56 protein-coding genes (1 of these 56 cut by a window edge) are annotated in these 54682 nt (G+C 69.2%); 38 read left to right on the plus strand and 18 right to left on the minus strand.

What is annotated here, in order from left to right; translation table 11 throughout:
• Both I4Q42_RS15230 and I4Q42_RS15235 read left to right on the plus strand, forming a co-directional pair.
• A protein-coding gene (locus I4Q42_RS15230; RefSeq protein WP_198576934.1) for an HpcH/HpaI aldolase/citrate lyase family protein crosses the window boundary here: on the plus strand, positions 1–615 show its 3' portion. 435 nt of this gene lie to the left of the window's left edge; only the last 615 of its 1050 coding nucleotides appear in the window; its start codon lies off the left edge, out of view; its stop codon occupies positions 613–615.
• Positions 616–647: 32 nt separating this feature from the next.
• Positions 648–1472 (plus strand): hypothetical protein, encoded by an 825-nt coding sequence (locus tag I4Q42_RS15235; protein ID WP_198576935.1) that lies wholly within the window; start codon positions 648–650, stop codon positions 1470–1472.
• 42 nt (positions 1473–1514) lie between these two features.
• Here the strand turns inward: I4Q42_RS15235 and argJ are convergent, their stop codons facing one another.
• Together argJ and I4Q42_RS15245 are read right to left on the minus strand one after the other, a co-directional pair.
• Positions 1515–3002, minus strand: coding sequence for a bifunctional glutamate N-acetyltransferase/amino-acid acetyltransferase ArgJ (gene argJ, locus I4Q42_RS15240; protein ID WP_232793165.1), 1488 nt, complete (start codon positions 3000–3002; stop codon positions 1515–1517).
• The gene (locus I4Q42_RS15245; protein WP_198576936.1) at positions 2999–3973 is read right to left on the minus strand and encodes a peptidylprolyl isomerase; all 975 of its coding nucleotides are present in this window, start codon (positions 3971–3973) and stop codon (positions 2999–3001) included. Before I4Q42_RS15245 ends, argJ begins: the two co-directional genes overlap by 4 nt.
• A gap of 383 nt (positions 3974–4356) precedes the next feature.
• Here I4Q42_RS15245 and secA point away from each other — a divergent pair, with 383 nt between their 5' ends.
• Entirely contained in the window at positions 4357–7122 is a 2766-nt protein-coding gene (gene secA, locus I4Q42_RS15250) for a preprotein translocase subunit SecA (protein WP_198576937.1), read from the plus strand.
• A gap of 296 nt (positions 7123–7418) precedes the next feature.
• Entirely contained in the window at positions 7419–9056 is a 1638-nt protein-coding gene (gene pgm / locus I4Q42_RS15255) for a phosphoglucomutase (alpha-D-glucose-1,6-bisphosphate-dependent) (RefSeq protein ID WP_198576938.1), read from the plus strand.
• 145 nt (positions 9057–9201) lie between these two features.
• Here the strand turns inward: pgm and I4Q42_RS15260 are convergent, their stop codons facing one another.
• Positions 9202–10164, minus strand: coding sequence for an acetyl-CoA carboxylase carboxyltransferase subunit alpha (locus I4Q42_RS15260; RefSeq protein WP_198576939.1), 963 nt, complete (start codon positions 10162–10164; stop codon positions 9202–9204).
• 284 nt (positions 10165–10448) lie between these two features.
• Here I4Q42_RS15260 and I4Q42_RS15265 point away from each other — a divergent pair, with 284 nt between their 5' ends.
• The 7 genes from I4Q42_RS15265 to I4Q42_RS15295 all read left to right on the plus strand — a co-directional run bounded on the left by I4Q42_RS15265 (position 10449) and on the right by I4Q42_RS15295 (position 14594).
• On the plus strand, positions 10449–10643 hold the full coding sequence (locus I4Q42_RS15265) for a hypothetical protein (protein WP_198576940.1): 195 nt from the start codon (positions 10449–10451) through the stop codon (positions 10641–10643).
• 92 nt (positions 10644–10735) lie between these two features.
• Positions 10736–11149: an OsmC family protein gene (locus I4Q42_RS15270; RefSeq protein ID WP_198576941.1), complete on the plus strand. Its 414-nt coding sequence runs from the start codon at positions 10736–10738 to the stop codon at positions 11147–11149.
• A gap of 73 nt (positions 11150–11222) precedes the next feature.
• Entirely contained in the window at positions 11223–11477 is a 255-nt protein-coding gene (locus I4Q42_RS15275; protein WP_198576942.1) for a type II toxin-antitoxin system Phd/YefM family antitoxin, read from the plus strand.
• Positions 11477–11902, plus strand: coding sequence for a type II toxin-antitoxin system VapC family toxin (locus I4Q42_RS15280; RefSeq protein ID WP_198576943.1), 426 nt, complete (start codon positions 11477–11479; stop codon positions 11900–11902). The genes I4Q42_RS15275 and I4Q42_RS15280 overlap by 1 nt, the downstream gene beginning before the upstream one ends.
• Positions 11903–11967: 65 nt before the next feature.
• The gene (locus tag I4Q42_RS15285; protein ID WP_198576944.1) at positions 11968–12708 is read left to right on the plus strand and encodes an ABC transporter ATP-binding protein; all 741 of its coding nucleotides are present in this window, start codon (positions 11968–11970) and stop codon (positions 12706–12708) included.
• Positions 12705–14255: a hypothetical protein gene (locus tag I4Q42_RS15290; protein ID WP_198576945.1), complete on the plus strand. Its 1551-nt coding sequence runs from the start codon at positions 12705–12707 to the stop codon at positions 14253–14255. The genes I4Q42_RS15285 and I4Q42_RS15290 overlap by 4 nt, the downstream gene beginning before the upstream one ends.
• 132 nt (positions 14256–14387) lie before the next feature.
• Entirely contained in the window at positions 14388–14594 is a 207-nt protein-coding gene (locus I4Q42_RS15295; RefSeq protein WP_198576946.1) for a hypothetical protein, read from the plus strand.
• On the opposite strand, the gene I4Q42_RS15300 is transcribed toward I4Q42_RS15295, so the two are convergent.
• From I4Q42_RS15300 to I4Q42_RS15310, 3 genes are all read right to left on the minus strand, one after another.
• On the minus strand, positions 14572–16779 hold the full coding sequence (locus I4Q42_RS15300; protein ID WP_232793166.1) for a sensor histidine kinase: 2208 nt from the start codon (positions 16777–16779) through the stop codon (positions 14572–14574). The two genes, I4Q42_RS15295 and I4Q42_RS15300, sit on opposite strands and share 23 nt — an antisense overlap.
• A gap of 299 nt (positions 16780–17078) precedes the next feature.
• Positions 17079–18575, minus strand: coding sequence for a DEAD/DEAH box helicase (locus tag I4Q42_RS15305; protein ID WP_198576948.1), 1497 nt, complete (start codon positions 18573–18575; stop codon positions 17079–17081).
• Between the two features lie 1099 nt (positions 18576–19674).
• Positions 19675–21888, minus strand: coding sequence for a putative bifunctional diguanylate cyclase/phosphodiesterase (locus I4Q42_RS15310; protein WP_198576949.1), 2214 nt, complete (start codon positions 21886–21888; stop codon positions 19675–19677).
• Positions 21889–22133: 245 nt separating this feature from the next.
• Between I4Q42_RS15310 and I4Q42_RS15315 the strand changes: the two genes are divergently transcribed.
• The 5 genes from I4Q42_RS15315 (at position 22134) to I4Q42_RS15335 (ending at position 26737) form a co-directional block, all read left to right on the plus strand.
• Complete coding sequence (locus I4Q42_RS15315; protein WP_198576950.1) at positions 22134–23033, plus strand: EamA family transporter; 900 nt, start codon at positions 22134–22136, stop codon at positions 23031–23033.
• Between the two features lie 71 nt (positions 23034–23104).
• The gene (locus I4Q42_RS15320) at positions 23105–24139 is read left to right on the plus strand and encodes a beta-eliminating lyase-related protein (RefSeq protein WP_198576951.1); all 1035 of its coding nucleotides are present in this window, start codon (positions 23105–23107) and stop codon (positions 24137–24139) included.
• A gap of 68 nt (positions 24140–24207) precedes the next feature.
• Positions 24208–24897: a hypothetical protein gene (locus I4Q42_RS15325; protein WP_198576952.1), complete on the plus strand. Its 690-nt coding sequence runs from the start codon at positions 24208–24210 to the stop codon at positions 24895–24897.
• Positions 24897–26150, plus strand: a complete 1254-nt coding sequence (locus tag I4Q42_RS15330; protein WP_198576953.1) for a M48 family metalloprotease — start codon at positions 24897–24899, stop codon at positions 26148–26150. Before I4Q42_RS15325 ends, I4Q42_RS15330 begins: the two co-directional genes overlap by 1 nt.
• On the plus strand, positions 26147–26737 hold the full coding sequence (locus I4Q42_RS15335; RefSeq protein WP_198576954.1) for a hypothetical protein: 591 nt from the start codon (positions 26147–26149) through the stop codon (positions 26735–26737). The genes I4Q42_RS15330 and I4Q42_RS15335 overlap by 4 nt, the downstream gene beginning before the upstream one ends.
• Before the next feature lie 183 nt (positions 26738–26920).
• On the opposite strand, the gene I4Q42_RS15340 is transcribed toward I4Q42_RS15335, so the two are convergent.
• Positions 26921–27256: a PRC-barrel domain-containing protein gene (locus I4Q42_RS15340; protein WP_198576955.1), complete on the minus strand. Its 336-nt coding sequence runs from the start codon at positions 27254–27256 to the stop codon at positions 26921–26923.
• An 86-nt stretch (positions 27257–27342) separates the two neighbouring features.
• Between I4Q42_RS15340 and mutT the strand changes: the two genes are divergently transcribed.
• Complete coding sequence (gene mutT / locus I4Q42_RS15345) at positions 27343–27771, plus strand: 8-oxo-dGTP diphosphatase MutT (protein ID WP_198576956.1); 429 nt, start codon at positions 27343–27345, stop codon at positions 27769–27771.
• Between the two features lie 46 nt (positions 27772–27817).
• Positions 27818–29239 carry a family 43 glycosylhydrolase gene (locus I4Q42_RS15350; RefSeq protein ID WP_198576957.1) on the plus strand — a complete coding sequence of 474 codons (1422 nt, stop codon included), beginning with the start codon at positions 27818–27820 and terminating at the stop codon, positions 29237–29239.
• Between the two features lie 121 nt (positions 29240–29360).
• Here the strand turns inward: I4Q42_RS15350 and I4Q42_RS15355 are convergent, their stop codons facing one another.
• Positions 29361–30272, minus strand: a complete 912-nt coding sequence (locus tag I4Q42_RS15355; RefSeq protein WP_198576958.1) for a methyltransferase domain-containing protein — start codon at positions 30270–30272, stop codon at positions 29361–29363.
• On the opposite strand from I4Q42_RS15355, the gene I4Q42_RS15360 reads away from it, so the two are divergent.
• The 4 genes from I4Q42_RS15360 to I4Q42_RS15375 are packed head-to-tail and all read left to right on the plus strand — an operon-like array spanning position 30271 to position 32602.
• Positions 30271–31050: a ComF family protein gene (locus I4Q42_RS15360; protein WP_198576959.1), complete on the plus strand. Its 780-nt coding sequence runs from the start codon at positions 30271–30273 to the stop codon at positions 31048–31050. The two genes, I4Q42_RS15355 and I4Q42_RS15360, sit on opposite strands and share 2 nt — an antisense overlap.
• A gap of 29 nt (positions 31051–31079) precedes the next feature.
• Positions 31080–31334 (plus strand): glutaredoxin 3, encoded by a 255-nt coding sequence (gene grxC / locus I4Q42_RS15365; RefSeq protein WP_198576960.1) that lies wholly within the window; start codon positions 31080–31082, stop codon positions 31332–31334.
• Positions 31331–32152 carry a carbon-nitrogen hydrolase family protein gene (locus tag I4Q42_RS15370; protein ID WP_198576961.1) on the plus strand — a complete coding sequence of 274 codons (822 nt, stop codon included), beginning with the start codon at positions 31331–31333 and terminating at the stop codon, positions 32150–32152. Before grxC ends, I4Q42_RS15370 begins: the two co-directional genes overlap by 4 nt.
• Positions 32153–32167: 15 nt before the next feature.
• Positions 32168–32602, plus strand: a complete 435-nt coding sequence (locus tag I4Q42_RS15375) for a DUF1178 family protein (protein WP_198576962.1) — start codon at positions 32168–32170, stop codon at positions 32600–32602.
• A 3-nt stretch (positions 32603–32605) separates the two neighbouring features.
• Here I4Q42_RS15375 and I4Q42_RS15380 read toward each other — a convergent pair whose 3' ends face one another.
• The 8 genes from I4Q42_RS15380 to ubiG form a co-directional block, all read right to left on the minus strand.
• Positions 32606–33304 carry a dienelactone hydrolase family protein gene (locus I4Q42_RS15380; protein ID WP_198576963.1) on the minus strand — a complete coding sequence of 233 codons (699 nt, stop codon included), beginning with the start codon at positions 33302–33304 and terminating at the stop codon, positions 32606–32608.
• A 114-nt stretch (positions 33305–33418) separates the two neighbouring features.
• The gene (locus I4Q42_RS15385; protein WP_198576964.1) at positions 33419–34234 is read right to left on the minus strand and encodes a hypothetical protein; all 816 of its coding nucleotides are present in this window, start codon (positions 34232–34234) and stop codon (positions 33419–33421) included.
• A gap of 88 nt (positions 34235–34322) precedes the next feature.
• Positions 34323–34634 (minus strand): glycine zipper 2TM domain-containing protein, encoded by a 312-nt coding sequence (locus I4Q42_RS15390; RefSeq protein ID WP_198576965.1) that lies wholly within the window; start codon positions 34632–34634, stop codon positions 34323–34325.
• A gap of 104 nt (positions 34635–34738) precedes the next feature.
• Positions 34739–35830 (minus strand): glycine zipper 2TM domain-containing protein, encoded by a 1092-nt coding sequence (locus I4Q42_RS15395; RefSeq protein WP_198576966.1) that lies wholly within the window; start codon positions 35828–35830, stop codon positions 34739–34741.
• Between the two features lie 120 nt (positions 35831–35950).
• Positions 35951–36328, minus strand: coding sequence for a hypothetical protein (locus I4Q42_RS15400; protein WP_198576967.1), 378 nt, complete (start codon positions 36326–36328; stop codon positions 35951–35953).
• 50 nt (positions 36329–36378) lie between these two features.
• Positions 36379–36771, minus strand: a complete 393-nt coding sequence (locus I4Q42_RS15405; RefSeq protein ID WP_198576968.1) for a type II toxin-antitoxin system VapC family toxin — start codon at positions 36769–36771, stop codon at positions 36379–36381.
• Complete coding sequence (locus I4Q42_RS15410) at positions 36768–37037, minus strand: type II toxin-antitoxin system VapB family antitoxin (RefSeq protein ID WP_198576969.1); 270 nt, start codon at positions 37035–37037, stop codon at positions 36768–36770. Before I4Q42_RS15410 ends, I4Q42_RS15405 begins: the two co-directional genes overlap by 4 nt.
• A 35-nt stretch (positions 37038–37072) precedes the next feature.
• Entirely contained in the window at positions 37073–37849 is a 777-nt protein-coding gene (ubiG, locus tag I4Q42_RS15415) for a bifunctional 2-polyprenyl-6-hydroxyphenol methylase/3-demethylubiquinol 3-O-methyltransferase UbiG (RefSeq protein ID WP_198576970.1), read from the minus strand.
• A 172-nt stretch (positions 37850–38021) separates the two neighbouring features.
• Between ubiG and I4Q42_RS15420 the strand changes: the two genes are divergently transcribed.
• The 12 genes from I4Q42_RS15420 (at position 38022) to I4Q42_RS15475 (ending at position 50072) form a co-directional block, all read left to right on the plus strand.
• Complete coding sequence (locus I4Q42_RS15420) at positions 38022–39269, plus strand: aspartate kinase (protein ID WP_198576971.1); 1248 nt, start codon at positions 38022–38024, stop codon at positions 39267–39269.
• A 7-nt stretch (positions 39270–39276) separates the two neighbouring features.
• Positions 39277–39672 (plus strand): hypothetical protein, encoded by a 396-nt coding sequence (locus tag I4Q42_RS15425; protein WP_198576972.1) that lies wholly within the window; start codon positions 39277–39279, stop codon positions 39670–39672.
• Between the two features lie 58 nt (positions 39673–39730).
• Positions 39731–40195 carry a hypothetical protein gene (locus tag I4Q42_RS15430; protein WP_198576973.1) on the plus strand — a complete coding sequence of 155 codons (465 nt, stop codon included), beginning with the start codon at positions 39731–39733 and terminating at the stop codon, positions 40193–40195.
• An 18-nt stretch (positions 40196–40213) separates the two neighbouring features.
• Positions 40214–40948: a helix-turn-helix domain-containing protein gene (locus tag I4Q42_RS15435; protein WP_198576974.1), complete on the plus strand. Its 735-nt coding sequence runs from the start codon at positions 40214–40216 to the stop codon at positions 40946–40948.
• Positions 40949–41036: 88 nt separating this feature from the next.
• Entirely contained in the window at positions 41037–42353 is a 1317-nt protein-coding gene (locus I4Q42_RS15440) for a family 1 glycosylhydrolase (RefSeq protein WP_332873088.1), read from the plus strand.
• A gap of 73 nt (positions 42354–42426) precedes the next feature.
• On the plus strand, positions 42427–43386 hold the full coding sequence (locus tag I4Q42_RS15445; RefSeq protein ID WP_198576976.1) for a DMT family transporter: 960 nt from the start codon (positions 42427–42429) through the stop codon (positions 43384–43386).
• Positions 43387–43514: 128 nt separating this feature from the next.
• Positions 43515–43937, plus strand: a complete 423-nt coding sequence (locus I4Q42_RS15450; RefSeq protein ID WP_198576977.1) for a hypothetical protein — start codon at positions 43515–43517, stop codon at positions 43935–43937.
• A 178-nt stretch (positions 43938–44115) separates the two neighbouring features.
• Positions 44116–46380: a phosphoenolpyruvate--protein phosphotransferase gene (gene ptsP, locus I4Q42_RS15455; RefSeq protein WP_198576978.1), complete on the plus strand. Its 2265-nt coding sequence runs from the start codon at positions 44116–44118 to the stop codon at positions 46378–46380.
• Between the two features lie 157 nt (positions 46381–46537).
• A complete protein-coding gene (locus I4Q42_RS15460; protein ID WP_198576979.1) occupies positions 46538–47608 on the plus strand; it encodes a helix-turn-helix domain-containing protein in 1071 nt (356 codons plus the stop codon).
• 91 nt (positions 47609–47699) lie between these two features.
• Positions 47700–48848, plus strand: a complete 1149-nt coding sequence (gene ispG / locus I4Q42_RS15465) for a flavodoxin-dependent (E)-4-hydroxy-3-methylbut-2-enyl-diphosphate synthase (protein ID WP_198576980.1) — start codon at positions 47700–47702, stop codon at positions 48846–48848.
• 181 nt (positions 48849–49029) lie between these two features.
• A complete protein-coding gene (locus tag I4Q42_RS15470) occupies positions 49030–49485 on the plus strand; it encodes a translation initiation factor 2 (RefSeq protein WP_198576981.1) in 456 nt (151 codons plus the stop codon).
• A complete protein-coding gene (locus I4Q42_RS15475) occupies positions 49482–50072 on the plus strand; it encodes a hypothetical protein (protein WP_198576982.1) in 591 nt (196 codons plus the stop codon). Before I4Q42_RS15470 ends, I4Q42_RS15475 begins: the two co-directional genes overlap by 4 nt.
• 96 nt (positions 50073–50168) lie before the next feature.
• Here I4Q42_RS15475 and I4Q42_RS15480 read toward each other — a convergent pair whose 3' ends face one another.
• A complete protein-coding gene (locus tag I4Q42_RS15480; RefSeq protein WP_198576983.1) occupies positions 50169–51551 on the minus strand; it encodes an aminotransferase-like domain-containing protein in 1383 nt (460 codons plus the stop codon).
• Positions 51552–51650: 99 nt separating this feature from the next.
• On the opposite strand from I4Q42_RS15480, the gene I4Q42_RS15485 reads away from it, so the two are divergent.
• The 4 genes from I4Q42_RS15485 to I4Q42_RS15500 all read left to right on the plus strand — a co-directional run bounded on the left by I4Q42_RS15485 (position 51651) and on the right by I4Q42_RS15500 (position 54098).
• Positions 51651–52319: a LysE family translocator gene (locus tag I4Q42_RS15485; RefSeq protein ID WP_198576984.1), complete on the plus strand. Its 669-nt coding sequence runs from the start codon at positions 51651–51653 to the stop codon at positions 52317–52319.
• An 84-nt stretch (positions 52320–52403) separates the two neighbouring features.
• Positions 52404–52649 carry a hypothetical protein gene (locus tag I4Q42_RS15490; protein WP_198576985.1) on the plus strand — a complete coding sequence of 82 codons (246 nt, stop codon included), beginning with the start codon at positions 52404–52406 and terminating at the stop codon, positions 52647–52649.
• Between the two features lie 55 nt (positions 52650–52704).
• Positions 52705–53196 carry a molybdopterin-dependent oxidoreductase gene (locus I4Q42_RS15495; RefSeq protein WP_232793167.1) on the plus strand — a complete coding sequence of 164 codons (492 nt, stop codon included), beginning with the start codon at positions 52705–52707 and terminating at the stop codon, positions 53194–53196.
• Positions 53197–53255: 59 nt separating this feature from the next.
• Positions 53256–54098, plus strand: coding sequence for an alpha/beta hydrolase (locus I4Q42_RS15500; protein ID WP_198576986.1), 843 nt, complete (start codon positions 53256–53258; stop codon positions 54096–54098).
• A 7-nt stretch (positions 54099–54105) separates the two neighbouring features.
• On the opposite strand, the gene I4Q42_RS15505 is transcribed toward I4Q42_RS15500, so the two are convergent.
• Positions 54106–54633: a DUF1993 domain-containing protein gene (locus I4Q42_RS15505; RefSeq protein ID WP_198576987.1), complete on the minus strand. Its 528-nt coding sequence runs from the start codon at positions 54631–54633 to the stop codon at positions 54106–54108.
• Between the last annotated feature and the right edge of the window lie 49 nt (positions 54634–54682).

Raw genomic sequence — 54682 nt, forward strand, 5'->3', positions numbered from 1 at the left:
GGCGTCACCCGGCCGATCCTGCTGCACGCCATCCTCGAGACGGCCGAGGGGGTCATGAACGTCGAGCAGATCGCCGGCGCCAGCCCGCGCATGCAGGGCATTTCGCTGGGTCCGGCGGATCTCGCGGCCAGTCGGGCGATGAAGACCACCCGGGTCGGCGGCGGCCATCCGGGCTATCGGGTGATCGAAGATCCGCATGCGGACGGATCGCCTCGGGCCAGCGTGCAGCAGGATCTCTGGCACTATACCTTCGCCAAGATGGTCGACGCCTGCGCGGCCCACGGCATCAAGCCGTTCTACGGTCCGTTCGGGGCGATTGACGATCCGGTCGCCTGCGAGCAGCAGTTCCGCAACGCCTTCCTGATGGGCTGCGCCGGCGCCTGGAGCCTGCACCCCAGCCAGATCGCCATCGCCAAGCAGGTCTTCAGCCCCGACCCCGCCGAGGTGGCCTTCGCCAAGCGGATCCTCGAAGCCATGCCCGACGGCTCGGGCGTGGCGATGATCGACGGCAAGATGCAGGACGACGCCACCTGGAAACAGGCCAAGGTGATGGTCGACTGCGCCAGGCAGATCGCCGCCAAGGATGCGGAATACGCGGCGTTGTACGGGTTCTGAAGGCGTTTTTTGAGCGTCCGGCGTCAATACGCTTGACGAAACGGCTGCGCGAAAATCACATCGCCGCTCTACTGGGGGTGGCGTTGATGAAGTTCGTGTTTCTGGCCGGCTCGATGGCCGTTGCTCTGCTTGGGCTGGCGGCGTGCGGCAGCATGCCGACGGCGCCGCTTAACGCCGCGCCGACCCTGACGCCCGCGCAACGCGCCGGCGATCCGGACGTGCCGTTCTCGGGCGTCATCACCGCGGTGGGTCCGGCCACGATCGCCAGCCAGCCCGTCGCCAAGGGCGGGACACTGATCAAGTCTGCCTATCGCTATCGGCACACCGCTCAGTTGGTCGAGGACGTGGTTGGCTTCAGCATCACCGTGCCCGGCGTCCAGGCTCCGGCCGGCGCTCCGGGATACTATGCCGGCACGTTCCGCGCCTTCGGCCCGCGCGGTGCGGGCGAGCCGTCCGAGCTGTGGTGCTTCCTGCCCAAGGTCGTCGGCGGCAAGCGCGACAGCATCTGCCTGTTGCGAGGCAGCGGCGGGGTCGCGGCCATCGCGCCGACCCGTATGAACCCGTGGCTGTGGACCCAATTCAGCCCGGCGACCGGAAGCTTCGACTTCACCCACGCGCCGGTCTTCGAGCTGCGAGCGGTCGATATCCCGGCCGACCTGCAGATCGAGTATCGCTTCGCCGGCTGGCAAGGGGATCGCGCGCGCGTCGCAACGTTCGCGGGCGGTCGCGAGGTGGATACGACCGAGCTGCCCCGTCAGGCGGACGGCAAGTTCGTGCTCAGGACGGTCGCCGGCACCGTCGCATTCTCGCCCGCCCCCGGAAAAGCCGATCAGGCCGTGGTCGCCATTGCTCCATAGGCGCGGCCAAGGTTCGGCGCCGCGTGCTAGGAGGCAGGGGGATTACGACCGGTAATCCCCGTTGATGGCCACGTATTGCTTGGTCAGGTCGCAGGTCCAGACGGTGGACGAGCCCTTGCCGACGCCGACCTCGACGGTGACCTCGAGTTCCTGATGCTTCATGTAGGCGCTCATGGCCGCTTCGTCGTACTCGGCCGAGACCAGGCCGTCGCGGGCGGCGTAGAGGTCGCCGAACTTGACGCTGATCTTCTCGCGATTGACCGGCTCGTCGGCGCGGCCGACGGCCATGACGATGCGGCCCCAGTTGGCGTCCTCGCCGGCGAAGGCGGTCTTGACCAGCGGGCTCTCGGCGATGGTGCGGGCGATCTTGCGGGCCGACAGCGGGCTCTCGGCGCCGTTGACGGTGATCTTGACGAACTTGGTGGCGCCCTCGCCGTCGCGGACCAGTTGCAGGGCGAGATCCAGCAGCACGCCTTCCAGCTTTTCGCGGAAGTCGGCCAGGCGCTTGTCGCCCGGACGGCTGATCTTCGGCGCGCCCGACTGGCCGGTGGCGAACAGCAACAGGGTGTCGTTGGTCGAGCGGTCGCCGTCCACGGTCACGCAGTTGAAGGTGGTGCGGGTGTAGAGCGAGACCAGGGTCTGCAGGGCGGCCGGGGCGATGGCCGCGTCGGTGGCGACGAAGGCCAGCATGGTGGCCATGTCCGGCGCGATCATGCCCGAGCCCTTGGCGATGCCGGCGATCTTGACCTCGTGGCCGTCGATCAAGGCGGTCGCGTAGGCCCCCTTCGGGAAGGTGTCGGTGGTCATGATCGCCGAGGCGGCGGCGGCCCAGCCGTCGGCGGTGAGGCGGGTTTCCACCTCGCGCAGGTTCGAGGTGATCTTGCTGTCGTCGAGGATCACGCCGATGACGCCGGTCGAGGCCATCATCACGTCGCGCTGGCGGCAGTCGAAGCGCTTGCCCACGGCGGTGGCCACCCGGCGCACGGCGTCGGCGCCGGGCTTGCCGGTGAAGCTGTTGGCGCAGCCGGCGTTGACCACGAGGGCGCGCACGTCGGCGCCGCCGCTGGCGGCCAGCTGGCGCTTGCACCAGTCGACCGGAGCCGAGCCGACGCCGTGGCGGGTGAAGACGCCGGCGCCCGAGGTGCCTTCGGCGAAGCGCATCAGCAGCAGGTCGGGACGCTCGTGCTTGTAGAAGCCGGCGCGGCCCGTGGCGATCTCGACCCCGGCGATCGGCGGGATGGTCGGGAACGGCACGACCAGCGGCGACACGGCCAGGCCCGGCTTGCCCGGGGCGACGGCGGGCGTCGCCGGCGCGGCGGCCTGGGCGGGAACGGTCTCGCCGGCCGACTTCTGGGCGCGGCGCAGGCCGGCGCGCTTCAGGGCCGAGGCCAGCGGGTCGAGGGCGCGGTCCAGGGCATGGCCGACGCTGGCGCCGACCTGGCCGACGATCTCGGCCGGAGTCGTGGTGGCGGGCGCCTTTTCGGCGGCTTTCGGAGCGGCGGTAGGCGTCTTGGTAGGCTTGCGGGTCATTTCTTTGCCGGGGTCTGGGCGGGCGCCGAGGCGGGCGGCGCGCTGTCGAGGTCGGAAACGGGGGCGGCGGCGCCGGACGGGGCGGAGGCCGGTTCCTGCGGGGCGCCGGGGACGTCCTGGCCCTTGCCGGCCAGCATCTCCACCTTGGCGCCCGAACGCAGCTTCTCCAGCAGGTCGCGGACCTGGTCGTAGGTCAGGAAGCGGACGATCTGCGGCCGCGCCTCCTCCAGGCTGAGCGGGGCTTCGAGGCGCTTGTCCTCGACGCGGAGCACCACCCACTGGCCGTCGGAATGGAACGGACCGACCAGGTCGCCGGCCTTGGCGTCCTTCAGGGCGCCGGCATAGGCCTCTGGCATGACGTCGACGGTGAAATAGCCGAGGTCGCCGCCCTTGAAGCGGGTGGCCTCGTCCTTGGAGCGCTCCATGGCCAGGGCGTCGAACGAGGCGCCGGTGGCCAGCAGCTTCTTGACGCTTTCGGCTTCCGCCTGGCTGGGCACCAGGATCTGGCGGGCGCGGATCTCTTCCGACTGCTTGGCCAGCTTCTGCTGCTCGGCATAGAGGCCGCGGATGTTGTCCTCGGTGACGGCCTTCTCGACCATGCCCTCGACCAGCATGTCGCCGAGGATGCGCTCGCGGGCGGCGGCCAGGCGGCGCTGGGCGACGGGATCCTTGTCGAGCTTGCGCTGGATGGCCTCGGCGGCCAGCAGCTTCTGGTCGACCACCTCGTCGAGGACGCGGCGGAACAGATCGGACGAGACGTCGAGCGGCTCGCCTTCGCCGATCAGCCCCTGGGCCACCGCCTCGCGCTTGACGTCGGAGGCCCAGACCGCGTGGCCGTCGACCCGGGCCACGGCCGTGTCGCCCGGCTCGGGCGGCCGTTCGTCGACCCCGCCGCGGCCGCAGGCGGCGACCAGCAGCGCCAGGCCGAGCACGGCGGCGAGCATCACGGAACGGGGGCGGGCAGGGTGCATCGGACGCGGATCTCCGCTGAACTCAAGAAAAGCGCTCTAGAGCGCGTCAGGCCAAAGGGGAAGCCGTTTCGGCGGCCTCGGGCGGCTAAACTTCGCGCGAAGGCCGGGGCTTGGCGGAACTCCACGCGGTTCCAACGGTTTGGGCGTCGCATCGGCTCGCCGCACGGGCAGAATTCGTGCGCCGGGAGCAAGCTACACCGATCGGCGTTTTTCGACGCCGAGGCGGGCGGGGCCTTCGTTGACACTGGGAGGGGCGGTGCTTAAGTCTCGCGCGCGCGCCGTTTTCAGTGGTTTTCCGCGATCCGGCGCAACGTCATTACCGTAGTGAAGGCCCACAAGCCTTAGCGCCGGCCTCACTAGTTCTCGTTCCGGATCCCTTCTGCATGCTCGGCTTCGCCAAAAAGCTCTTCGGTTCGTCCAACGAACGCAAGGTCAAGACGCTGCAGAGCCGCGTGGCCAAGATCAATGCGTTCGAACCCGCCATGGCCGCCCTGTCGGACGAGGCGCTGAAGGCCAAGACCCAGGAATTCAAGGATCGCCTGGAAAAGGGCGCGACCCTCGACGACATCCTCGACGAAGCCTTCGCCGCCGTGCGCGAGGCCTCCAAGCGCGTGCTGGGCATGCGCCACTTCGACGTCCAGCTGGTCGGCGGCATGGTGCTGCACTTCGGCGGTATCTCGGAAATGCGCACCGGCGAGGGCAAGACCCTGGTCGCCACCCTGCCGACCTACCTGAACGCCCTGGACGGCAAGGGCGTGCACGTCATCACCGTCAACGACTACCTGGCCACCCGCGACGCCGAGTGGATGGGCCAGCTCTACAACTTCATGGGCCTGTCCTACGGCATCATCGTCAACGGCCTGTCGCAGGGCGACCGCCAGCGCGCCTACAAGTCGGACATCACCTACGGCACCAACAACGAGTTCGGCTTCGACTACCTGCGCGACAACCTCGTCTATGACGTCAACGAGATGGTCCAGCGCGGCCACCACTACGTGATCGTCGACGAGGTCGACTCGATCCTGATCGACGAGGCCCGCACCCCGCTGATCATCTCCGGCCCGACCGAGGACCGCAGCGAGCTCTACAAGACCATCGACGTCCTGGTGAAGGAGCTCATCAAGGACAAGACCACCTACGACCACGACGAGAAGCAGAAGCAGGTCATCCTGACCGAAGAAGGCCAGGAGAAGATCGAAGAGGTCCTGATCGCGGGCAACCACCTGGCCGAGGACACGGCCGGGCTCTACGACGCGGCCAACATCTCGATCGTGCACCACGTCAACCAGGCCCTGCGGGCCAACGTGCTGTACACGCGCGACAAGGACTACATCGTCAAGGGCGACGAAATCGTCCTGATCGACGAGTTCACCGGTCGCATGATGACCGGCCGCCGCCTGTCGGAAGGCCTGCACCAGGCCATTGAGGCCAAGGAAGGCGCCGCCATCCAGCCCGAGAACCAGACCTTGGCCTCGGTGACCATCCAGAACTACTTCCGCCTCTACACCAAGCTGTCGGGCATGACCGGCACGGCTTCGACCGAGGCCCAGGAGTTCGACGACATCTACAAGATGGGCGTCAGCGAAATCCCGACCAACCGCGTCATCCAACGCATCGACGACGACGACGAGGTCTACCGCACCGAGGCCGAGAAGAACCGCGCCATCCTGGTGCAGATCGCCGACTGCCACAGCCGCGGCCAGCCGATCCTGGTCGGCACCGTGTCGATCGAAAAGTCCGAAGAGCTGTCCAAGCTGCTCGACGCCTACGAGTGGGAAAACAAGGGCGCCAAGCAGAAGGGCATCCCGCACCAGGTGCTGAACGCCCGCTTCCACGAGCAGGAAGCCGGCATCGTCGCCGACGCCGGCGTTCCCGGCGCGGTGACCATCGCCACCAACATGGCCGGCCGCGGCACCGACATCCAGCTGGGCGGCAGCATCGACCTGCGCCTGTCGAAGTGGAAGATCGAGCAGCGGGGCCTGGGCATCACCGTCTCGCACGAAGACGAGATCGCCCACCGCGCTGAGCTGGAAGCCGAGATCGCCGACGCCAAGAAGGCGGCCCTGGCCGCCGGCGGCCTGTTCGTTCTGGGCACCGAGCGCCACGAAAGCCGCCGCATCGACAACCAGCTGCGCGGCCGCACCGGCCGTCAGGGCGACCCGGGCCGTTCGAAGTTCTTCCTGTCGTGCGAAGACGACCTGCTGCGGATCTTCGCCGGCGAGCGCCTCGACGCGATCATGCGCACCTTCGGCGTCCAGGACGGCGAGGCGATCACCCACAAGTGGCTGAACGCCGCCATCGCCAAGGCCCAGACCCGGGTCGAGCAGCGCAACTACGAGATCCGCAAGAACCTCCTGAAGTACGACGACGTCGTCAACGACCAGCGCAAGGCCGTGTTCGAGCAGCGCCAGGAGTTCATGGAGAGCAGCGACCTGTCGGAAGTCATCGCCGAGATGCGCACCGACGTGGTCGAGGACCTGGTCGGCCGTCACGTGCCGCCCAAAGCCTATGCCGAGCAATGGGACATCGAGGGCCTGCACGAGCGCGTCCAGGCCATTCTCGGCCTCGACCTGCCGCTGAAGGAATGGGCCGCCGAAGAGGGCGTCGACGACGAGGCCTTCCGCGAGCGCATCGGCAAGGCGGCCGACGAATATGCCGCCCAGCGCGAGGTGATCATCACGCCCGAGCAGATGCGCCAAGTGGAAAAGAGCTTCCTGCTGCAGATGATCGATCTGCAATGGCGCGAGCACCTGATGCACCTGGACCACCTGCGCAACGTCATCGGCCTGCGCGGCTATGGCCAGCGCGACCCGCTGAACGAGTACAAGACCGAAGCCTTCAGCCTGTTCGAAAAGCTGCTGGGCGACCTGCGCAGCAACACCACCCGCTGGCTGATGACGGTCGAGATCGCCTATGCCGAGCCCGAGCCCCTGCACACGCCGGAAGGCCTGATCCCGGTGCACCTGGACCCGCTGACCGGCGAGAACGCCGCCGTGGCCGGCGCCATCCCTGAAGGCCTGTCGCCCGAGCAGCGCCAGGCCCTGCCAATCTCGGCCCTGCCGGAAGGCTGGGAGAACACCGCCCGCAACGGCGCCTGCCCCTGCGGCTCGGGCAAGAAGTTCAAGCAGTGCCACGGCTCGCTGGTCTGACGACCAGCGGCCGCCGAGGCTGACATGCGAAGCCCGCCCTGGGAGACCGGGGCGGGCTTTTTCGTGTCAGCCGGTAAAGCCGGTTTACGAAGCAAGCGCTGAGTTCTCTCTTCGCGAGGAGAAGAATTGAACGTCCGGAAGGCAGAAGAAGCGACGCATCTAGAACGGGACACTATTCCTGGGACGCGCGAGACGTTAGCTAACGCTAATGAAACGGTGCGCGCGACACGGGAAATATGGGGACTATTCCATCGTCCTCGCGCATCGTAACCGCCAACCGTTCACAGGGCTGTCATATGCATGAACACGCTGGGCGCCGCGCCCGCCCCGAAGACCTTGTAGATTTCGACGCCCTTATCCGCGCTTATGCCGATGTTCACCCCGACATGGGCGATGTCGCCCACCGTGTGGCGTTCGGCACTTCCGGGCACAGAGGCTCAAGCCTCGATGCGGCGTTCAACGAGGACCACATCCTGGCGATCACCCAGGCCATCGTGGAATATCGCGCAGCCCAGGGCATCAACGGTCCGGTCTTCGTCGGCCGTGACACCCACGGCCTGTCCGAGCCTGCATGGCGCTCGACCCTGGAGGTGCTGGTCGCCAATGGGGTGGAGACCCTTATCGACTCTCGCGACGGCTTTACCCCAACCCCGGCGGTGTCGCACGCCATTCTGCGATACAACCGCGAGCGGCCCGGCCAGGCGGACGGAATCCTGCTGACCCCGTCTCATAACCCGCCGCGCGACGGCGGCATCAAGTATAATCCCCCCTCTGGCGGCCCTGCCGGCGGCGAGGCGACCTCGGTGATCGCCGCCCGCGCCAACCAGTTGCTGGAAGGCGGGTTGAAGGACGTCAGGCGCATCCCGTTCGAGCGCGCCCTGGCCGGAGCCAGCCGCTACGACTTCCTCAGCCATTACGTCGATGATCTGCCCAGCATCCTCGATCTGGACGCCATACGCGCCGCCGGCGTGAAAATCGGGGCCGACCCGCTCGGCGGCGCCAGCGTCGGCTACTGGGGCGAGATAGCCGCGCGTCACCGGCTGGACCTGACCGTCGTCAATGACGCCGTGGATCCATGCTGGGCCTTCATGCCGCTCGACAGCGACGGCAAGATCCGGATGGACTGCTCGTCGGCCTCGGCCATGGCCAACCTGATCCAGGGGATGTCCGGCGGCGCGGGCTACGACGTGGCCACAGGCAACGACGCCGACGCCGACCGCCATGGGATCGTCACCCCTGACGCGGGCCTGATGAACCCGAACCACTACCTGGCGGCGTCGATCGCCTATCTGTTCGCCAACCGCGAGGCCTGGGGCGCCAATGTCGCCGTGGGCAAGACGCTGGTCTCGTCGTCGATGATCGATCGCGTGGTTGCTGGCCTGGGCCGTCGCCTGCTGGAAGTGCCTGTCGGTTTCAAGCACTTCGTGCCAGGTCTTCTGGACGGTTCGGTGGGCTTCGGCGGGGAGGAATCGGCCGGCGCGTCGTTCTTGCGCCGTGACGGTACGGCGTGGACCACAGACAAGGATGGCTTGCTCCTGGCCCTGCTGGCCGCCGAGATCCAGGCCAAGACCGGCCGCAGCGCCAGCCAACTGTACGCCAGCCTCACCGACCAGTACGGCGCGCCGTCCTATGCCCGCATCGACGCTCCGGCCAGTCGCGCGGAAAAGGCGCGGCTTGGCGCGCTGAGCCCCTCCGATGTAGTCGCCAAGACCCTGGCGGGTGACGCCATCACCGACATCCTCACGGCCGCGCCCGGCAACGGCGAGCCGATCGGCGGCCTGAAGGTGACGACGAAGAATGCCTGGTTCGCGGCCCGACCGTCCGGGACGGAAGATGTCTATAAGATCTACGCGGAGTCCTTCCTGGGTCCGGATCACCTCGAGTCGGTGCAGCACGAAGCGCGGGACGTGGTCGCCAACGCCTTGAAAAGCTGAGCCAGTAAGGGGATCAGACAGCGATGAAGAAACGGCTCCAGGCGCGATCGCCTGGAGCCGCTTTTCCGTATGGGGCTATCGTCGTGGTCTCTGATCGCGCCGTCGCCAGGGTGACACTGACATCACGCTCCGAGAGTGAAGGCGATTACTGCAAGCCTTCGCGGCCGATGGCGTAGAAGCGGTCTGCGCGCTGGCGCTTGAGTTCGGCGGGGGTGAGCACCGACAGCTTCTTCAGCTCGTCCTCAACCGCGTCGCCGACGGCCTTGATGGCGGCTTCGGGATCCGAATGGGCACCGCCGGCCGGTTCCTCGACGATGCGGTCGACGATGCGCAGCTTGATCAAGTCTTGCGCCGTGATCTTCATGTTGGTGGCCGCGTCCTTGGCCCGGCCGCCGTCGCGCCACAGGATCGAGGCCGCGCCTTCCGGCGAGATCACCGAATAGATCGAGTGCTCGAGGATCAGCACGCGGTTGGCGCCAGCCAGGGCGATGGCGCCGCCCGAGCCGCCTTCACCGGTGATCGTGGTCACCATCGGCGTGCCCAGCGTCAGGCAGCGCTCGGTCGAGCGGGCGATGGCCTCGGCCTGGCCGCGCTCTTCGGCGCCGAGGCCCGGATAGGCGCCGGCGGTATCGACGAAGGTCAGGACCGGCAGGTTGAAGCGCTCGGCCATGTCCATCAGGCGCACGGCCTTGCGGTAGCCTTCGGGGCGGGCCATGCCGAAATTGTGCTTCAGGCGGGTGGTGGTGTCGTGGCCCTTCTCATGGCCCATCACGACCACGGGCGCGCCGCGGAAGCGACCCAGGCCCCCGACGATGGCCTGGTCGTCGGCGAACTTGCGGTCGCCGCGCAGCTCGACGAACTCGTCGATCAGGCCCGCGACATAATCGCGCAGGTGCGGCCGCTGCGGGTGGCGGGCGACCATGGTCTTCTGCCAGGCGTCGAGGCCGGCATAGGCTTCCTTGCGCAGGACCTGCACGCGCTCGCGCAGGGCGACGATCTCGTTGTCGAACGCGCCGGGGCCAGCGGTCTCGGAAAGCTTTGAAAGCTCTTCGATCTTGGCTTCCAGATCGGCGATGGGTCGCTCGAAATCGAGATAGTGCGCGGGCATGAGTCTCTTAACGTCGCCGTTTGCGAAAGGTGGCGAACCTAGTGCGTGATGACGTCCAGGGAAAGCGCATTCACGCCAAATTGGAACCACGGTTCCAGTGGAGGATTCCGTTCGTGACCGGATTCATCCCCAACTGAGTCCTGTTAAGAAACCGAACCCCTATGGTGAATCGCTTAGCGTTCATTATATTGGGTTTTCTAGAGCCGGTTGCGAAAGTCAGCTGGCGCTGCGGCCCCGCCCATCGAACATGGACCCGGTCCCGCCTGATGAGGACAATCGTTCCCATGCAGGTGTTCACCTTTTTCTGCGTCGAGCGTGACGGCTCGGTTCCCCGCTTCGACGTGACGGCCTGCGCCGACGATCACGCCGCGCGCCTGCGCGCCGGCGAATTGTTCGACATGCATCGCGGCACCAACGAGGTCGAGGTCTGGCGCGGCGCCACCCACCTGTTCAAGGTCGGGGCTGGCGCGGCCGCCTGAGACCCTTCGAAGCTCGTCGGGGGACGAATTTCGACAAGCGCGACGTGTGGCGGAGGGCCTAAGCTGGCCCTCCTAGCTCGCGAGGATTCGCCATGACCGACGTCGTCCGCCCTTCCGCCATCGCCGAGGACAGCGGCCACGGCGGCGTGCAGATCCTGGTCACGGCCGGTCCCTCGCGCTTCGCCGGCGACCTGAAGCCGTCGGAAGGCGGCCTCGATGTCGGCCCCAATCCGCATGACCTGGTCGCGGCGGGCCTGGCGGCCTGCACCACCCAGACCCTGCGGCTCTACGCCAAGCGCAAGGGCTGGGCCCTGGGCGAGGTGCGGGTCGAGACGACGTGGCGGCGGATCCCCAATGCCGTGCCCGCCGACGTCTTCGACCGGGTGATCACCCTGTCCGGCGACCTCGACGACGTTCAGCGCCAGCGGCTTATGGAGATCGCCGAGGCCTGCCCGGTGCACAAGATGCTGACCGCCGGGGTGAAGGTCGAGACGCGGGCAGGGTAGAGGCGCGCTTCGCCAAATTGTCTCGCGGGTTGCGATGTAGTAACATGGCTACATCGAGTGCGAGGTGTTCCTCATGCCCATCACGACGCTATCCAGCCGCGAGTTCAACCAGGACGCCAGCGGGGCCAAGAAGGCCGCCACGAATGGCCCGGTGTTCATCACCGACCGGGGCCAGCCGCGTCACGTGCTGCTCAGCATCGAGGAATATCGCCGGCTGACGGGCGATCGGCGCAGCATCGTCGACGCCCTCGGCATGACTGGCAGCGAAGACATCGCGTTCGAACCGCCGCGCGCGACCATCGGCAGCCGTCCCGCCGATCTCGACTGATGTTCGTCCTCGACACCAATGTCGTCTCCGAACTGCGAAAGGCCGGCCAGGGCAGGGCCGACGCCCAGGTCGTGGCCTGGGCAGACCAGGTGGATGCGGCCGCCCTCTACGTCTCCGCGATCACCGTCCTGGAGCTGGAGGCCGGGGTGCTGCAGATGGAACGCCGCGACGCTCGGCAGGGCGCCGCGTTGCGGGCCTGGCTGGATGATCAGGTGATGGTCGCTTTCAAGGACCGCGTGCTGCCGATCGACGCGGCCGTGGCCAAGCGCTGCGCAGCCCTGCACGTGCCTGACCCGCGCGCCGAACGCGATGCGCTGATCGCGGCGACGGCGCTGGTCCACGGCATGACGGTCGTCACCCGCAACACGGCCGATTTCGCCGTCACGGGCGTTCGCCTGCTCGATCCCTGGACGCCCGGCGACTAGGTCCGCTTGCGCCCTTCCCCCAATCGCGATCACATGCCCGCCACGATTGCACTGGGGGCGCCTGCGTGACTGAAGCCTTGATCGTCCGGGGGCTGGACAAGACCTTTTCCAAGCCGGCGGTGCGCGACCTCGACCTGACGGTGCATCCGGGCGAGCTCTACGCCCTGCTCGGCCCCAACGGGGCGGGGAAGACCACGACCCTGCGGATGGTCGCGGGCCTGACCAAGCCCGACAAGGGCGCGATCAGCATCTTCGGGATCGACGCCCTGGCCGATCCGGCCGCGGCCAAGGCGATCACCGCCTGGGCGCCCGACGAGGCGATGATCTACGACCGGCTGACGCCGCTGGAATATCTGGAGTTCGTCGCCGGCCTGTGGAGCATCGAGCCGAAGCTGGCCAAGGCGCGGGCGGTCGAGTTGCTGGACACCCTGGGCCTTGCCGGGGAGGCGCGGCGGCGCTGCGAGGGCTTCTCGCGCGGCATGAAGCAGAAGGTGGCCCTCGCCGGCGCCCTGATCCACGATCCCAAGCTACTGATCCTCGACGAGCCTCTGACGGGCCTGGACGCCGCCGCCGCGCGGCTGGTGAAGGACATGCTGCAAGCCCGGGTCGACGCCGGGGGCACGGTGATCCTGACCACCCACATCCTCGAAGTGGCCGAGCGCATGGCCGACCGCATCGGCATCATCGCCGGCGGCCGCTTGCTGGCCGAGGGCTCTCTCGACGTCCTGCGCGGGCAGGCCGGCAAGGATGGCGGCACCCTCGAGGACGTCTTCCTGCAGCTGACCGCCGACGGGGCGGCGGCGTGAGCCTGCTGCGCCCGGGCGGCGTTCCCTGGCTGCTGATCCACGAGATCCAGCTCTACTGGCGGGGCCTGGCGGGCAAGAAGGCCGGCCGCGGCGTCGGGGCCTGGATCGGCGGCTCGATCCTGCTGCTGGTGATGCTGGTCGGCGGCGTGTCGCTGGGCCTGGTGCTGCGTCGGGTGGACGTGCCGATGGTCCCGCTGGCGGCGACGATCACCCTGGCCTGCTGCGCCACGGCCTTCACCCTGATGCTGTCCCAGACCCTGGCGGCGGCGAGCGAGGCCCTGTACGAGCGCGGCGACCTGGACCTGCTGTTCTCCTCGCCGATCCCGCCGCGCACGGTGCTGTTCGTTCGCGCCCTGGGCGTGGCGGCCGGGGTCATGACGGTGTTCCTGATCTTCCTGACGCCCCTGGTCGGACCGGCGATCATCCTGGGCCATCCCGCATGGCTGGGCCTGTTCGGCGTGCTGGCGGCCCTGGCCCTGCTGGCGACCGCGGCCGGGCTGTCGCTGGCCATGGCCCTGTTCTCGCTGATCGGGCCGCGCCGCACGCGCACGGTCGCCCAGGTGCTGGCCGCCCTGGTCGGCGCCGCCTTCTTCCTGACCAGCCAGATCCGCACCATCCTGGGCAAGAGCGCCAGCGAAAGCCTGTTCCAGACCTTAGCGCGAGAAAGCGCCGAAGGCCGGTTGAAGCTGCCGCCGATCGGCTGGTGGCCGCTGCGGGCGATGCTGGGCGAGCCCCTGCCGCTGCTGGCGGTGCTGGCGCTAGGGGCGGGGGCCTTCGCCCTGTCGGCCCTGTCGCTGGGCCGGCGGTTCGCCGACGCCGCTGCCGCCACCCAGGGCGCCGAGGCGGCCGCCGCCAAGCCGGTGAAGGGGCGCGACCGCGCTTTCGCCGGCGGGGTGTTCGCCGCCACCCTGGCCAAGGAACTGCGGCTGATCCTGCGCGACGCGGGTCTGCTCTCGCAGGTGCTGCTGCGGGTTCTGTACCTGGTGCCGACCGCCGTCATCCTCAGCCGCAACGCCGCTCATGGCGGGGGCGGGGCCCTGGCCGGCGGCGCGGGCGTGGTGGTGTTCCTGGCCGGGCAGGTGGCCGGAAGCCTGGCCTGGATCACCCTGTCGGCCGAGGAGAGCCCCGACCTGCTGGCGGTGTCGCCGGCCGCCATACGCTCCCTGCGCCGGGCCAAGCTGGCGGCGGCCCTGGCGCCGGTGGCGCTGATGCTGGCCATTCCCCTGGCGGTTTTGACGTGGCTGGCGCCCTTGACCGCGCTGTGGACCGCCATCGGCGCGGGCCTGGCGGCCTGGGCCTGCGGGCTGATTAATGTCTGGCACCAGAAGCCGGGCAAGCGGGCCGACTTCAAGCGCCGTCGCGGCGCGTCGTGGTTCGCCACCCTGGCCGAGGTGGGGGTTTCGGCCCTGCTGGCCGGCGCGGTGGGCCTGGCCGTGGCGGGCCTGCCGCTGTGGGGTCTGGCGCCGCTGACCATCGCCGGGATCGTGCTGCTGGCCCTGCGCCGCAGCGACGCCCAGATCGCCAAGACCCTGCGGCTGGCGGCCTGATGTCTCGCGGTCCCGCCGCTCCGTATTTTAGTGAATTTGCACATAATATGCCGAGGCGGGGTGCAACTGTTCGGTGAACGCGACTATGGTGCGTCGAGGCCGGGGGCGGCGACTCGCAGAGATCGACCGCCCATGCCCGATCCCCGGACCGCCGAAAGCCCGAACACGCCGCTGGAGTCGCGGCCGTCGGTCGCGATCCTGTCGGCCTTGCAACTGGGGCTGGTCGTGCTGGTCTGGCTGCTGGCGATCATTCCGGTCGGCCTGGCCGTGGCCGCTGTCGCGGTCGTGCGCGTGAGCGCGATGGTCTGGCGCGCTATCAGCAGTCGAGCAGGGCGGTGATCGAACATTCCACGCCCTCGGGCAGGAAGTCGATGCGCGCTTCGCCCGACAGCTCGGCCGCCAGACCGCGCTCGATCAGCCGCGAGCCGAAGCCGCGCCGGGAGGGCGCCTCGACGGGCGGGCCGCCGCGCTCGATCCAGCGCAGCGACAGGCGCGGCACGCCGGAATAGTCGACGCTCCAGGCGATCGTCACCTGGCCGCCGGGGCGCGACAGGGCGCCGTACTTCACCGCATTGGTCGCCAGTTCGTGCAGGGCCATGGACAGCGACAGGGCCGGCCGGGGCGACAGCCGCACCGGCGGACCGTCGAGGGCGAAGCGGCCTTCGCCGCCGTGCAGGGCGGTCAGCCGGTCGATGACGTCCATCAGGTCGGCGCCTTCCCAGTTCTCGCGGGTCAGGACGTCGTGGGCCTCTGACAGGGCGATGATCCGGGCGGTGAAGGCTTCTTGCGCGGCCGGCAGCGAACGGGCGGCGTGGAAGGTCTGGCCGGCGATAGCCTGGATGGTGGCCAGCGAGTTCTTGACGCGATGGTTCAGCTCGTTGACCAGCAGCCTCAGGTGCAGCTCTGCCCGCTTGCGGTCGGTGACGTTGACCGTGGTGCCGATCATCCGGGTCGGCTTGCCGTCGCCGTCGAAGAAGGCCTTGCCCTTGGCCGACAGCCAGCGCTCGATCCCGTCCAGCCGCCCCACGACCCGGAACTCGACGTCGTAGTCGGCGCGGATGCGGCCATCGAGCGTGCGGCGCAGGGCCTCGCGGACCTCGGCTCGGTCGGACGGATGCAGGTTGGTGTAGAAGTCGCCGCGCACCACCGGCGTGCCCAGGGCGATGCCGAACATGGCGTAGCAGCGGTCGGACCAGGTGAGAACGTCGGACTTGATGTCGAGGTCCCAGGTGCCGACGTCGGCGGACTCGATGGCCAGCCGCAGGGTTTCCTCCTGCGACTCCAGCCGCAGGGCGGAGGCTTTGCGGTCGGTGATGTCCCAGCCGACGCCGACGAAGCGGACGCATTGGTCGCGCTCGAAATAGGCCCGGCCGAAGGTCTCGATCCAGCGCAGCGCTCCGTCCGAGGCCCTTACGATGCGGTACTGGACGTTGATCAGGCCGTCACCGGTGGCGTCGGTGGCGGCGGTCACGGCCGCCTGCACCCCTTCGACGTCATCGGGGTGGACCAGGGCCAGGAAGCTCTCGAAATCGCGGGGGCCGGGCTCGGCCACGCCGAACATCTCGCACGAGCGCTTGTCCCAGTAGCGCTGGCCGCTGCTGGGATTGTGGTCCCATCGGCCCATGCCGGCGGCCTCCATGGCCAGGTCTCGGTCGAGGCGGGCCTCGAGCAACTCGGCCTCCATCGCCTTGCGCTCTGTGATGTCGAAGACCACGCCGGCGTTGCGATCGGCCTTGCCTTCGGCGTCGAGAAAGCAATGGCCGCTGGCCACGACCCAGCGGATCGAACCGTCGGCCTGGACCAGGCGGAACTCGTCGGAGAAGTCGCCGCCGGTCTTCATGGCGGCCAGGGCGACGGCGGCCACGCGGTCGCGGTCCTCGTCGTGAACGGCGGGCGTGAAGCGCTGGGCGGGCAGGCCGACTGAGGCGAAGGCCGGGTCCACCTGGTGCAGCATGGCGTACTGGGCGTCGCAATAGACCTTGTTGGCCTTGATGTCCCACTCCCAGGCCCCGACCCCGCCGGCGGCGTCGAGCGCCCGGTTGTAGCGGTCCTGGGTGTCGCGCAGGGCCTTTTCGGTCTCGACCGCGGCGGTGATCTCGACCGCCGAGATCAGCACCCCGCCCACCCCGGTGGGGGCGGTCTCGTCAGGCACGGGGCTATAGCTGACGGCGAAGTGGGCCAGGCGGGACTCGCCGCCTTCGCGCTGCACGTGCAGGGGCATGCGTTCCAGGGCGTAGCCGCCGCTCTCGCCGGACAGGATGTCCTGGTGAATGGCCATCAGCGTGGCGCGGAAGGCGTCGGAGTGCTGGGTGAAGGCCCGGCCGAGGGCGTCGGGATGGCGCTCGCGCAGCGAGGGCGTATAGGCGTCGTTGTAGATCAGGATCAGCTCGGGACCCCAGCGCAGGGCCATGGGAAAATTGGTCGCCATCAGCATGTCGACCGACAGCTTCAGGCTGAGAGACCAGCCTTCACGCGCGCCCAGCGGCGTGCGCGCCCAGTCGAACGCCCGAACGCGCTCGACCATCTCGCCCCCAGCTAAACGCGTAAACGCGGGTAAGCTTCGCCCTTCGCCCTGCGGCATGGCGTTTAGTCCCTCCCACCAGCTCCCCTACAAGCCGGATCCGGGCGAACAATGATCTTAGGCGTCAGCGGGTTGCAAGGGAGCAGGCGCCGATCTGCGCGCAAGCGTCGCAGTCGAACTCGGCCCTAGGGTGCAGTTTTCGTCGGAATGGCGACCGGGCTCGACCTTTGCGGGGGAGGGCGGAACAAAAAAGGCCGCCTCCGGAGAAGCGGCCTTTCGTGTGTTTCTGGACGGTGAGCCCGTTAGTCGATCGGGTTCCAGCGGGTCTCGACCTGCTGGACGCCGCCGCGCTTGGGACCGCGGAAGTCGCCGCCGCCGCCCGGCTTGCCCTGGCGCTGGCCTTGGCCTTGAGCCTGGGCGCCGCCCTTGCCATGGCCGCCACGGCCGCCGTTACGGCCTTGGCCTTGGGCCTGACGGCCCTCGCCGGCGCCCTGGCCACCCTGGCCGCCGCCTTGACCGCCTCGGCCCTGGCCTTGGCCGCCGCCGTTACGGTTGCGCTTGCGGCGCAGCTCGGACGGGACGTTGTTGCGCGGGTCGGCCTTGCGCGGGTCGACGTACTTCTCGGCCGGAGCCAGCTTGTCGGCCACGGCCGCGGCGGCCGCCAGGGCCTTGTCGTTGCGGCGGTCGAAGGTCGGAATCTTCTGGCGCGTGGCCTTCTCGATGTCCTTCAGCAGGCTGCGCTCGTCGTCCGAGCAGAAGCTGATGGCGACGCCGTCCTTGCCCTTGCGCGCGGTGCGGCCGATCCGGTGGACATAGGCCTCCGGCACGTTGGGCAGCTCGTAGTTGAAGACGTGGCTGATGTCGTTGACGTCGATGCCGCGGGCGGCGATGTCGGTCGCGACCAATGCCTTGACCTCACCCGCCTTGAAGGCGGCCAGGGCGCGCTCGCGCTGGCCCTGGGTCTTGTCGCCGTGGATCGAGGCGGCCTCGATGCCGGCGGCGGTCAGGTACTTGGCCACGCGGTCGGCGCCGCGCTTGGTGCGGGTGAAGACGATCGAGCGCTCGACGCTGCGGTCGGCCAGCAGTTCGGCCAGCAGCGGGCGCTTGCGCTGGGCTTCGATGTAGATCAGCGACTGTTCGATGCGCTCGACCGTGGTGGCCTGCGGGGTGATCGACACCGAGGCCGGGTTCTTCAGCAGCTCGCCGGCCAGCTTGCCGATCTCGCCCGGCATGGTGGCCGAGAAGAACAGGTTCTGGCGGTCCTTGGGCAGCTGGCTGGCGATCTTGCGGATCGGCACCACGAAGCCCAGGTCGAGCATCTGGTCGGCTTCGTCGAGCACGAAGATCTCGACGCCGCCGAGCGTGGCGCTCTTTTCGCCTAGGTGGTCCATCAGGCGGCCCGGGGTGGCGACGACGACGTCAACGCCGGCGGCCAGGGCGCGCATCTGCGGGCCGTACTTCACGCCGCCGAAGATGGTGGCGACCGAGAGGCCCAGGTGCGCGGCATAGGCCTTGAAGTTGTCGGCGATTTGCGTCGCGAGTTCGCGGGTCGGCGACAGCACCAGGCAGCGGAAGCCGCGACGCGGGGCCGCACGGCGGTCCTCGGCCAGGCGGTGCAGAATGGGCAGGGCGAAGGCGGCGGTCTTGCCGGTGCCGGTCTGGGCGATGCCCAGCAGGTCGCGGCCCTGCATGACGATGGGGATGGCTTGCGCCTGGATCGGGGTGGGCTGGGTGTAGCCCTTGTCGGCCAGGGCCTTCAGGATCGGCTTGGCCAGGCCAAGGTCGGTGAATTGAGTCACTGCGGACGTATCTTTCGTACGGTCGCGAGACGGCGCGCGCGGTCCTCGCACGGCTCGCCTGGCGGCGGGTCGGTGGGGAGCGCCCCGCGTGATACGGGCGGTCTATGAGAAGCTTTCAGGGCGCTCGACAGGCTGAACCCGCTGGGGTCCGTCACGCGGCTGGAGCGCCAATAGCGCCTATGGGCGCGGGGCTCATATCGGATATCGCAGGTGCGAAGTCAAGCGACGGCCCGAAAAGGCAAGGGGTTGCGGTGGTTTGGCGCCAAGATGCTCCCCCTCTGGGGGAGCTGTCGCGGAGCGACTGAGGGGGTCGACGCAGGCATGCGACTTCGCACTCCCGTGGAAATCCACGAAAGGTGATGGGGAGGCGCGGAGCGGCCGGGCGGAGCCCGGAGACCGTGATGGGTTTTAGCGTTTCGGCTTCGTCTGACCGCTCCGCCGCATCGTTGGCTCGAAGGACCGGGGGCGTAGGCGCTATTTCAGCCATTGGCCCGGCTAGCCCTCGGACGGGCAGGATCGACAGCCCCGCGGTAGTCCGGCGCGGCCTCGGCTGATCCTGTTGAACCGGTTTGAACGTTCCCGGCCTGTCGACCCGCTTGTCGCGTCACGGAACGGCTGACGGCCCAATCACGCCTTCTGAGCGATCCTGCAAACCCGCCCTTCCCGCAACGCAACCAGCGGCCCCGCTCGATGCGATCACAGCCGCAACTTGGGCCGGTACCAAGAGCCCTCCCCATGGCTGGGATGGGTTTGAGTATGGGGGCGGTTTGGGCGCGTCTGATAAGTTTGGGCGATAAAGTTGTAGCGCGCTGTTTTGGTGGGACTCTTTTTCGAGTTCGCCGGGGATGGACGGCGCTCTATCCCCGTCCGCCCAACCTGAAGTCGCCTTCCTGGGCCTTGTGCCCAGGATCCATGGTTCAGCCGCTCAGACCTTTGCAGGACCGCCGAGGTCTGAGCGGTCGCCGGCATGGGCCCTCGCCACAAGGGCGAGGGAGGCGGGATTTGTTGCGGGGGCGGGTGAAACGGCAGACGCTTCGGAAGCTGAAAACATCCCCCCTCCGGCCCTCCGGGCCACCTCCCCCAGAGGGGGGAGGATCTGTCAGGCGCGGCGCTCTTCGAGATGCTCCCCCGTTGAGGGCGCGGTCGGCGCAGCCGACTGCGGGGGAAGCGCCGAGAACGCCACCACCTCGGCCAGGCCGCGCGAGGCGGTCGTCTCGACGCCCAGCAGGGCGGCGATCTCGAGCGCGGGCTTGGGGCGGCTGATGAAGTAGCCCTGGATCTCGCCGCAACCCTGGCGGCGCAGCTCGTGCAGCTGTTCCTCGGACTCCACGCCCTCGGCGGTGGTGGTGATGCCCAGGCTGGCGCCGAGGTCGAGCACGGCCTTGATGATGGCCAGGGCGTCGGCGTCCTCGAGGATGTCGCGCACGAAGGTCTGGTCGATCTTGATCTTGTCGAACGGGAAGCTGCGCAGATAGCTCAGCGAGCTGTAGCCGGTGCCGAAGTCGTCCATCGAGATCCGCACGCCCAGGGCCTTGAGGTCGTGGAGGATGGCGGTGTTCTGGGCGCTGTCCTGAAGGAGCACGCTTTCGGTGATCTCCAGTTCCAGTCGCTCGGCGGCCAGGCCCGAGGCGGCCAGGGCCTGGACGACGGTGGCGGCCAGGCGGCGGTCGCGGAACTGAGCGGGTGACAGGTTGACGGCCAGGCGCACGTGCTCAGGCCAGCGGGCGGCCTCGTCGCAGGCGGCGCGCAGCACCCAGTCGCCCAGGGCGCCGATCAGGCCGATCTCTTCGGCCAGGGGGATGAACTCGCCGGGCGAGACCATGCCGCGTTCGGGGTGGCGCCAGCGCAGCAGGGCCTCGCAGCCGGTAACGCGGTCGGCTTCCAGGTCGAACAGCGGCTGGTAGAAGAGCTCGAACTGGCCCTCCGACAGCGCCTTGCGCAGGTCGAGCTCCAACAGGCGGCGGGCCTGAAGCTGCTCGTCCATGGCTCGCTCGAAGAAGTGGAACGTGCCCTTGCCGTCGGCCTTGGCGCGATAGAGGGCCATGTCGGCCTTCTTGAGCAGTTCGTCGCTGTCGAGGCCGTCGTCGGGCGAGACGGCGACGCCGACGCTGCCGCCGATCACCACCTGGTGGCCGCGCAGGTCGAACGGGGCCTCCAGGGCCTCGACGATGCGGGCGGCCAGGCGCGTGGCGCCGGTCAGGTCGGTGAGGCCGGTCTGGACCACGGCGAACTCGTCGCCGCCCAGGCGGGCCACGGTGTCGCCTTCCCGCACGCAGCCGCGCAGGCGCTCGGCGGCGGCCTTCAGCAGGGCGTCGCCGACCGGGTGGCCCAGGGTGTCGTTGACCACCTTGAAGCGGTCCAGATCCACGCAGTGCACGGCCACCAGGTCCTCGCGGCGAGCGGCGCGGGCCAGGGCGTCGGACAGGTCCTTCTGGAACAGCAGGCGGTTGGGCAGCTCGGTCAGCGGGTCGTAGTGGGCCAGGCGGGCGATCTGGGCCTCGGCCCGCTTGCGCTCGGCGATGTCCTCGGAGACGCCCAGCAGATATTCGGGGCGGCCGTCGGCGTCGAGGATGGCGATCTTCTTGGTGCGCAGGATGGCCGTCGTGCCGTCCTTGCGGGGGATCAGGTCTTCCTCGATCACCTTGACCTCGCCCGAGCGGGCCACCTCGGCGTCGCGGGCGTGATAGATGGCCGCCTGGATCGGATCGTAGAAGTCGTCGTCGGTGCGGCCGATCATCTCCTCGCGGCTATAGCCGAGGATCTTTTCGCCGGCGCGATTGAGCAGGACGTAGCTCTGGTCGTCGGCGCGCTTGACGAACACCATCGACGGAATGGACTCGACGACGGCGGTCAGGAAGGCGCGGCTGCGTTCCTCGTCGGCCTTGGCCTCGGCCAGGGCGTTCAGGTTCTGGCGGTTGGTCTCGCTGGTGGCCTGCAGCAGACCGATCACCGTGCCGACGCCGATATAGCGCCCGCCGTCGGTGACGATGAAGCCGCGCAGCAGGTCGGACGCCCGGTAGGACAGGCTGTCGCTGGTGAAGGAGGCCAGTTCGACATCGGCCTCGACGACCAGGGGCTCACTGTCCATCAGCACTTCGATGGGGCGGTTGGCGTAGAGGGCCCGGCCGTATTCGGCGGCCATGCGCAGGAAGAAGGCGTTGCGCTCGACCAGGCCCACGGGGCGATCGTCGGCGTCCAGCACCGGGATGATCAAGGTGTCGGGTTCCTCGCGGAACCGTTCGTACAAGGTCTTGCCCAGATCTTCCGCCCGCGCCGGGGTCAAGGAAGAAACCGTGTCACGCAAGGTAAACATGGGAAATACGCCCTCCACTCGCGAGCGGAATGGCCGTTTCACGCCTAACGATATGCTAAACTTGACCGTGTGGGCTGCGAGTTTCGCGAAAACTTCATGGCGCTGTCACAGTGATTTCCAGGCGATTTACTCTGGCGCTGCCCGCTGAATACTCAGTGGTCGGATGATGTCGATTTGGCGTTGCGCGAGCATGGCCAAGCGTCCTCCCAAGGCCTAGGTAGGGCTCGATCCCAGGAGCCTCCGTCATGCCCAGTTCCCTGCCGCTTCGCCATTTCCTGCTGGCCCTGGCGGTGGTGGCGGTGTGGGGGACGAACTTCGTGGTCATCCGCCAGGCGCTGAACCACCTGCCGCCGCTGACCTTCGCCACCCTGCGCTTCACCTTCGTGCTGCTGCCGCTGGTGTTCTTCCTCAAGAAGCCGGCCGTCGCCTGGAGGAATCTGGCGGCCTACGGCGTGCTGATCGGGGCGGGGCAGTTCGGCCTGCTGTTCGTGGCCATGAAGGGCCACATCTCGCCGGGCCTGGCCTCGCTGCTGATGCAGACCCAGGTGTTCTTCACCATCGGCCTGGCCATGCGGCTGTCGGGCGAGCGGGTGCAGCTCTATCAGTGGGGCGCCCTGGCCCTGGCGGTGGCCGGGATCCTGGTCATCGCCCTGCACGCCGACGCCTCGACCGTGACGCCGCTGGGCCTGCTTCTGGTGCTGCTGGCGGCGCTGAGCTGGGCCGGCGGCAACGTCACGGCCCGGGCGGCCGGGCCGGTCAACATGCTGGCCTATGTGGTCTGGGCCAGCCTGTTCTCGATCCCGCCGCTGCTGGTCATGGCCCTGTTGCTGGAAGGCTGGCCGGCCATGGTCGCGGGCGTACGCGCGGCGGATCTGGCGACCTGGGGCGCGGTGCTGTGGCAGTCGGTGGGCAACACCATGTTCGGCTTCGCCTGCTGGGGCTGGTTGCTGGCCCGCCATCCGGCCGCGACCATCACGCCGATGGCCCTGCTGGTGCCGGTGTTCGGCATGGGCGCCTCGGCGCTGCTGCTGCACGAGGGCCTGCCGGGCTGGAAGCTGCTGGCGGCCGGGCTTGTGCTGGCGGGGCTGGCGGTCAACATGCTGTGGCCGAAGATCCGGGCGCTGCGGGCGGCCGCGGTCGCCTGACGGGGCGGCTTGATCGGTCGGCGAAAGCCCGGCATCGAGACGGCTGGTTCTTCCCGCTGAGTGTTTCGCCCATGGCCCGCTACGACTTCGCCTCCGACAACGTCGCCGGGGCCATGCCCGAGGTGATCGAGGCGTTGGTCGCCGCCAATGCCGGCACGGCGTCGGGCTATGGAACCGACCATGTCAGCCAGGCGGCGGGCGATCGCATCCGCGCCGCGCTCGACGCCGACGCCGAGGTGCGGTTCATGCCGTCGGGCACGGCCGCCAACGCCTTCGCCCTGACCCTGCTGGCCGCGCCGCACGAGGCGGTGCTGGCCCACGAGCACGCCCACATCTGTACCGACGAGACCGGCGCCCCGGGCTTCTTCGGCCAGGGCGTGGGGTTGATCGGCCTGCCGGGCGCATCGGGCAAGATCGAGCTTTCGGCGCTGGAAGAGGCCCTGGCCCAGCCCGACGTCTCCTACCGCCAGCCGGCCGCGGCCCTGTCTCTGACCACGGCCACCGAGTACGGCACGGTCTATTCGGAAGCGGCGCTGAAGGCGCTGGTCGATCCGGTGAAGGCCAAGGGCTACGGCGTGCATCTGGACGGCGCCCGGCTGGCCAACGCCGTGGCGGCGGGCTTCGACCTGAAGGCGGTCAAGCGCCTGGGCGTCGACATTCTCGTCATGGGCGGCACCAAGGCCGGCTCGACCCCGACCGAGGCGGTGGTGTTCCTGAACCCCGAGCATCGTCGGCGGCTCGACGCGCGGATCAAGCACGCCGGCCAGCTGGTCTCCAAGGGCCGGTTCCTGGCCGCGCCGTGGCTGGGCCTGCTGGACGAGGCCGGCGGAACCGGCCCCTGGGCGGCCCGCGCGGCCCACGCCAACGCCATGGCCCAGAAGCTGGCGGCCCTGATGCCCTACCCAATCCTGCATCGGGTGGAGGCCAACGGCCTGTTCGTCGAGATGAGCGACGCGTCGCTCGACCGCCTGCGCGGCGAGGGCTGGTTCGTCTACCGGTTCCTGGACGGCTCGGCCCGCTTCATGTGCTCGTGGGCGACCACGCCGGAGATGGTGGAGGAACTGGGCGCGGCTCTCGCCAAGATTGCTCTCGACGAACCCGTATAGCAGCGCTAGCGTGCCCCCGACTGTTTCAGGGGTGAAACAGTCGGGGGCATATCTGGGGGCTTAAATCCGTGTCCGTTTTTCGTAGCGTCGCCATCACGGCGTGCCTGTTTCTGGCCGCCTGCACCACGACCAACACGGGTCTTGCCGACAAGTCGCCGACCAAGCCGGCGTCCGGCGCCAAGATCCTGATCGTCCAGCCGGACATCGAGCTTGGCCTGCTGACGGTCACCGGCCTGCAGGAGGCTCGCGCCGACTGGTCCACCGACGCCCGCGCCAACATCAAGCGCGAGCTGGAAGAGGCCGCCACGGCCAAGTCGCACGTCTTCCGCTCGCTCGACCCGACCACCGTCGAGGATCCGCGCGCCCTGCAGCTGCTGCGCCTGCACGAGGCGGTCGGCAACTCGATCCGCGGCTTCAACTACGGCCTCTATTCGCTGCCGACCAAGAAGAGCTTCGACTGGACGCTGGGGACCGGGACGCAGACCCTGGCCCAGACCTATGACGCCGACTACGCCCTGTTCACCTACGGTCGCGGGGCCTATTCGAGCGGCGGCCGCAAGGCGGCGATGGTCGGCGCGGCCCTGCTGGGCGTCAGCATGCCGATGGCCCAGCAATACGCCTTCACCTCGCTGGTCGACCTGAAGACCGGCAAGGTGGTGTGGTTCAACGTCGCCGTGGCCGGCACCGACTCCGACATGCGCTCGCCCGAGGGCGCGGAGACCTTCGCCAAGGCCCTGCTGAAGGACGCGCCGCTCTGATGCCCCGCGTCCTTCGCCCCCGGGCGAAGGGCCTGGCCCTGCTGGCCGCCGCCGTCCTGGCGGCCGCGCCGGCGGGAGCCCAACCCCGCGCCCCGCACCTGCGCCCGGCCGAAACCTCCGACGAGGGCGGCATCTGGGCGCTGTCCGAGAAAGCCGAGCTGGCGGCTCGCCAGTCGTCCGAGCGCAACCGCGACCCGGCCCTCAACGCCTATGTCACCGGCGTCGTCGCCAAGCTGGCGCCCGAGTACCAGGGCGACATCCGCGTCTATGTGATGGACCGGCCGTTCTTCAACGCCCAGATGGCCCCCAACGGCTATGGCGAGGTGTGGTCGGGCCTGCTGCTGCGGGTGCAGAGCGAGGACGAACTGGCCTTCGTGCTGGGCCACGAGGTCGGCCACTTCGCCGAGAACCACTCGATCGAAAGCTTCCGCACGCTGAAGGCGCGGCTGGGCGCGACCATGGCCCTGCAGTTCGCCGTGGCGGCCGTGGCCATGGGGGCGGCGGTCAACGCCGGCTCGACCCAGGGCGCCAACGACATCATGCGGGCCGCCGGCGCGCTGAACGACCTGCTGTATCTGGGCCAGCTGGCCGCCTATTTCGGCTATTCGCGCGAGAACGAGGTCGAGGCCGACGGCCTGGGCTTCAAGCGGGCCGTGGCCGCCGGCTACGATCCCGCCGCCGGGGCGACCCTGTGGCGCGCGCTGATCGCCGAGACGGGGGCGTCGAGCTTCAAGCGGGTGCGCGACCAGGAAGCCCGGGCCAACATCTTCAGCACCCACCCGGTCAGCGCCGACCGGGTCAAGGCGCTGGACGACCTGGCCGCCAAGACGCCGACCAAGGCGCGGGCGACCGACCGCAAGGCCTATCGCGCGGTGATCCGGCCGCACCTGGCGGCCTGGCTGAAGGACGACCTGCGCCGGCGCGACTACGGCCAGAGCCTGGCTTTGATCGACCGCCTGGCGGCCGAGGGCGAGGACCAGGGCCTGCTGACCTTCTACCGCGCCGAGGCCTATCGCCAGCGGCGCGGCGAGGGCGACCTGGACCTGGCCCGCAAGGCCTACGCCCAGGCCGGAACCTATCCCGACGCCCCGATCGCCGCCTGGCGCAGCCTGGGCGACCTGGCCTTGCAGGCCGGCGATCGTCCCGCCGCCAAGAGCGCCTACGAAACCTATCTCGCCCGCGCCCCCCAGGCGCAGGACCGCTGGCTGGTCGAGGCCAGCCTCAAGAAACTCTCCGAAGGAAGCGCGACATGATCCGCACCAACACGATCCGTCTGCTGGCCGCCTCCGCCCTGGTCATGAGCCTGTCGGCCTGCGTCAGCGTCACCTCGGCCCCGGCCGGTCCCTACAAGGTCGGGACGGCCCAGGTCACCCTCGGCCACGAATGGTCGGACATCAGCGCCATCATGTTCGCCCGCCCGGCCAAGGTGCGGCTGCTGTCGATGGACGGCCCGCTGCTGAACCGGCTCTACGTGACCGATGGCCTCGCGCCCGGCGAGTTCATGGTCAAGCCGATGGCCAAGGAGCGCCCGACCCCGACCTACCGCTCCGGCATGGCGCCGACCGAACTGGTGGAGTTCGTCACCGACAGCGTCGCGGCCCTCGACTACCAGCGCGTCGAGACCGACAACCTGCGCCCGGCCAAGGTGGGCTCGGCCGACGGCCTGCGCTTCGACCTGAAGGCCAAGACCAAGGAAGGCCTCGACATCTCCGGCGCCGCCCAGGTGGCCGAGGTGGGCGGCAAGCTCTACGTCGTGCTCTACATCGCCCCGAGCGAGCATTACTACGCCGCCGAACTGCCGGAAGTGGAGACGGTGCTGGGTTCGGTGAAGGTGGGGTGATCCTACGCGTCCCTCTCCCCTTGCGGGAGAGGGTGGCCTCGCGGAGCGAGGTCGGGTGAGGGGTCTCTCAGATAGCAGACGCCGCGGCGGCCGATCGGCTGTCGCGGCGTTTTCCGTTTGTGCGACCCCTCATCCGTCGGCCTTCGGCCGCCACCTTCTCCCGCAAGGGGAGAAGGAGCACCGCTACCCCTCGAAATACCGCTCCACCTGCTGAGCCCAGCCGTGGGAGGGCTTGGCCAGTTGGTCGCGGTCGTAGGCGGGGCTGTCCTTGAAGCGGTCCTTGGTGATCTCGACGGCGTAGGCCTCGGCCTTGTCGTCGAAGGTCAGCACGCGCCAGGGCAGGGGATGGTACTTGCCGCCGGTGAAAAGGCCGGCCGGCTCGACGGCGACATAGCGGCCGATGCCGGCGTCGCGATCGACGAAGACCTCGCGGATGACGCCCAGCTTGTGGCCCTTGGCGTCGGTCACCGGCGTGCCGATCAGGTCGCCGCTCTTCACCAGACGATCGTCGACGGCCATGGCTCTGCTCCTTTGAACTTCCCCTGGGCAACGCCCCATGCGCGGCGGGAGTTGCCAACCCCGGCGAAGCCCGCGATGGATCGGGCATGAGCACGCCAACGCCTCCGCCCACTGACCGCCCGATCGTCCTGGTCGCCGCCGCCGCCCTGATCGACGTCGACGGACGGGTGCTGATCTGCCAGCGGCCCGAGGGCAAGTCTCTGGCCGGCCTGTGGGAGTTTCCCGGCGGCAAGGTCGAGAAGGGCGAGACGCCCGAGCAGTGCCTGATCCGCGAACTGCACGAGGAACTGGGCATCACGGTCGCCCAGGCCTGCCTGGCGCCCTTCGTCTTCGCCTCGCACACCTATGAGAAATTCCACCTGCTGATGCCGCTCTATCTGTTGCGGCGGTGGGAGGGGCAGGTGACGGCCCAGGAGCACAAGGCCATGGTCTGGGTAAAGCCGGACAAATTGAGCGAATACGACATGCCGCCGGCCGATATTCCCCTGGTCGCCTGGCTAAGGGATGTGCTTTAACTCAGACAAATCGCGATAAACGCGAGTTGGCTGGGAGGCGACGACCGTGGAGACCCTTGACCTTCACCCTTCGCGGCGGGCCATGCTGGCCGGCGCCGGGGCCCTGACCGTTGGCGGATACGCCAGCATCGCCGAAGCTTCCAGCGCGACCGAAGCCGCCCCGCTGATCAATCCGGTCGTCCGCCAGCGGGCCGACGCCCAGGTCTTCAAGCACACCGACGGCTACTACTACCTGACCGGCTCGGTGCCCGAGTACGACCGGCTGATCATCCGCCGCTCGCGCTCCCTGGCCGGTTTCACCACGGCCGACGAGACGGTGATCTGGCGGCGGCCGACGCAAGGCAAGCTGGGCGGCTACATCTGGGCGCCGGAGCTGCACTGGTTCGACGACGCCTGGCACATGTATTTCGCCGCCGGCGACAAGGACCAGCCGTTCCGCATCCGCACCTACGCCCTGCGCTGCGACGGCCCCGACGCCCTGACCGGCAAGTGGAGCCTGCTGGGCAAGGTCGAGACGCCGTGGGACACCTTCACCCTCGACTCCACCAGCTTCGTCCACAAGGGCGTGCGCTACTTCTGCTGGGCGCAGAAGGAGCCGGGGATCGACACCAACAGCAATCTCTATCTCGCGCCGCTGGCCACGCCAACCACCCTGGCCAAGCCGCCGGTGCGCCTGACCGTGCCGACGCTCGATTGGGAGATCCGGGGCTTCAAGGTGGCCGAGGCCGCCGCCCCGCTGATCCGCAACGGCAAGGTGTTCATTGCCTATTCGGCCAGCGCCACCGACGACCGCTACTGCCTGGGCCTGCTGACCGCCGACGCCGAAGCCGACCTGATGTCGCAGGCCTCGTGGAGCAAGTCGCCGGTCCCGGTCTTCGTGTCGTCGGAAGAGACCCGCGTCTGGGGCCCTGGCCACAACTCCTTCACGGTGGACGAGCAGGGCCGCGACGTCCTGGTGTTCCACGGCCGCGACTACAAGGCGATCAAGGGCGATCCGCTGTTCGATCCCAATCGCCACACCCGCGTGCAGCGCCTCTACTACAAGCCCGACGGGACGCCCGACTTCGGCGTGCCGGCGGGGGCGGGGGAGATTCCGGACCGCTTCTCGCCGCTGGATCGGCCGGGCGCCTTCCTGCGTTACGAGGGCGCGGGCTTGAGCGTCGGCGACGGTCCGCTGGCCACGACCCAGCTACGCCAGAAGGCGGGGCCGGCCGGCCAGGTGACGTTGGAGCCGATCCTGCAACCGGGCCACGCGGTGCGGGTGGTTGGCGGCAAGGCGACGATCGGCGAGGCCAAGCCAGGCGACAAGGCCGCGCTCTTCAAGCGCGTGAAGGGCCTGGCCGACGCCAAGGGCGTGTCGTTCCAGGCGCTGGACGGCGGGTATCTGCTGCACCGCGACGGCGCGGTGGTCGTCGGGCCGGCCAAGGACGCGAAGGCCAGGGCGGCGGCGACGTTTCTGGTGAGCTGAGGGGCGGGAAACCCCCTCAGTCGCTCCGCGACAGCTCCCCCAGAGGGGGAGCATCTAATGCGCCAAGATCCTCCCCCTCTGGGGGAGGTGGCCCGGAGGGCCGGAGGGGGTCTTCGCCGACCTATCCCGCCTTATCCCCCGCCGGCTGCTCCTGAACCCCCAGCGCATCGGCCAGCCGCATCTTGGCCGACCCCGGCCGCAGCGGCTTCTGCTGGCTGTCATGGGGCGCCCAGCCCGTGGCCGTGACGATCTCGAAGGTCGCCGGCACGCGGCCGTCGGGCTCGGCGAAGCGGTCCTGGTAGAGCTCCAGCGCCCGCAGCAGCACCTTGCGGGTCAGGGGCTTGCGCGAGCGGTCGAGCAGGACGCTGGTCTCGCCCATGCGGCGCAGGTCCTGCAGCAGGGCGATCGGATGGGCGTAGCGGACCTTGACGCGGTCGACGTCGGCCACCGGCAGGGTGAAGCCGGCCCGTTGCAGCAGGCCGGCCGCGTCCACCGTGTCGGCGAAGGGCGAGACGCGCATCGAGACGCCGCCCAGGATCTCGTCCTCGGCCGCCATCAGCGACTGGCGCAGCTCGGTCAGGGTCGCCCCGCCGAACAGGGCGCCGATGAACAGGCCGTCTGGGCGCAGGGCGCGGCGAATTTGGATCAGGGCGCCGACCAGGTCGTTGGTCCAGTGCAGGGCCAGGGTCGAGACCACCAGGTCGACGGTGGCGTCGCCGAACGGCAGGCGCTCCTCGTCGGCGACTACGGTCGGGCCACCCCGACCGGCCAGCATCCGGGCCGAGAGGTCGGTGTCGATCAGCAGGCCGATCTTGGCGGCGGCGTCGCTCTCCGAGAGCGCGGCGCGGAAAGCGCCGTCTCGGCTTCCGAGATCGACGGCGACCGGAAACTCCCGCAGGATCGCCTCCAGCCGCATGACCGCGTCACCGGCGGCGCGCGCCTTCAGGAAGCCGGCCTGGCCGAAATGCGGCGCGGCGCGGTCGAGGCGAGCGCGAAGAAGGTCGCGGTCGAAGAGGAGGGGCGAACTGGTCATGCGGGCGGAACATGGCGATTTCCTTGCGCAATGGAAACCCGGCCCGCGCCTGACAGGGATCGGAAGAGGCCTGCTTGACCTGATCCTGCCGCCACGCGCTTTCGACGGCGAGCCGGCCCTGACCTCGGGACTGTCGGCCGGGGCCTGGAGCCGCATCGTCTTTCTCGACGGCCCGGTCTGCGACGGCTGCAGCGCGCCGTTCCCGTTCGACCAGGGCGAACCGCTATGCGCCCTGTGCCTGGCCAAGCCCCGCGCCTTCGCCCGGGCCAGGGCCGCCTGCCTGTATGACGAACACTCCCGCGACCTGATCCTGAAGCTCAAGCACGCCGACCGCACTGACCTGTCGGGCCTGTTCGCCCGCTGGATCTCGCGCGCCGCGCCGGACCTGCTGGAGGAGGCGCAAGTCGTGCTGCCCGTGCCGATGCACCGCTCGCGGCTTTTGCGCCGCCGCTACAACCAGGCGGCCGAGATCGCCCGGCCGCTGGCCCGCGCGGCAGGGCGGCCCTATCTGGCCGACGCCCTGGTGCGCAGGCGCGACACCGCCAGCCAGGGCGGCAAGTCGGCCGACGGCCGCCGCAGGAACGTGGCCGCCGCCTTCGCGGTGCCCGATCGCAAGCGGTCTCTGGTCGAGGGAAAGCGGGTGCTGCTGGTCGACGACGTGCTGACCACGGGGGCCACGGCCGAGGGCTGCGCGCGGGCCCTGCTGGCGGCCGGAGCCTCGGCTGTCGATCTGACTGTCGTCGCGCGCGTTACAGAAATGAGAACCCGTCCTATATGAGGTCGGGAAGCCAAGCTTTTGGAACTCATATGGCCAAGGTCACCATCTACACCCGTCCCTTCTGCGGCTACTGCGCCCGCGCCCTGAAGCTGCTCAACGACAAGGGCGCCGACTTCACCGAGATCGAGGCCGGCATGGATCCCAAGCTGCGCCAGGAAATGATCGACCGTTCGGGCCGCGCCACCTTCCCGCAGATCTTCGTCGGCGAGCAGCACATCGGCGGCTGCGACGACATGATGGCGCTGGAGCGCGAGGGCAAGCTCGACCCGCTGCTGGCGGCATGAGCGTCCGAGTCGGCCTTGTTCAGACCAGAACGCCGGCGACCCAGGCCGCCGCGCTGGAGCATGTCGCGCCGCTGGTGCGGCAGGCGGCCGAGGCGGGCGCTGCGTTCATCCTGACGCCCGAGGGCGTCAACGTGCTGCAAAAGGACAAGGAAAAGCTGCTGCCGACCCTCGTCCCGCTGGAGGACGATGTGGTGGTGGTCGGCCTGCAGGCGCTGGCGCGGGAATACGGCGTCTGGATCGACGTCGGCTCGGCCCTGGTGCTGCGCGAAGACGGCAAGGCTGCGAACCGGCAAGCGGTGATCGATTCCTCGGGCGCGATCGTCGCCACCTACGACAAGCTGCACATGTTCGACGTGCAGCTGCCCACTGGCGAAACCGCGAGGGAATCGGCCGTCTACACCCCCGGCGAGCGGGCGGTGGTGGTCGACACGCCCCTGGGGCCGACGGGCCTGACGATCTGCTACGACATGCGCTTTCCGGCCCTGCACCGGGCCCTGGCGCTGGCGGGGGCCAAGGTGATCACCGCCCCGGCCGCCTTCACCCGTCCTACCGGCGAGGCGCACTGGGACATCCTGCTGCGGGCCCGGGCCATCGAGACCGGCTCGTTCGTCATCGCCGCCGCGCAAGGCGGTTTCCACGAGGACGGGCGCGGCACCTGGGGCCGCTCGATCGCCATCGGCCCGTGGGGCGAGGTGATCGGCAAGCTTGACCATGACGAGCCGAGCGTGTTGATCGCCGACCTCGACCTGGCGGCCGCCGACAAGGCGCGCGCGGCCATCCCGGTCCTGACCAACGCCCGCGACTTCGTCGGGCCGTGAGCCCGTGTTGACGTCATGATCAAGTACGCCCTGGCCTGCGACCACAGCCACGAGTTCGAAGGCTGGTTCGGCTCGTCGGGCGACTATGACGACCAGGCCGCCCGCGGCCTGGTCGAATGCCCGGTCTGCGGCTCGACCGGCGTGCGCAAGCAGATCATGGCTCCCGCCATCGCCGGGACCAAGGCCCAGCGCGCCGCGCCTGAGCCCGACGCCAAGATGCGCGAGATGATGATGACCGCCATGAGCGAGGTGCGCCGCGAGGTCGAGGAGAACTTCGACTATGTCGGCGACCGCTTCGCCAAGGAGGCGCGCGACATCCACGAGGGCAAGTCCGAGGAACGCGGCATCTACGGCGAGGCCTCGCCCAAGGAGGTCAAGGCCTTGCTGGAGGACGGCGTCAAGGTCGCCGCCCTGCCGCCGGCCCCGCCGAAGAAGACGGACGTGAACTGAGGCCTACCCCAGCTTCTCCTTGAAGAACGCCAGGGTGCGGGCGTTGGCGGTCTCGGCGTCGGTCTTGTCGTAGTGGTTGCCGCCCGGACGGGCGAAGGCGTGGTTGCGGCCGGGATAGACGTGGACCTCGACATTGGGGCGGCCAGACAGCGCCTGGACGATCGCGGCGCGGGCCTCGGGGCCGATGAACTCGTCGTCGCCAGCCAGGTGCATCAGCAGCGGAGCCTTCACGCCGTCGGCCTCGCCGACATAGCGCTCGGTGCCGCCGCCGTAATAGGCCACGGCCGCGTCGGGCGCGCCGCGGGCCGTCCCGAGGAAGGTCAGCAGGCCGCCCAGGCAGTAGCCGGTGAGTCCGACCTTGTCGCTGGCGCCCTCGAGCGTGCGGGCGGCCTCGACCACCTTCAGCACGTCGGCCGCGCCCTGGTCGAAGTCGTAGGCGCCGTAGATGTCGAGGGCCTTCTTCCAGTTCTCCTCGCTGTTCTCCGACAGCGACAGGCCCGGCTCGGCCCGCCAGAACAGGTCGGGGCAGACGGCGATGAAGCCCTGGACGGCGTATTCGGCGGCGATCAGCCGGATGCCGGCGTTGACGCCGAAGATCTCCTGCAGGACCACGATCACCGGGGCGGGGCCGGACGTGTCGGGTCGCACGACCAGGGCCTGGAAGCCGCCGTCGTCGGTCTGGATGGTGAGGCTCTCGGCCATGGTCGTCTCCTCGCGAACAGGTGTCGGCGGACCATGACGCGAGGCGGGACGTTGGGATTGAACGATGTCGCGCCGCGCCGGAGGATCGCGCGGTCGATCGGTTCAAGTCGGGGATCAGTCGAGGACGTCGTCGCCCAGTTGGAGGATCGGCAGGGGCGTCAGGCTGATCTGCTCGAACCGCCTCTCGGCGCCGAAGGGGACGGCGAACTCCAGCTTCCAGAGCTGGGAATCGGAGTCGCTGTACGGGCCGTCGGACCGGCGCGACGACAGCAAGGCGGAGTAACAGGCGCGCCCCTTGGCGCAGATGGGCCGGTAGTGGACGCTGAGCACGCCCGTCGGTTCGAACAGTCGCTTGGCGATCGACGGGCTGGGGCAGCGCCGCTGGCAGACGACGCGCAGCGGGCCGGTCTCGATCTGGTGCGTCTGGGCCCCGAGCTTGCGCACCAGCAGGCCGGTCGTCATGGCGGCGCTGGGATCGGGCGCGGCGAAGAAGTCGTTGGTTCTCGCGCCGCGTTCGCGCAGGGCCGGCGTTTTGGCCAGGGCCGCGCAGGCGGCGTCTTCGTCGGTCGCCGATGAGGCGCCGTTGTCGATCAGGTAGTAGCGCCGTTCGGTCTCGACCTGGCGGATGAGGGCGGTTTCGGCGGTCGCGGCGGCGTCGCGCTCCGGCAGCGCAACGATGGTGAAGCCGTCGAGGCTGCAGAGGCCAAGACCGAGCGAGCGGGGGATGGTCACCCCGATCACGACACGGTTCTTGCCCGGCGAATGGCCACCGGCGTCGCGAAGGAAATAGGCGGGGCTTTCCGCCGCCAGATCCTTGAACACGCCTGCGACGCCCGACTTCTGCTCGGCGTCGATCGCGGTCGTCTGAGCGTTCGCCGATAACGGCGCGAGGCTCACGGCGATGCAGAAAAGAGCGGCGATGGCTTTCATGCGGCCCAGTTTAACCAGGCGTCGCCGCTAATCCAGAGGTTGTCGCCGCCCCGTGTCCCCGAGACCGGGCGCGGGGCGGCGAGGCCGCTTAGCGGTAGCGGTATTCGTAGTGGCAGTTCTTCTTGGAGTTCTTCTTGGCGATCTGGTTGCCGGCCACCGCGCCGACCACGCCGCCGAGGATCGCGCCCTCGGTCTTGGCGCCGTTGCCGGCCACGGCCGCGCCGAGCGTGCCGCCGGTCAGGCCGCCGATGACGGTGCCCTTGTTGCGCGACTTCTTGGTGCTCTTGCAGACCAGGACGCGTTCGCGGCGCTGCTGGGCTTCAGCCGCGGTGACGGCGATGGTGGAGGCGGTGAAGGCCAGGCTCACCGCGACGATCAGGGTTTTCATTTGGACGCGCATGGCGACCTCCATTGAGAGTTTTGTTCTGTGTCCCTTGCGGGAATAACGCCGAAGCTCCGCGTCGGTTCTATGTCGGGCGTCCGACGCGGAAACTTGGCTGTGGATCAGCCGTCGACGCGGTAACGGCCCTCGTCGTCGGGGCAGACCCGGACGTAGCGGCTGTCGGTGCGACCCTGGTACTCGGTCGGGGCCTGCACCAGGCGGCATTTGCGCTCGTTGTAGCGGTTCCAATCCGAATAGCCGCCGGCCCGGTCGCGATACTCGGCGCTTTCGCGATAGGGCACGGTGTCGTCGTAGGACCAGTACTGGCCGCGGCTGTCGCAGCGGGCCTTGGCCGACGAGTTGCCGATGGCCGCGCCGGCCCCGGCGCCGACCAATGCGCCGAGCACGGCGCCTTCGGTCTTGGCGTTGCGGGCGGCGACGTTGGAGCCGATCACCGCCCCGGCCAGGGCGCCGATCACCCCGCCGGCCGTGGCGTTGCGCTTGGCGTCGTCGCGGCACGGGTCGCTGTAGCTGCCGCCGCCGGCCAGGCTGGTGCGGTCGTCATAGGCCGGCGTGGACGGCCTGTTGGCGTAGGGATCGTTGTCGTAGCGATCGCCCGCGTTCGGGTAGCGCCGGTCGTAGGAGCCGCGGCCGTAGCGGCGGTCGTAGTCGTCGCGGGCCCGCTCATAGGCGGCGCGGTCGCTTTCCCACTGGCGGCGCTGAGCGTCGTAGTCGGCCACATCGCGCGGGTCGTAGCCCTGGTTGTAGCTCTGGCCGCTGATGGCGAAGCGGCGCGCTTCGTCCGGATAACGGCGATCATAGGCCCCGCGCCCGTTGCGCCGGTCGTAGTCGGTGCGGGTGCGTTCGTAGGCGGCGCGATCGGCTTCGAACTGGCGCTGCTCGGCGTAGTAGTCGTTGCTGGTGGGATAGGCCGGCTTGCGCCAGCGGCTGGCCTCAATGGGATAGCGGCGGTCATAGGCCCCCGCGCCGTAGCGGCGGTCGTAGTCGGCGCGGCTGCGCTCATAGGCGGCGCGGTCGGCGTCGTACTGCGCCTGGCGGCTATCATAGTCGGCCCGGCGGGCCTCGTAGGACGAGCGCTGCTCCTGATAGGTGCGCAGCTGTTGCTGATAGGTGGTGTCTTGCGCCAAGGCGGGCGCGGCCGAGGTGATGGCGACGGCGCCAGCCATCAGCCAAGCCATACGACGGGAAGTCATGGGAGGTCTCCGTTCCGACGAACGGACCGGCGCTCCGCCCCACGACAGCGCCAATCCGGGTTCCAAGTCCCTGCGCCGGAATAAGCCCCGGCGACGGTGCAGGTTCCCGGAAAAGGCGGATCAGTCGGTGAGCCAGGTGACGGCGAAGCGCTCGCCGGTCCACACCGCCACCGCCATGGAGGCCTCCTCGGTTCCGAACGACAGCGTCGGCGCCTTCAGCTCCAGCTTGCGCGGCTCGTCGGCGGCGCAGGGCGCCCCGACGTCCTTGGCGCACAGGGTCGGATAGGTTCCGGCCGGCTGGGCGGCGATGAAGAAGTTGGCCGCGTCGGCCACCAGGGTGACGGTCTCGGGCTTGCCCGGCGCCGCGCCACGCTCGACCACCAGCACATGCGCGCCGCCGCGCGGCTCCAGTCGCGCCTGGTCAACCTTGCCGTCGCCGTCGAAGTCTCCGGCCAAGGCGGGCAGGGCGGCGGCGAGGGCGAGCAGCAGGGCGGGCATGGGGCAGGCTCCGTGGTTGCAGCCGGAGGTTGGCGCGAAGCCCTTCGGCGTCAAGCCTCTTTCAGGGCCAAGCGCAGGTCCGTGCGTGCGAAGTCGTCGCCCTTGTAGAGCAGCGCGCCGTCGCCGTTGGTTTTTGAGAGGGCGTAGGCGAAGCAGTCGCCGAGATTCAGCACCGCGCGCCCGTAGCGTTCTCGGGCCTCCAAGGCGATCTGCAGGTGTCGTTCGTCGATCGCGGCGATGACGATCCCCAACTGCGACAGAAGCGTCTCGGCCCGCACGCGGCCCTCCTCGCCGTCGCGGGAATGGGCGCGGACGTGGACCTCCCAGGCGTTGACCGGCGATATGACGGCGTCGTCCGCTTCGACCAGAGCCTCGAAATACGCTTCCCAATCCGGCTCCTTGAAAAGGATGGCCACGAGGGCGGAAGCGTCGACAACCATCATCGCGGCAGGCCGTTCTCATCGTAGAGGTCGGCGTCGGTCAGGGTCTCGCCTGTGTGCGGCAAAGACCAATAGGCGTTCAGCGTCTCAAGGGCCGCCGCGCGTCGTCTGGCCTTGTCAGCGAAGGTCTTCTGCGCCCGATCGCGCTCCAGCGTCGCGCGCACGGCGACGTCGATAGCCTCCGAGAGACTGCTTCCTCGTTGACGCGCCAGCTCGCGGACGTGATCCGCGACCTGGGTTTCGATCTCGATGGTCTCGACCTTGGTCATAGCGGTAGGAAACATACCGCGAACCCTGTTCGCCGTCACGCTGGCGGCTTGGTGACCGTCATCATGTAGTTGATGTCGACGTCGCTGGAGCGGCTCCAACGGCCGGTCAGCGGATTGTAGGCGACGCCGAAGGGGCCGTGCATCTCGACCGGTTCGCCGGCGATGAAGGCGCGCAGTTCCTCGGGCTTGAGGAACTGTTTCCACTCGTGGGTGCCGGGCGGCACCCAGCGCAGCACGTATTCGGCGCCGATCTTGGCCAGGGCCAAGGCCTTCAACGTGCGGTTCAAGGTGGCGACGATCATCAGCCCGCCGGGCTTGAGCAACTGCGAGCAGGTGCGCAGGAACGCGCCCGGATCGGCCACGTGCTCGATGACCTCCATGGTCAGCACCACGTCGAACGGCCCCGCGCCCTCGGCCAGCAGCTGCTCGGCGGTGGCGGGGCGGTAGCCGATCGAAAGGCCCTGCTCGGCGGCGTGGGCCGCGGCGGTCTTGATGTTGTTTTCCGAGGCGTCGATGGCGGTGACGGAAAAGCCCAGGCGCGCCATCGGTTCGCTCAGCAGGCCGCCGCCGCAGCCGATGTCGATCAGGGACAGGCCCTCGAACGGTGCGCGCGAATTGCCGTCGCGGTCGAAGCGCTCCAGCGCCTGCTCGCGGATGAAGGCCAGCCGGCAGGGATTGAAGACGTGCAGCGGCGCGAACTTGCCCTTGGGGTCCCACCACTCGGCGGCGATGGCCGAGAACCGCGCCACGTCGGCGGGGTCGATGCTCCAGTTGGGCGTGCTTCCTGCGGGGTCGGGGGCGGCGCTGGTCATGGCCCGGTATCTAGCACAGCCAATTTTTCGCGCCATGCCGCGAGAAAAAAGACACATCGGCGACATTGCCGTTGCGCCAAGGCCCCGCTAGAAGGCGCGGGCTTGCGCGGAAGGACGGGTTCCTGCCGCGAAGGCGCAAGAAAAAACCGCTTTGGTTCGAGGATTTAGAGACGTGTCACGTCTGGTGATGAAGTTCGGCGGCACCTCGGTGGCCGACCTGGAGCGCATCCGCCGGGTGGCGCGCCTGGTCGCCGCGGAAGTCGCCACGGGCAAGCAGGTCGCCGTCGTCGTTTCCGCCATGTCGGGCAAGACCAACGAACTGGTCGCCTGGACGGACGGAGCCGGCCGCGCCGCCGCTGGCCTTCCAGAGTCGGACGACGAGTACGACGCCATCGTGGCTTCGGGCGAGCAGGTGACCGCCGGCCTGCTGGCCATGACTCTGCGCAACATGGGCCACAAGGCCCGCTCGTTCCTGGGCTGGCAGGTGCCGATCCTCACCGACGAGGCGCACGGCCGCGCCCGCATCGAGGACATCCCGCCCCAGAACCTGGAAGCCTGCTTCGAGGCCGGCGAGATCGCCGTCATCGCCGGGTTCCAGGGCGTGACCAGCAACCAGCGGATCACCACGCTTGGCCGGGGCGGCTCGGACACCAGCGCCGTGGCCATCGCCGCCGCCGTCAAGGGCGCCTGCGACATCTACACCGACGTCGATGGTGTCTACACCACCGACCCGCGGATCGAGAGCAAGGCCAAGCGCCTGGCCAAGATCAGCTACGAAGAGATGCTGGAAATGGCCTCGCTGGGGGCCAAGGTGCTGCAGACCCGTTCGGTCGAGATGGCCATGGCTCATCGCGTGCCGGTGCGGGTGCTGTCGAGTTTCGTCGAACCGGGGGAAGCTCCGGGCCAAGGTACGATCGTCTGCGACGAGGAAGAAATCATGGAAAAGCGCATCGTCTCGGGCGTCGCCTACAGCCGCGACGAAGCCAAGATCACCCTGCTGGGCCTGCCCGACCATCCGGGCGTGTCCTCGCAGATCTTCGGCCGCCTGGCCGACGCCAATGTGAACGTCGACATGATCGTGCAGTCGCGCGCCCGCAGCGCCGACACCGCCAACATGGAGTTCACCGTCGGCAAGCGTGACGCCACGCGCGCCGTCGAGATCGTCCGCGCCGCCCAGGCCGAGATCGGCTTCGAGGACGTGGCCGTCGACGAGGACGTCTCCAAGGTGTCGGTGATCGGGGTCGGCATGCGCTCGCACGCCGGCGTCGCCCAGTCGATGTTCCAGGCCCTGGCCGAGAAGAACATCAACATCCAGGTCATCTCGACCTCGGAGATCAAGATCTCGGTCCTGATCGACGCGGCCTACACCGAACTGGCCGTCCGCGCCCTGCACGCCGTGTACGGCCTGGACCAGCTGTAAGAGACCCATGGACGAGGCCTGGAAACGCATTGACGGTTTCCAGGGCCTCGTCGACTGGTTCGGCCACGTCCCCAGCTTTCACGACGGCTATCTGCTGTCGCTGAGGATCGATTTTCCCACCGAGGCCGTGCTCGTGCTGCACGGTTGGGACATGACCGACCGGATCGACGCCCGCGGCTATTTCGAACTCGAAAAGCACTTCGTGGCGACGTTCCGCCTGACCGGCGTCGTCAAAGTCGATCTCGAAGATGCCGACCACGCGGGCTCCATCGTCGAGCGGCTGACGGTCGTCGGCGATGGCGACCAGCTCGTTTTCGCCATCAACCCCATTCTTGGGACCGGCGGGCTGTTGCGATGCCTGAAGGCCAGCGTCAGCTTCGAACCTGGCAAACCGACGACCTGACCTTCTACAAAACGTCGCCTTCGGACGTTATGAGGATCAGGTAGCCTTCGAGAGTCCCATGTCCGACGTCTTCAAGTTCGATCCCGCCGCCAAGACGGTGACCTTCCACGGCGACGCCGGTCTCGAGCTGCTTTACGACCTGCTGCTGCGCGCCAAGTTCGGCGACGGCTACGAGAAGCCGCTGCTGGTCAGCCCGTGGCTGGCGGCCCTGCTGCGCCAACTCGACCAGGCCCTGCCCGACGACGGCCAGTGGTTCCCCGAACGGCCGGGCCAGCCGATCTTCGACACCGACGACCTGCTGGCCATGGGCGACGCCGTGATCGAGGAGGGGCACACCGTCGGCTGGTGGACCATGACCGAGCCGGAAAGGCGCGATTATCTGCGCAATGTCATCGCCGCGCCCCACCCGCTGACCGACCTGCAGGTCGAGTTCATCGAGGGCGACATCGACGCCGCCCTCGAACAGGCCCGCCGCCTGGTGCAGGACGCCGACGAGCCCCTGGCTTTGCCGGGTCACGGTTGAGCTGGCTATAGTGGCCTGATGGGCCACGACCTGACCGCCCCCGCCGAGCTGTCCTTCCGCCGCTACAGCGTCGAGGCCATCTCGCACGCCCACGACTTCGACCAGATCGTGCTGCCGCGTCACGGCGTGCTGGAGATCGAGATCGACGGGCGGGGCGGCCGGGTCGATCCGGGCAGCGCCGCGGTGATTCCGCCGGGTACGCGCCACGTCTGCGCCGCCGACGGCGAGAACCTGTTCGTGGTGGCCGACATCGGCGCGTCCCTGATGCGCCCCTTCGAGCGCCTGCGCGAAAAGCCGTTCGCCTGCGTCACCAGCCCGGTGCGCGGCCTGCTGTCGTTTCTGTCGGGCGAAGCGCCGGGCGGGATCGACGACGGCGTCGCGGGGCTTTGGACGCCGCTGCTGCTGCGCGGTCTGTCGAGCGGCCCGATCGCCGTCGATCCGCGTTTGGCCCGCGCCGCGGCGATGATCGAGGCCCGCTACCATCAGCCCCTGACCGTACGCGACCTGGCGGCAGAGGCCGGCATGAGCCAGAGCCGCTTCTTCGACCGCTTCGCCGCCGCCTATGGGGCGACCCCGCACGCCGCCCTGACCGACGCCCGCCTGCGCGCCGCCCAGCGCCTGCTGGATGATCCCGCCCTGTCCATCGCCCAGGTCGCCATCCGCACCGGCCATGGCGACCAAAGCACCCTGACTCGGCGGATGAAGGCGGCCCTGGGCGTGACGCCGGCCGCCTGGCGAAAGGGGCGATGGTAGCGGTAAATCTATCGCTCGCCGCAGCCTATCGACTTGGATCCAAGCCCGCGCTCGCCGCCCATGTTGGAAAAACATGGGAGAGGAAATCGTGGATCGTCGCACCCTGATGCTGCAGGCCGCAGCCCTGGCAGCCCTGGCAGCCCTGCCGGCCGGCAAGGCCCTGGCCGCGTCGCCCAAGTTCCCCGACCGCTTTCTGTGGGGCGCCTCGACGGCGGGCCACCAGATCGAGGGCAACAACGTCGCCAGCGACTTCTGGCTGATGGAGAACGTCGAACCGCGCGGTTTCGCCGAACCGTCGGGCGATGCGGTCAACAGTTTCGCGCTGTGGCCGCGCGACCTCGACCTGGTGAAGGCGCTGGGGCTGAACACCTATCGTTTCTCGCTGGAATGGAGTCGGATCGAGCCGGAGCGGGGTCTGGTGTCGATCGCCATGCTTGACCACTACAAGGCGATGATCGAGGGCTGCCGGGCGCGCGGCCTGACGCCGATCGTGACCTTCAACCACTTCTCGTGCCCGCGCTGGTTCACGGCGGCGGGCGGCTGGACCCACGCCGACTCGCCGGCCCTGTTCGCGGCCTTCTGCGACCGCGCCATGCGGCATCTGGGGGACCAGATCGGCTACGCCGTGACCCTGAACGAGCCGAACCTGCCGGCCCTGCTGCTGTGGACCCCGATCCCGGCCAAGGCCTACGACCAGAAGGCGGCCAATCGCGCCGCGGCGGCCAAGGCCGTCGGCGCGGCCAGCTTCCCCGGCGGCTTCATGTTCCGGGCCGACGAGTTCGCGCCGATGGTCGCCAACCTCGTGGCCGCCCACCGCCAGGGCAAGGCGGCGATCAAGGCCGTGCGCGGCGACCTGCCGGTGGGCATGAGCCTTTCGGTGGCCGACGACCAGGCGGCGGGGCCCAGCAGCAAGCGCGACGTCAAGCGGGCGGCGGCCTACGGCGTCTGGCTGGAGGCGGCGCGCGACGACGACTTCGTGGGTGTGCAGAACTATGTCCGCACCCAGATCGACGCCAATGGAACCCTGCCGCCGCCGCACGACGCGCCGCAGAGCGACATGCACACCGAGATCTATCCGGCCTCGCTGGGCGGGTCGGTGCGCTATGTGCACGAAGCCACCAAGCGACCGGTCCTGGTCACCGAGCACGGCCTGAGCACCCAGGACGACCGCTTGCGCGCGGCCTTCATCCCGCTGGCCCTGGCCAGCCTGAAACAGGCGATCGACGACGGCGTGCCGGTGCTGGGCTATGTTCACTGGTCGCTGCTGGACAATTTCGAATGGTACCAGGGCTACGCCCAGAAGTTCGGCCTGGTCGCCGTCGACCGGAAGACCTTCGCGCGGACGCCCAAGCCCAGCGCTCACGTACTGGGCGCGATCGCCAGGGCCAACGCCGTGGCCGGCTGAGGCGGGAGCTTTCGCCCGCACTTCTGGAGTTTTCGCCAAAGCCAGGGGGCGCCGCGCCTGCTAGGTCCGCGCCATGATCAGTCCCCGCAATCTCCTGCTCGGCCTTCTCTACGGTCTCGTCGCCGGCGCCCTGTGGGGCGGGGTGTTCCTGGCGCCGAAGCTGCTGGAGGCGTTCACGCCGCTGCAGATGACGGCCGGGCGCTACATCGCCTACGGCCTGGCGGCGGCCGTGCTGCTGGCCCCGAGCTGGAAGTCGGTGATGGCGCGGATGGACCGCCGTGACTGGCGCGATCTCGCCGCCCTGAGCCTGCTGGGCAACCTCGTGTACTATGTGGGCCTGTCGGTGGCGGTGCAGACGGCGGGCGTGGCCCTGGCCTCGCTGATCATCGGCCTGCTGCCGGTGACCATCACCCTGGCCGGTGCGCGGCGGGGGGAGGGCACGCCGCTGCGGACGCTGGTCGCGCCCCTGGCCCTGATCGTCGCCGGCGGGGTGTGCATCAACGTGGCGGTGTTCACCGCGCCGTCGGGTGCGCCGGCCGGCAAGCTGGTGCTGGGCGTGCTGGGCGCGACCCTGGCCCTGGCGGTGTGGACCGCCTACGCCGTCTGGAACGCCCGCCGCTTGGCCGCGACCCCGAAGTTCAACAGCCACGAGTGGTCGCTGCTGACCGGGCTGGCCACCGGCCTGCTGTCGCTGGTGCTGGTGGTTCCGGCCTTCCTGTTGGGCGGTAAGGGTCATCCGCCACAGGCCTGGACCTGGTTCTGGACGGTCAGCTTCGCGGTCGCCATCGGGGCCTCGGTAATCGGCAACGGCCTTTGGAACGCCGCCAGCCGCCTGCTGCCCCTGTCGCTGTCGGGCCAGCTGATCGTGTTCGAGACCCTGTTCGCCCTGCTCTACGGCTTCCTGCACGAGGGCCGCTGGCCGCACGGGCTGGAGTGGGCGGCGATCGTGCTGATGCTGGCGGGGGTGCTGTGGTCGGTGCGGCTGCATCGGCCCGGGGCGCATGCGGGACCCCAGCACGCGGGGGCCGAATAGGTCGCCGCAAACCTGACGCGAACATGAACAGCCGCGTTCAGGTCGGGTTCAAACGGCGAGGCTCATAAAGATCCTCAACAGCGCCGCCCTCGGGATTGGCGACGCTTCTGGAACAAGGAGCACATGCCATGAAGACCTTCGGTAAGTTCAGCAAGATCGCCATCGGCGCCACCATCGCCGGCGCCATGATCCTGCCCGCCTCGGCCGCCTTCGCCGGCGATCGCGGCAAGAGCAACAAGACCGAGCGCGCCATCCTGGGCGCCGTGCTGGGCGGTGTCGCCGGCGCGGCCCTGTCGGACGGCGACGGCGGCGCTATCGCCCTGGGCGCGGTCGCCGGCGGCGCGCTGGGCGTGGCCACGGCCAAGGACAAGCGCGATCACCGCTACAGCAGCCGCTACAACGAGCGCCGCCCGTACTACAGCGACAGCCGCTACGGCTATAACGACCGTTACGACCGTCGCGACGATTACCGGGATGGGCGCCGGGATGGCCGCCGCTACCAGGGCGACCGCTACAACACGTCCTACGACTACTACGGTCAGCGTCGCTAAGCTTGACCGCTGACAAGCTAGGCAGAGCGCCGCCCCTTCTCGAAGGGGCGGCGTTTTTTGCGTCCTCAGGTAAAGGAAAACCGCCTCGCGCACTGTGCGGCGCGCGAAATCTGCTATAGCGCCCATGAAGGACGACGCGCGGTGACGCGTCGGAACGAGGGAGCGCACGACAGGCGACATGGCAGGCCCCGGCATCGCCGTTCGAGGACCCCGCAGCCTGCTTCGCCAGATCCGCGAGGCCATGGCCGGCGGCGGGCCCGCACAGGCCAAGCTCGACATGGTGGTGCGCACCATCGCCGTCTCGATGGTGGCGGAAGTCTGCTCGATCTATCTGCGCCGCGCCTCCAACGACCTGGAGCTGTTCGCCACCGAAGGCCTGTCGCGCGACGCCGTCCACGTCACCCGCATGAAGCCGGGCGAAGGCCTGGTCGGCGAGACCATGCGCCTGGGCCGGCCGCTGAACCTGTCGGACGCCGCCAGCCACCCGTCGTTCTCGTATCGTCCGGAAACGGGCGAAGATCCCTACCACGCCTTCCTGGCGGTGCCGCTGCTGCGCGGCGGCCGGGCCATCGGCGTGCTCGTCGTCCAGAACCGCACCGAGCGGGTCTATGAGGACGAGGAGGTCGAGGACCTGCAGATCATCGCCATGGTGCTGGCCGAGATGGTCAGCTCCAGCGAACTGCTGGGCGCCGACGAGCTCAAGGACGTCGAGCTGGCCCCGCACAAGCCCGAGCGGCTGAAGGGCGCGCGGTTCGCCGAAGGCCTCGCTTACGGCGTGGCCGTGCTGCACGAGCAGCCGGTGGCGCCCGAGCAGCTGCTGTCGGACGACGCCCTGGCCGAGGAGGCCCGGCTGAAATGGGCCATCGAGGCGCTTCAGACCCAGATCGACGAGATGCTGGACGGCCAGCACGGCCTAGTCGGCGCCAGCTACGAGGTGCTCGACACCTACCGCCTGTTCGCCCACGACCGGGGCTGGAACCGGGGCCTGCAAGAGGCGGTGCGCTCGGGCCTGACGGCGGAAGCCGCGGTCGAGCGGGTGCGCTCCGAGCATCGCGCCCGGCTGGGCCAGGCCCGCGATCCCTATCTGCGCGAGCGTCTGCACGACCTGGAAGACCTCAACGACCGGCTGCTGCGTCACCTGTCGGGCGATGTGCACGCCGTGCGTCAGCTGCCTGAGAACGCCATCCTGATCGCACGGAACCTCGGTCCCGCCGACCTGCTGGAATACGACCGCACCAAGCTGAAGGGCATCCTGCTCGAGGAGGGCTCGGCGGCCAGTCACGCCGGCATCGTCGCCCGGGCGCTCGACATTCCGTGCGTCGGCCGCCTGGCCGGCCTGCGCGATCGGGTCAGCGAAGGCGACCCCGTGGTGGTCGACGCCGAAACGGCCGAGGCCTGGCTGCGCCCACGCGCCGACGTGGTCACCGCCCTGAAGGCGCGGATGGAGGTGCGGGCCCAGCGCAAGGCCGAGTTCGCCCGCTTGCGCGACACGCCTGCCTTCACCCGGGACGGCTCCAAGGTCACCCTGCTGATGAACGCGGGACTGGCCGTCGACCTCGACATCCTGGGCGAGACCGGCGCGGAGGGCATCGGCCTGTTCCGCACCGAGTTCCAGTTCATGGTCGCCGAGGAGATGCCCCGGCTGGAGGCCCAGACGGCGCTCTACGAGAAGGTGCTGGAGGCCGCCGACGGCATGCCGGTGACCTTCCGCACGCTCGACCTGGGCGGCGACAAGCTGCTGCCGTACATGGAGCTTGAGCGCGAGGACAATCCGGCCCTGGGCTGGCGCGCCGTGCGCATGGGCCTCGACCGTCCGGCCCTGCTGCGCCTGCAGATCCGCGCCCTGATCAAGGCCTCGCGTGGTCGCGAGCTGCGGATCATGTTCCCGCTGGTGGCCAATGTGGACGAGTTCCGCGCCGCCCGGGCCTTCGTCGACCAGGAAGTGGCCTGGGCCCTGAAGCGCGGCCGTCCGGCGCCGGCCCGGCTGGACGTCGGGGCGATGATCGAGGCCCCGTCGCTTCTGTGGCATTTGGACGCGTTGCTGCCGATGACCGACTTCGTCTCGGTCGGCACCAACGACCTGATGCAGTACCTGTTCGCCGCCGACCGGGGCAATCCGCGGGTGTCGGACCGCTACGACCCGCTGTCGCCGGCGGCCCTGCGCGCGCTGAAGACCATACAGCAGGCCTGCGAGGACACCGGCACGCCGGTGTCGGTGTGCGGCGAGATGGCTGGGCGGCCGCTGGAGGCCTTCGCCTTGGTGGCCTTGGGTTTCGACCGCCTGTCGATGCCGCCGGCCGGCATCGGGCCGGTCAAGCAGATGGTGCTGTCGTGCGATCGCGAAGCCGCCCGGCGCAATGTCGAGGCCCTGCTGAAGGGCTCCGGCGGCTCGCTCCGGGGCGAGATCGAAACCTTGGCCAGGAAGCTCTATGTCGCCGTCTAGACTGATGGCGCGTTAACCTTGCGGCCAAGTTTATTTCATTGAATCCGGCTACTTACTTTGATATCCACAATCGAATGTTAACAAAGGCCGGCTAGAGTCGGCTCATGGTCGGTCGGACTCTCGTGCGACGCGAATTTTCTGGGGTGATCTGTTCGTCATGCCGCTCGACACGGGCAGGGTGAGTCATTTGAGCTTGGTCGCCGAAGGCGACCGCGACGAGGCGGCCGCCGTTGCGAGCCAGCCCTCGGTCGATCACGGCGTCGATCTGGGCGAGGCCCTTCAGGCGGCCCGCCTGTTCCATGGCATGACCCTTCAGGACGTGGCCGACGCCACCCGCATCCGCCAGGCCTATGTCGAGGCCCTGGAGGCCATGCGCCTGGACGACCTGCCGTCTCGTCCCTTCACCATCGGCTACATCAAGGCCGTGGCCAATCTGCTGGGCCTGGACGCCGAGGCGGCCGTGGCCCGCTTCAAGCTGGAAGCCCATGACGAGGCCGAGCCGCTGCGCGCGCCGATCGGCGTGGCCCGTCAGCGCGACCCGCGCCTGGGGCTGCTGCTGGCCGGCGGCCTGCTGGTCGGCGGCGCCATCGTGCTGTGGAACGTCGCCCAGCGCGCCATGACCCATGACACCGAGCCCAAGGCGCAGGTGGCCTCGCAGGCCGCGCCGACGGCTCCGGCGGGCGCCGCGCCCGTCCAGGCCGGCGGCGCCGTCTCGCTGGGCGCGCCCCTGCCGGCCCCGGTCGAATCCACCACCCCGACGCCCTATGTGACGCCCGGCCTGGAGGCCGCCGCCGCCGCTGGCGGTTCGGCCGACGCCGTGGCCGCCGCCGCCAAGGCCCGCAAGGAAGCCGAGGCCCAGGCCGCGCCCGAGGCGATCGCCAATCTGGGCGCGCCGTTCAAGGCCAAGGGCGCGATGTACGGCGCGGCTCCGGTCGATTCGTCGGGCGTGATCCTGCAGGCTCGCAAGTCGACCTCGCTGGTGGTGCGCGGCGCCGACGGCGCGGTCTATTTCACCCGCTGGCTGTCGGCCGGCGACGCCTTCCGCGCCCCGCGCACGCCGGGCCTGGTGGCCGACGTGGCCGAGCCCGGCGCGGTGGACGTGTTCACCGGCGGCGTGCTGACCGGTCGTCTTTCGGCTCCGCAGACCCAGCTGGGCAAGCTGATCCCGGCGGCCCCGGCTCATCCGGCGACGGCTCCGGCCGCGCCGGCGATCGCGCGTCCCCAATAGGCCGCTTCGAGGATGCGGGGCGTTTCCCGACGCTCCGCTCTTCTGTTCTTGGCCCCTTCTAACCGTGGGCAAGACCCACTAGATTGCGCCCATGGCCGCTGACCACACCCACGTTCGTCCCTGGCGCATGATCGAGCGCCGCAAGTCGCGCAAGATCCGCGTCGGCAATGTCGAGGTCGGCGGCGACGCGCCGATCTCGGTGCAGTCGATGACCAACACCCTGACCAGCGACGCGGTCGCGACGCTGAACCAGATCCGCCAGCTGGAAGAGGCCGGCGCCGACATCGTTCGCGTCAGCTGTCCCGACGTCGACAGCACCACGGCCTTCAAGACCATCGCCCGCGAGGCGAAGGTGCCGCTCGTGGCCGACATCCACTTCCACTACAAGCGCGGCATCGAGGCGGCCCAGGCCGGCGCGGCCTGCCTGCGGATCAATCCGGGCAATATCGGCAGTCCCGACCGCGTGCGCGACGTGGTCAACGCCGCCCGCGACCACGGCTGCTCGATCCGCATCGGCGTCAACGCCGGTTCGCTGGAGCGGGAACTGCTGGAAAAGTACGGCGAGCCGTGCCCCGACGCCATGGTCGAGAGCGCGCTGAACCACGCCCGCATCCTGCAGGACCACGACTTCCACGAGTTCAAGATCAGCGTGAAGGCGTCCGATCCATTCATGACGGTGGCGGCCTATCACCAGCTGTCGGAACGCATCGACTGCCCGCTGCACCTTGGCGTCACCGAGGCCGGCGCCCTGCGCACCGGCACGGTCAAGAGCGCCATCGGCATGGGCTCGATGCTGTGGGCCGGCATCGGCGACACCATCCGCGTCAGCCTGGCCGCCGATCCGGTGGAAGAGATCAAGGTCGGCTTCGACATCCTGAAGTCGCTGGGCCTGCGCCACCGCGGCGTCAACATCATCGCCTGCCCCTCCTGCGCCCGTCAGGGCTTCAACGTCATCAAGACGGTGGAGCAGCTGGAAGAGCGCCTAGCCCACATCGCCACGCCCATGTCGCTGTCGATCATCGGCTGCGTGGTCAACGGCCCGGGCGAGGCCCTGATGACCGACATCGGCTTCACCGGCGGCGGGGCCGGGGCGGGCATGGTCTACATGGCCGGCAAGCCCGACCACAAGCAGTCCAACGACGGTATGATCGACCATATCGTCGAGCTGGTGGAGAAGAAGGCCGCCGAACTTCAGGCCGCCAAGGACGCCAAGGACGCCGAGGCGATCGCGGCCGAGTAGAGCCGTTTTTGCTGACGCGGATTTTCGCGCCGTCACAAAAACTTCAAGCCTTTCAGCGTGCTGCGGCGTGCGCGCGCTCGCTTGTGCGCCTTCCAAATATTTCAATACCGACACTATCCAAGCTGGACTGTGCGTTTGGCCGCGTTTAGGTTGAGCCGGCAACGTTTAGTTGGGGGCTTTTATGAAAACCTATATCCGCGGCGCGTCGCTGTTCCTGGCGGCGGCGTCTCTGAGCGCCTGCGCCACTGTCACGCGCGGCACGACCCAGGCCTATACGATCGAATCCTCGCCGCCGGCCGAGGTGAAGACCTCGACGGGCTTCAGCTGTCCGTCGACGCCCTGCACCCTGAAGCTGCCCCGCAAGGAGGGCTTCACGGTCACGGTCAGCAAGGCCGGCTACAAGACCCAGACCGCCGAGGTGGTCAGCAAGATGAGCGGCGGCGGTGGCGCGGCCCTGGCCGGCAACGTCCTGGCCGGCGGCATCATCGGCATGGGCGTCGACGCCTCGAGCGGCGCGCTCAACGATCTGACGCCCAACCCGCTGAAGGTGGTGCTGGAGCCGGAAGTCGCCGCCGCGCCGGCCGCCGAAACCGCCGCCGCCCCGGCCGCCCCGGCCGCCGCGAGCGGCACGCCGTGAGCCTCGTCCGCTCGCTTGGCCGTGTCGCGCGCGCGGCCCTGGTCGGCGCGGGCCTGTTGACCCTGGCGGCCTGCGCCAGCGCCTCCAAGCCCGAGCAGATGACGATCACCGCCAGCACGGTTCCGGCCGTGGCTCCCGGCGCGCCGGGCTACAAGGCGTTCCGGGTGATCGCCGTGCAGGGCGGCGGCGACACCAACCCGCTGTGGATGTCCAACGTCTCCGACAAGGACTTCAAGGTGGCGCTGGAGTCCTCGCTGAAGGGGCTGAACTACCTGGCCGACAGCAGCGACAAGGCCTTGCTGGAACTGACGGCAAGCATCGTCGACCTGCAACGGCCGATGGCCGGCATCGACATGTCGGTGACCTCGAAGGTGCGTTACAGCGCCATCCCGGTCGGCGGCGGCGCGCCGGCGTTCGACGATACGGTCGCGGCCACGGGCACGGCTCACTTCGGTGAGTCCCTGCTCGCCGTCGAGCGTCTGCGCAAGGCCAACGAGGCGGCGATGCGGGCCAATATCGAGGCCTTCATCAAGCGTCTTCAGACCGGCCTGAAGGTCTCCGGCGCGACCGACATCTACACCAAGTAGTCGACGCGGGGCCTGATCCGTTCAGGTTCCAGGTCGCCAAGTCATGAACCCGGCGGCGCTTTTGCGTCGCCGGGTTCTTTCGTTTCGGATCGCGGTTCAGATCACCGGCCGGGCGCGCTCGTCGACGTCGGCCAGGGCGGCGGCGACGATCCGCAGGCCTTCCTCCAGCTCGGTCCTGTCGGCCGCCGCTCCGAGGGCCAGGCGCACGCCGGTGACCTGGCCCGGCTCGACGATCGGCGCGGCGGGAGGCGTCACCTCGGCGCCGCCGCGCAGGGCCCGGCCAGCCAGGCGCTCGGCTTCCAGCTCGCTCATCGGCAGCCACAGGTGCGGCGCGGTCGGCACGGCCGGGCCGGCGATGGCGGAGCCGAGGATCGACTTGGCCAGGGCGGCGCGGGCGGCGGTTTCCTCGCGGATCTCGGCCAGGATCGTATCGGCCGTGCCGTCCTCGATCCACTGGCCGGCGATCAGCATGCCAAACCCTGGCGGCGCGAAGGCGATGGCGCGCATGGTCTCCAGGATCCGCTCCAGGGCCGCGTCGCTGGGGGCGATCACGAAGCCGGCCCGCAGGCCCGGGGCCAGGGTCTTGGACACGCCCGAGACGTGGAAGGTCCGCTCGGGCGCCAGCATGGCCAGGGGTGGCGGCGCGCCGGGGGCGTAGGCGCCGTAGATGTCGTCCTCGATCAGGATCAGGTCCAGCCGGCGAGCCACGGCGGCGATCGCCTCGCGCCGGGCCAGCGACATGATCCGTCCGGTGGGGTTCTGCAGGGTGGGCAGCACGGCGACGACCCGCGCGCCGGTGGCGGCGACGGCGGCCTCCAGGGCGTCGGGGCGCAGGCCCTCGTCGTCCATGGCCACGCCCTTCAGGCGATAGCCGGCGTGGGCCGCCAAGGCCTTGATGCCGTTGAAGGTCGAGGCCTCGCACAGCACCGCGTCGCCGGGGCGGGCGACCGCGCCGAAGGCTAGGGCCAGGCCCTGCTGGGCGCCGGCGCAGCAGGCCAGGCGGGTCCAGTCGGCGGTTTCGAAGCCGGCGCTGCGGGCCAGCCAGGCGGCCGCCGCGCGGCGATGGCGCTCGAGCCCGGCGGCGGGCGAGTAGTCCAGGTGGTCGGCAAGGTCGGGGCGGCGGCGCAGGCGCTGCATCGTCTCGCCGATCACCCGCGCGGCCGGCCAGTTGAGGGCGACGTTCTGGGACAGGTTGATCGGGCCTTCGCGCCGGCGCGGGGCGCCGATCGCGCCGGGTGCGTTGACGAAGCTGCCGCGGCCGACATGGGCGCTGACCAGCCCGGCCTTCTCGGCCTCGACATAGGCGCGCGTAACCGTGCCCAGGCCCAGGCCCAGACGGTGGGCCAGGTCGCGCTGCGGCGGCAGGCGGGTTCCGGCCGAGAGGGCGCCGGAGGCGACGTCGGCGCGCAGGGCCTCGACCAGCCGCTCGTAGATAGGCGCGTCGCCGTCGGGCAGGGCGGGGGTCCAGGCGGCGGCCATGCGGCGCTCCAGTGCATATTGTCACTGTATCAATATAAGTTTTGACTCATGGATCAATCAAAATCATCACCGTGACATTCCTGTCCAGGGAGGTCCCGGATGACCCCGCAATTGATCCTCGCCTTCGTGCTGTTCGCCTTCGCCACCGCCGGCACGCCCGGTCCCAACAACATGATGCTGCTGGCCTCGGGCGCGAACTTCGGATTCCGCCGCACGATCCTGCACATCCTGGGGATCAGCCTGGGCCTGGGCGTGATGGTGCTGGCCATGGGCTTTGGGCTGTCAGGCGTGTTCAAGGCCTGGCCCGTGCTGCACGAGATCCTGCGCTGGGTCGGGGCGGGCTACATGCTGTGGCTGGCCTGGAAGATCGGCACGGCCAAGGGCGTGTCGGAGCGCGAGCCGGGCGGCAAGCCGATGGGCTTCCTGGCCGCGGCGGCTTTCCAGTGGGTCAATCCCAAGGCCTGGGCCATGGCCCTCGGCGCGGTCACCACCTATGCGCCGGAGGGCGGCTCGATCCTGGTCGTGCCGATGCTGGCGGGCCTGTTCATGCTGATCGGCGCGCCGTGCAGCGCCGCCTGGGCTGGTTTCGGCATGGCCCTGCGCCGGTTCCTCGATCGGCCGGCGGTGCTGCGGACCTTCAACGTGACCATGGCCGTGCTGCTGGTCGTGTCGCTCTATCCGACGATCTTCGCCGACCACGGGCCCAAGCCCGCGCCGCGCGACCTGGCGATGGCCAGCAAGCCCCTGGTCTTCGCCTGGCGGGGGTAAGGCCGTCCGATATCTTTCGAAACTCGACTGCTGGCCTGGTCGTGGCGAAATGGCCGCTGCTGAATCAGCAACGGGGACAGTGGAGTGAACAAGGATCGAGCTCGTCGCAGCACGGCGAATTTCGTCGCCATCTGCTGTTTCCTGGTCGCCGTCGGGATGTTCTTCGTGATGATCAGCGAGGCGTTCTGGCCAGGACGCTTTCCGATGCGCGACGCCCACATCCGGATCATCGAGTTCATGGCCTTGGGGTATGTCATTCGCCTGCTGACGCGGATCGACCAGAAGCTCGACGAACGGGGCGCGGCGCCGGCGAGCGACGCGGCCAACTGACCTTGCGCCGGCGCGACGTCGGGGGTCACATCGCGGTCCGTTCAGGAGACTCTTCATGCGACTCGCCGCCGCCTTCGCCGTCGCCGTCCTGGCGCTCGCCCCGGCCGCTTTCGCCCCCGCGGCTTTCGCCCAGGACCTGAAGGTCACGGTGCAGGGGCGCGACAGCATCGTGCTGACCCCGGCCGACCTGGCGGCCCTGCCGCGCGGCAAGGCGACCATGGTCGAGGGCGGCAAGAGCGCGGTCTACGAGGGCGCGCTGCTGAACGCGGCGCTGTTGCAAGCGGGCGTCGTGCACGGCGACCGGCTGATGGGCCGCTACCTGAACCAGGTGGTGATCGTGAAGGCGGCCGACGGCTATGCCTCCATCCTGTCGCTGGCCGAGACCGATCCGTTCTACCGCGACAATCCGGTGGTCATCGCCGATCACAAGAACGGTCAGCCGCTGGACGCCCGCGAGGGGCCCTATCGCGTGGTCGTGGACGGCGACAGGAAGCCGTCGCGCTCGGCGAGGCAGGTGGTGTCGATCGAGGTCAAGCCGGCCTACTGAGCCTGGACAATCGGCACGAACCGGCAAAGCGTGCTCGCCAGACGATTGTGGGGCTTTCCGTGACCAAGCTTATCCTGAACCGCCGCGGCCTGCTGGCCGCGACCCTGGCCTTCGCCGCCGGGCCGGTCCTGGCGCGCGCCGCGGTCTCGACCTCGACCACCACGCTGAAGGTCGGCGACCGCGACGTCGAACTGACGATCCTGCGTCCCGAGGCGCCCAAGGGGATCATCATCTTCTCGCATGGCGCTGGCGGTTGGCCGGCCCCCTACAAGGCTCTGTTCGACCTGTGGACCGGCGCCGGCTTCATGATCGTCGCGCCGCTGCACGTCGATTCCCAGAAGCATCCCAAGCGCGCCGACTACGACCTGCGCGCGGCGTTCCCGCTGCGTCTGGCCGATCTGGCCGCCGCCACGGACTACGCCGAGAAGGCCGCGCCCGGCCTGTCTATGGCGTCGGCCGGTCACTCCTACGGCTCGCTGATGTCGATGATCCGCGCCGGGGCGCTGGAGGGGATGATCCCCGCCCAAGATCCCCGGACCAAGGCCGCCCTGTGCTTCTCAAGCCCGGGGGTCATCAAGGGCTTGATCGGGCCGACCGCGTTCCAGGGCCTCAAGAAGCCGATGATGATGATCACCGGCGACCAGGACGTGCTGCCCGGCATGATCGAGGACTGGCATGAGCACGTCTATCCGTTCGACACCAGCGCGCCCGGCGGCAAGTACCTGTGGGTCGGCAAGGGTGTCGGCCACGGCCTGTCCTATCACCCCGAGGCGCAGGGCTTCGCCGAGGCCTCGGCGCTCAGCGTGGCGTTCCTGAAGGCCAAGGTGCTGGGCGACGCGGGCGCCGAGGCCGTTCTGGCGGCACAGACCTCGACGGCCCTGGCGGACTGGAAGACGCGATAGGGCGGCTCTAGGCCGCCCGCACCCGTTCCGCGCCCAGGTTCAGGTAGTCGCGCTTGCCCAGCGGCACGCCGTGATGGCGAAGGATGTCGTAGGCGGTCACGACGTGGAACTGGAAGTTCGGCAGGGCGAACTCCAGCAGGTAGTCCAGCCCGGAAAAGCCCAGGGTGAGCGGCCCGGCGGGGAACACCACCTCGCGGGTCTCCGCCCCTTCGAAAGCCTCGGCCGGAACGCTCCGCACATAGGCCAGACTGCGGGTCACGCGATCCTGGAGTTGGGTGAAGGTGGTCTCGTCGTCGGTCATGGGCGGGGCGACGCCGCCGCTCAGCCGGGCCATGGCGCCGCGAGCCGCGTCTGAAGCGCGTTGGATCTGGCCGGCCAGCGGCAGCATGTCTTCGAACAGGCGAGCCTGGACGAAGGCGTCCGGGTCGGTTCCGGCGGCTTGCGCGTGGGCCTTGGCCTTGTCGAGCAGGACCGACAGCGTGGTCAGGCCGCGCGTGAAGGCGGTGGCCGCGACGTGGTGGATCGAAAGGGACATGGGCGCTTCCTCGGGCGGGCCACGGCGTGCGGCCGGCTCTTCACCTAGC

It is taken from the genome of Caulobacter hibisci (assembly GCF_016135805.1).
GTDB classification, from domain to species: domain Bacteria; phylum Pseudomonadota; class Alphaproteobacteria; order Caulobacterales; family Caulobacteraceae; genus Caulobacter; species Caulobacter hibisci.

What these genes read in the sequence shown, in the direction of transcription:
- I4Q42_RS15380 (WP_198576963.1), bottom strand. Translation starts at nt 33,304, where the DNA reads ATGGCCGAGAGCCTCACCATCCAGACCGACGACGGCGGCTTCCAGGCC.
- I4Q42_RS15260 (WP_198576939.1), bottom strand. Translation starts at nt 10,164, where the DNA reads ATGCCCGCGCACTATCTCGATTTCGAGCGACCCATCGCCGATCTGGAA.
- I4Q42_RS15300 (WP_232793166.1), bottom strand. Translation starts at nt 16,779, where the DNA reads ATGGTCGAGCGCGTTCGGGCGTTCGACTGGGCGCGCACGCCGCTGGGC.
- I4Q42_RS15400 (WP_198576967.1), bottom strand. Translation starts at nt 36,328, where the DNA reads ATGCCCGCCCTGCTGCTCGCCCTCGCCGCCGCCCTGCCCGCCTTGGCC.
- I4Q42_RS15310 (WP_198576949.1), bottom strand. Translation starts at nt 21,888, where the DNA reads ATGTTTACCTTGCGTGACACGGTTTCTTCCTTGACCCCGGCGCGGGCG.
- I4Q42_RS15405 (WP_198576968.1), bottom strand. Translation starts at nt 36,771, where the DNA reads ATGATGGTTGTCGACGCTTCCGCCCTCGTGGCCATCCTTTTCAAGGAG.
- I4Q42_RS15355 (WP_198576958.1), bottom strand. Translation starts at nt 30,272, where the DNA reads ATGACCAGTTCGCCCCTCCTCTTCGACCGCGACCTTCTTCGCGCTCGC.
- I4Q42_RS15435 (WP_198576974.1), top strand. Translation starts at nt 40,214, where the DNA reads ATGGGCCACGACCTGACCGCCCCCGCCGAGCTGTCCTTCCGCCGCTAC.
- I4Q42_RS15330 (WP_198576953.1), top strand. Translation starts at nt 24,897, where the DNA reads ATGCCCCGCGTCCTTCGCCCCCGGGCGAAGGGCCTGGCCCTGCTGGCC.
- I4Q42_RS15485 (WP_198576984.1), top strand. Translation starts at nt 51,651, where the DNA reads ATGACCCCGCAATTGATCCTCGCCTTCGTGCTGTTCGCCTTCGCCACC.
- I4Q42_RS15375 (WP_198576962.1), top strand. Translation starts at nt 32,168, where the DNA reads ATGATCAAGTACGCCCTGGCCTGCGACCACAGCCACGAGTTCGAAGGC.
- argJ (WP_232793165.1), bottom strand. Translation starts at nt 3,002, where the DNA reads ATGACCCGCAAGCCTACCAAGACGCCTACCGCCGCTCCGAAAGCCGCC.
- I4Q42_RS15385 (WP_198576964.1), bottom strand. Translation starts at nt 34,234, where the DNA reads ATGAAAGCCATCGCCGCTCTTTTCTGCATCGCCGTGAGCCTCGCGCCG.
- I4Q42_RS15335 (WP_198576954.1), top strand. Translation starts at nt 26,147, where the DNA reads ATGATCCGCACCAACACGATCCGTCTGCTGGCCGCCTCCGCCCTGGTC.
- I4Q42_RS15295 (WP_198576946.1), top strand. Translation starts at nt 14,388, where the DNA reads ATGCCCGATCCCCGGACCGCCGAAAGCCCGAACACGCCGCTGGAGTCG.
- I4Q42_RS15460 (WP_198576979.1), top strand. Translation starts at nt 46,538, where the DNA reads ATGCCGCTCGACACGGGCAGGGTGAGTCATTTGAGCTTGGTCGCCGAA.
- I4Q42_RS15495 (WP_232793167.1), top strand. Translation starts at nt 52,705, where the DNA reads ATGCGACTCGCCGCCGCCTTCGCCGTCGCCGTCCTGGCGCTCGCCCCG.
- mutT (WP_198576956.1), top strand. Translation starts at nt 27,343, where the DNA reads ATGAGCACGCCAACGCCTCCGCCCACTGACCGCCCGATCGTCCTGGTC.
- I4Q42_RS15505 (WP_198576987.1), bottom strand. Translation starts at nt 54,633, where the DNA reads ATGTCCCTTTCGATCCACCACGTCGCGGCCACCGCCTTCACGCGCGGC.
- I4Q42_RS15265 (WP_198576940.1), top strand. Translation starts at nt 10,449, where the DNA reads ATGCAGGTGTTCACCTTTTTCTGCGTCGAGCGTGACGGCTCGGTTCCC.
- I4Q42_RS15445 (WP_198576976.1), top strand. Translation starts at nt 42,427, where the DNA reads ATGATCAGTCCCCGCAATCTCCTGCTCGGCCTTCTCTACGGTCTCGTC.
- secA (WP_198576937.1), top strand. Translation starts at nt 4,357, where the DNA reads ATGCTCGGCTTCGCCAAAAAGCTCTTCGGTTCGTCCAACGAACGCAAG.
- I4Q42_RS15370 (WP_198576961.1), top strand. Translation starts at nt 31,331, where the DNA reads ATGAGCGTCCGAGTCGGCCTTGTTCAGACCAGAACGCCGGCGACCCAG.
- I4Q42_RS15410 (WP_198576969.1), bottom strand. Translation starts at nt 37,037, where the DNA reads ATGACCAAGGTCGAGACCATCGAGATCGAAACCCAGGTCGCGGATCAC.
- I4Q42_RS15425 (WP_198576972.1), top strand. Translation starts at nt 39,277, where the DNA reads ATGGACGAGGCCTGGAAACGCATTGACGGTTTCCAGGGCCTCGTCGAC.
- I4Q42_RS15340 (WP_198576955.1), bottom strand. Translation starts at nt 27,256, where the DNA reads ATGGCCGTCGACGATCGTCTGGTGAAGAGCGGCGACCTGATCGGCACG.
- I4Q42_RS15320 (WP_198576951.1), top strand. Translation starts at nt 23,105, where the DNA reads ATGGCCCGCTACGACTTCGCCTCCGACAACGTCGCCGGGGCCATGCCC.
- I4Q42_RS15390 (WP_198576965.1), bottom strand. Translation starts at nt 34,634, where the DNA reads ATGCGCGTCCAAATGAAAACCCTGATCGTCGCGGTGAGCCTGGCCTTC.
- I4Q42_RS15280 (WP_198576943.1), top strand. Translation starts at nt 11,477, where the DNA reads ATGTTCGTCCTCGACACCAATGTCGTCTCCGAACTGCGAAAGGCCGGC.
- I4Q42_RS15270 (WP_198576941.1), top strand. Translation starts at nt 10,736, where the DNA reads ATGACCGACGTCGTCCGCCCTTCCGCCATCGCCGAGGACAGCGGCCAC.
- I4Q42_RS15450 (WP_198576977.1), top strand. Translation starts at nt 43,515, where the DNA reads ATGAAGACCTTCGGTAAGTTCAGCAAGATCGCCATCGGCGCCACCATC.
- ispG (WP_198576980.1), top strand. Translation starts at nt 47,700, where the DNA reads ATGGCCGCTGACCACACCCACGTTCGTCCCTGGCGCATGATCGAGCGC.
- I4Q42_RS15395 (WP_198576966.1), bottom strand. Translation starts at nt 35,830, where the DNA reads ATGACTTCCCGTCGTATGGCTTGGCTGATGGCTGGCGCCGTCGCCATC.
- I4Q42_RS15430 (WP_198576973.1), top strand. Translation starts at nt 39,731, where the DNA reads ATGTCCGACGTCTTCAAGTTCGATCCCGCCGCCAAGACGGTGACCTTC.
- pgm (WP_198576938.1), top strand. Translation starts at nt 7,419, where the DNA reads ATGCATGAACACGCTGGGCGCCGCGCCCGCCCCGAAGACCTTGTAGAT.
- ubiG (WP_198576970.1), bottom strand. Translation starts at nt 37,849, where the DNA reads ATGACCAGCGCCGCCCCCGACCCCGCAGGAAGCACGCCCAACTGGAGC.
- I4Q42_RS15245 (WP_198576936.1), bottom strand. Translation starts at nt 3,973, where the DNA reads ATGCACCCTGCCCGCCCCCGTTCCGTGATGCTCGCCGCCGTGCTCGGC.
- I4Q42_RS15360 (WP_198576959.1), top strand. Translation starts at nt 30,271, where the DNA reads ATGCGGGCGGAACATGGCGATTTCCTTGCGCAATGGAAACCCGGCCCG.
- ptsP (WP_198576978.1), top strand. Translation starts at nt 44,116, where the DNA reads ATGGCAGGCCCCGGCATCGCCGTTCGAGGACCCCGCAGCCTGCTTCGC.
- I4Q42_RS15315 (WP_198576950.1), top strand. Translation starts at nt 22,134, where the DNA reads ATGCCCAGTTCCCTGCCGCTTCGCCATTTCCTGCTGGCCCTGGCGGTG.
- grxC (WP_198576960.1), top strand. Translation starts at nt 31,080, where the DNA reads ATGGCCAAGGTCACCATCTACACCCGTCCCTTCTGCGGCTACTGCGCC.
- I4Q42_RS15480 (WP_198576983.1), bottom strand. Translation starts at nt 51,551, where the DNA reads ATGGCCGCCGCCTGGACCCCCGCCCTGCCCGACGGCGACGCGCCTATC.
- I4Q42_RS15275 (WP_198576942.1), top strand. Translation starts at nt 11,223, where the DNA reads ATGCCCATCACGACGCTATCCAGCCGCGAGTTCAACCAGGACGCCAGC.
- I4Q42_RS15470 (WP_198576981.1), top strand. Translation starts at nt 49,030, where the DNA reads ATGAAAACCTATATCCGCGGCGCGTCGCTGTTCCTGGCGGCGGCGTCT.